Here is a 50937-nt window from a genome sequence, read left to right on the forward strand (position 1 = left end):
AAACCGTCCAATATTGTGTTTGATGAAGAACAAGGCCAAATCAGTCTGGTCGACTGGGGTTCGTCGGTGTTTGCCCAAACCGACGAAAACGGTCAGTACATCGGCAATAACGTGATGCAATTAATGTCGGCCGACTTACAAAGCTCCAACGCCCGGCTGGGTGATGTTTATTTTATTGGTGCTGAGCAGCGTCAAGGTGGCTTATCCAATCCAAGATTTGATGAACAGGGCGTTGCCGGCACCTTGTATGCGCTGGCGTCCGGGCAGTCCTGTCGTTTTGGCCGTAAAGCATTGCCTGCCCGCAGCCTTGGTTTACCTATGGAATTTGCCACTATGCTCGACAGCATGCTGGCAGATGATGTGTTGTTACGCGCCGATGCAGGAGATTATTTTCTTAAAGTTATGCCCCGCCTGACCCAACTGGTGTTGCCAGATTTGCATTTGTTCGACGATAACCCACTGTTGCCGGTCAGACTAAGTGCTGAATTTAAAGAACTGGATACAGTGGTCTATTCCTCGCGAAAGTCATTTTTACGCGAACATAGTGAAGAAGAAGGTATCCAGTATGTGGATGACGTGCAGTTGGAACGTTATTACAAAAATTATTTAGAAGGTATGGGTGAAACTGAAAAGGCCTTTGTTGCTGCGGTCAGCCGGTTGGCCCGTTATCCGGTGGTCGGCGGCCTGGCCATTCACTGGCAACAACAGGGAGTTTATATCGACTGTAATCTTCACCTGTATGATAAAACACTACAAAGTGCTTTTAGTCTGGCGCTGAATAACGTGGTTTATCTGGCGCAAGCTATCGCTAAAGTGGGTATTTTTAAAGCTTGTTTATTTAATGCCCGCCAGACCATCCATTTATCACGTGTAAACACCAACACGCCTTTTTCAGCAAACGCCGGGCTTATTATTCCTTATGAAGTTGCAACAGCTTTGAGTCTGGATGAAAGCAGCAAACAACATTCATATTTTGAAGATGGTAAAGACCCCGATGAACAGCTGGTGTTGCCCGATGCTATCATGGCGGATATCGCCAAACTGAATCTTATTCGCCACAGTGGCTGTATTATTTTTGAAGTCACAACTTTGTATATGAAAATTCACAGTTACTTTCATTTACTGGACCCAGCGAAAGAGGTCGAGTTTGCTGCATTATTGGCGAATATCCTGAAAAATGTCAGCCTGATCACCGGCGAAGGTGTGGGCGGCTTTATGAAATTACCCCACAAAGATACCCGTTATTTTCCACATCAGATGGTACAAAATGCCCGTTATTACCCGGCAAATCCAAAACAATACAATGCCTTATCATAGCAATATCAGATTTTCATAATATTTTCAGCCTAAAGGTTCTCCCTCTGCTACCTTTGATCTGAGGTATCACCTGCTTTCGCGGGCAACCATAACGGACTTTGGTTATCGCTATGAGTGACGAAGAAAAATGGTCGCAACAACAACTGCAGATTTTTAAAGCTATCGCGGATAACTCTGGCGCCATCATTGGGGCCAAGTCACTTGATGGTGAATATCTTTATGTTAATCAACAATATGGCCGTTTATTTCAACGCCCGGTCAGTGATTTTATTGGTCGTAAAGACAGTGAGTTGTTTCCCACAGACACTGCAGCCCAGTTCAGGCGGGCAGATTTACTGGCACAGCGCAGTACCAATCCTTTTAGTGTGGAAGAAGTGGTGCCTGTTGATGGTATAGACCGCGATTTTCTTTCAATTAAGTTTCCTATTTTTTCCACTGAAGGCACCTTGTTTGCAACTGGCCTTGTTGCTGCAGATATCAGCAAAATTAAAGATTTACAGCGCCAATTGCAGAATATGGCTGATCATGATGTGCTGACAGAATGCTACAACAGGCGGAAAATCATGGAAATTGCCGCACTTTACCTGAAAAAAGCCAAAAGATATCAGCAGGATATGGCGGTACTGGTGTTTGATCTGGACCATTTTAAACAGGTCAACGATACCTTTGGCCATGCGGTCGGCGACTGTATCCTGAGCGGTTTTGTCGACAGGGTAAACGCCGAACTACGCAAACCCGATGAACTGGGGCGGCTGGGCGGAGAAGAATTTATTGCGATATTGCCTGACACCAGTGCAGTGTCGGCCTTAGCACTGGCAGAACGTATCCGCGATAAAATTGCCAATTGGTATCCGGAGCAACTGGCGGGCCAACAACTGACCAGCAGTATTGGCATTGCCGGTTTTTCTTTGTCATTACAATCACTGGATGAGCTGGTTGCTGCTGCCGATCACGCCTTGTATCAGGCCAAGGCCAATGGCAGAAACTGTGTCAGATTGTATTAACAGTCTGCACAGCAGTTGTTGTCACAGGACTTTTCAATCTAAAACGTCAGGCCTATGATGGTCGCCTTTATTTGGGGAGGCCATGATGTCTACATTTTTTCGCTGTTGTGTTGCATTTGTTGTTTGTATCCTTGGCAGCAATCCGCTGTTCCATTTGCAGGCTGCTGTAAAAGACCAACATAGTTTTGCCAATCCGGAGCACATCAGCTCCACCCGGCTAAAGCTGGATGTCAGCGTCGATTTTGAAAAATCTGAACTGCGTGGTTTTGTTGAACACCAGTTTAAACGTCATCAGCCAAACGCCAACACTCTGGTGCTCGACAGCAGGGCTTTGGTGATAGAAAAAGTGCTGCAACAAAACGCAACAGGCCAATGGTCAGCAGCAACTTTTCAACTTGGCCAGCCAAGTGGCATCCTGGGGCAAAGTCTGAGTATCAAACTTGCACCTGACAGCGAAAAAGTGCGGGTTTATTATCACACCACAGCCGACAGCAGCGGTTTACAGTGGCTGAGTGCAGCCCAAACCAGTGAAAAAAAACAACCATTTTTGTTTAGCCAGTCACAAGCCATTCACGCCAGAAGCTGGATCCCACTGCAGGATACACCAGCGGTCAGAGTGAGTTACCAGGCGAGGGTGCGCACACCAAAACAGTTACTGGCTGTGATGAGTGCTGACAACAGTAAAAACACTGAGCGTGACGGCGATTATCTGTTTGAGATGCCTCAACCTATACCGGCTTATCTGATAGCTTTGGCGGTCGGAGATCTGCATTTTAAAGCCATGTCAGCACAAACCGGAGTTTATGCCGAAAAAACCTGGCTGGACAAAGCAAGCAATGAGTTTGCCGACACCCAGCATATGATGGACGTGGCATCGCGGCTCTATGGCCAATATCCGTGGGGCCGTTATGACTTGTTAATCCTGCCGGCAAGTTTCCCTTTTGGTGGTATGGAAAACCCGCGTCTTTCTTTTATTACCCCAACGGTGATCACAGGTGATAAAAGTCTGGTCAGCCTGATAGCCCATGAACTGGCGCATTCCTGGTCGGGTAATCTGATTACCAACAGCAATTGGGAAGACTTGTGGTTAAACGAAGGTTTTACCAACTTTTTTGAAAACAGATTAATGGCCGAAGTGTACGGCAAAGGCCGGGCCGATATGGAATACAGTCTGAGTGTGGCCGATTTGCAACGGGCCTTACCTGATTTATCTCAGGCTGATCAGGCGTTAAAACTGCAACTGGCAGGTCGCGACCCTGATGAAGCATTCAGCCCTGTTGCTTATGTCAAAGGTCAGTTGTTTTTAAGTTATCTGGAACAACAATTTGGTCGTCAGCGTTTTGACGAGTTTGTGTCTTTATACTTTAAAACTTTTGCTTTTCAGTCGATGGATACACAAAGGTTTTTGGCATTTTTACAAACAAACCTGTTAGAAAAATATCCTGGATTAGTTACTGCAGCCGATGTTCAACGCTGGGTGTTTCAGGGCGGCTTGCCAGACACTTATCCAAAACGTCCTTCTGATGCTTTTGTTCAGGTAGAACAGCAACTGGCGCTGTTTCTCAAAGGTTCGCCAAACTGGCAAACCAGTCAATGGACTGTGCATCAATGGTTACATCTGCTGGACAAGTTGCCGCAGCAGTTATCAGCGCAGCAACTGATCACACTGGATCAGCAATTTGCCTTCAGCCAAAGCAAAAATGCCGAAATTTTTGTCGCCTGGAACCGGCTGGCATTGCCACTGAATTACGAAGCGCTGCAACAACCTCTGCAACAGTTTTTATTGCATGTCGGACGTTCTAAGTTTGTGGTGCCGTTATACCGGGCTTTGGCAACAAATCCGCACTGGGCGGAATTTGGCAAAAATGTTTATCAGCAAGCCAGGGCGGGGTACCATCCGCTGACACAGGCGCAGGTGGATAAAATTTTTCAATAAAATGAACGCAATAAGCAACATCATTTAACAGTTTACCAGGCTTATTGTGATTAATATGCAAGCCGGCTACAGCGCTGGCTTATGTTTTAAGTCGGGGTTCAGCTGAAGTTGTCACAATGCCAGCACTTTAATTGCAATCAAAAAACTCGTTCGCCCTGATGGAGAAACACAATGAAACTAATATGGCCACTGATGTTAATAAGCACTGTGCTCAGCACCACAGTCAGCGCCGAAGAATCACTGGCACTTATTACAGTGCAGGGCTCAGGTATGGTTGCGGCGGCGCCGGATCAGGCCAGATTACAAATGACAGTGGGTAGCCGCCAAACATCTGTTAATAAAGCCAAAATCGAAGTAGACGGCAAAATGGCGCAGCTAACCTCCATGGTACAAAAACTGGGTATTGCCACAGCGGATATCAATAACGCACCTCTGCGGATTTACCCTGAATACCAGCAAGACCAAAAAGCAGTTGAGATGTACCGTGTCGAGCGCGAGCTGACTGTGCAGGTACGGGATTTGACCAAATATCCGGCTTTACTGGAACAAGCTGCCGCACTTGGCATTACCCAGCTGTCACCGGCCGAACTGTTAGTGTCTGAACCCGCCCCTTTATATCAGCAGGCATTAAGCCTTGCTTATGCTGACGCTGAACAAAAAGCACAACAACTGGCAAAACTCAGTGGCCGTAAAATTAAGCAGGTACATCAAATTCAGGAGCAGGGTGTATCACCATCTCCACGACATAAAATGGCGATGATGGCCTCAGAGGCTTTGCAGTTTGGCAGTAATCAGGTGCGTGCCGACCTGTCAATACAGTTTGAACTTGCCAAACCCTGATAAATGTTCCGCCCAAAGGTTTAAATTTATAGCTAAACCAAGTAAGGTAGGGACCTTTGTTGTAGCAAGATACTGAAGACCCATGTTTGCTGAAAAATTAGACTTTTACCGCACTTTAACTGCTCAGGCGCAAGCATTGATTGCAGATGAAACCGACCTTATTGCCAATATGGCCAACCTCAGTGCGCTGTTGTTTAATGAAATGCCTGATCTGAACTGGTCAGGCTTTTATATTTTAAGACAAGATGAACTGGTATTAGGCCCTTTCCAGGGCAAACCTGCTTGTGTACGTATTGCCGTAGGTAAAGGGGTTTGTGGCACTGCTGTTGCCAGTGGCGACATTCAGCTGGTGAAAGATGTGCACGAGTTTCCAGGGCATATTGCCTGTGATGCCGCCAGTAATTCAGAAATAGTGCTTCCGGTGCGGCTGCGCGGCGACATTATTGCCGTGCTTGATATTGATAGCCCGTCGCTTGCCCGTTTTGATGAAGCCGACAAACAGGGGCTGAGCGAGCTGGTGGCTATTTTTGAACGCCGGCTGGAACAAACTTTATGAAAGATCTGGTCTCGATTCACGACTACTTATTCAGCCTGACGGATGTCGGAGACTGGGAAGGTGATGAAGAGTTGGTTGCAGACCGCATCAATGCTATATACCATGCCGTGTGGCAACAAATCCCCGAAGACACTGAAGTTGCATTGATAGATAAACTGCTTCGTGATATCTGGGACCAGCTGCGTGGCAGCCTGGTATTAATTGAAGCCGACGAATACGAATTAATCGACTGGGCCCTGGCCCACACCAGAAAAGTTCTGGATAAAGCTGTCGATGATGAAGATGCTGACGATAACGACAGCGATACCGATGTAGATGACGAAGAAGATGAAGAGTACTGATGCATGACCAGCCAAGTCGAACCACAAGTTAAACCACACAACGTGAAAGAAATCGTAGCCTTATTAAGTGAACAGTTTCCACTGTGTTTCACGCTGACTGGTGAAGCTAAACCGCTGAAAGTCGGTATCTTCCAGGATTTGGTTGAACGTTTAAAAGATAATCCGCTGCTGAGCAAAACTCAGTTACGTCAGGCGCTGCGGGTCTATACCTCCAGCTGGCGTTATCTGGATGCAGTAAAAGAAGGTGTTGCCCGTATTGACCTCGACGGCACCGCAGGCGAGCTGATTGATCTTCAGCAGGCGGAACACGCTTTAAAAACTCTGACCGAAAGTAAAGCCAAAGCTGCTGAAATCCGTAAGGCAAAAATAGCCGAGCAAAAAGCGAAACAACAAACACAAAAACCAAAAACAGACGGCCGTCCAGCCAATGATCGCAAAGCTGACAAAACTGGTTACAAAAAACCAGCAACAAAGCCTGACGCTCAACCGGCAAAAAGCTCTACTCTGAAAGAACAACGGCCAAAAGTGCAGGTTGCCAAAGCAGCCGAAAAAGAATTGCAGGCCGTATCGACAGCCGAACTGGTCGTTGGTGCCAAAGTTTTAGTGAAGCTAGGGCAGAACCCAATGCCAGCCACAGTAGTCGAAGTGGTTAAACAGGATGTCGTGGTGCAATTAGCCTCTGGTATGGTGGTCAAAACGCATAGCGGCAGTTTGTATCAGGCTTAACAACGCAGAGTCTCAGATGAAAAAATTATCCGGTATAGCGGCAGCTTTGCTGCTGATCTCAGGCAGTACGGTACTGGCAGCAGTCAATTCAGATACTGTGGTGATGCCAAAGCTGGCACAGTTGGACCAGCACTTCACCGCGAGTAAAAGGGTCGCCGCCATTTTTACCCGTGGGCATTACCTGCAGGTACAAATAGATGATCAGTTGTCGGCCAAAGTGTTTGAACGCTATCTGGATAGTCTGGACTATTTCCACAATGTAATGCTCAAAAGCGACATTGATGGTTTTGCCCAATACAAATTTCAGTTTGATGATGCCATTCAAAAAGGCCAGTTTGATTTTGCTTATCAGATGTTTAATCTGAGTATGCAACGCCGCGCTGAACGTTTTGATTATGCAATCTCTCTGCTGGAACAGCCATTTGACTTCACAGTTGCTGATCAATACGAATATGAACGTGAAGGTGCCCCCTGGCCGACAGATTTGGCTCAGTTAAATGAACTCTGGCGTCAAAGGGTCAAGTTTGATGCATTAAATTTAAAACTTGCCGGTAAAAATAATACTGAAATCAAAGACATATTGTTAAAACGCTACAAAAGCGCGAAAAAACGTCTGGCACAAACCGAAAGTGAAGACGTATTTCAGCTGGTGTTAAATTCATATGCCCGCAGTATCGAAGCCCATACATCTTATTTATCTCCCCGTAATGCCGACCGTTTTCAACAGGAAATGAACCTGAGCCTTGAAGGCATTGGCGCAGTACTGCAGCTGGATGATGACTACACCACTATTGCCAGTCTGGTCCCGGGTGGTCCTGCGGATCTAACGAAAAAGCTCAAGCCTAAAGACCGTATTGTTGGCGTGGCCCAGGGCAACGAAGATTTTGTTGATGTGGTGGGTTGGCGTCTTGATGATGTGGTGGACCTGATTAAAGGCCCTAAAGGGTCAAAAGTCAGACTGCAGGTGATGGCAGCGAGTGATACCGCAGGCACAACACCCCAACAAATTGAAATTATCCGCGATAAAATCCGCTTGGAAGACAGAGCTGCAAAAGGCGAAGTCTTTAAGTCAATGCTGCATCAGAATGGTAAAAATATCGGTGTGATTAATATCCCGAGTTTTTATAACAACCTGACAGAAGACGTGCGAAAAGAACTGACAGCGTTAAAAGAACACAAAGTCGACGGCATTATTGTTGATTTACGTGGTAACGGCGGTGGTTCTTTACCGGAAGCCATCACCCTGACCGGTTTATTTATCGACAAAGGCCCAGTGGTGCAAATCCGCGAAGGTAATGGTCGTATTACCCAAAACGATGACACCGACGCCAGTGTATTTTACGAAGGCCCAATGACAGTGATGGTTGACCGTTACAGTGCCTCAGCATCTGAGATTTTTGCTGCTGCTTTGCAGGATTATGGTCGCGCTGTAATAGTAGGTGAACATACCTTCGGTAAAGGCACAGTACAACAGCACCGCGGCCTTGGCCGAATTTACGACACCTTTGACGGTGAACTGGGTAGTGTGCAGTACACCATTGCTAAGTTTTATCGCATTAATGGTGGCAGCACCCAACACAAAGGCGTTGTCCCTGATATTGCATTCCCATCACCAATAGATCCGGCGGAATGGGGTGAAAGCAAAGAGAAAAACGCTTTGCCATGGGATTCAATTCCACCAGCCAGTTACAGCAGTGCCACAGATATTAAAGTTACTTTACCGCTGTTAATGGAAAAACATCAGCAGCGTATCAAAAAAGAGCCAGAGTTTAATTTCCTGATGCAGGACATTGCTGAGTATCAAAAAGAAAAAGATGTCAAAACAGTGTCTCTGAATGAAAAAGAACGTCTGGCGAAAAAAGACGAATTGGCTGCACGCGAACTGGCCCGCACCAATGAACGTCTGGCACGGTTAAAATTGCCGGTAGTGAAAAAAGCTGATGACGCGCCTGAAGTGCTGGAAAAGCTCGATCCTTTCCTGGAAGAAGCAGCACTTATCACCTCTGATCTGATTATGAGCAGCAAGTTGGCGAAAAAATAGCTTCAGATCAACAGCATTATCCCCCGACAAAGGACTGGTTTCAGTCCTTTGTTTTTTAAGTGAACTTTAGTTTAGGTTTTTTGCATGTTACAGCGCCGTTCATCTGTTCATGGCCAATGGTCCAGTCGTTTTACTTTTATTATTGCCGCAACAGGCGCCGCTGTTGGCCTTGGTAATATCTGGAAATTTCCTTATATCATGGGGCAAAACGGCGGTGGTGCTTTTGTACTGGTCTATCTGCTGGCTATTTTGTTGATTGGTTTACCTGTGCTGATGGCCGAAGTGCTGATGGGCAAAAGAGGGCGGCAAAGCCCGGGCTTATCAGCACGAATGTTAGCGCTGGAAGCCAATGCACATCCTTATTGGCAGCTGACTGGTTGGATTGGTCTTGTTGCCGGTTTTTTAATTTTATCTTTTTATTCGGTGATCGCAGGTTGGGCTTTTGCTTATGTCGGCAAAGCGGCAACTGGTGAATTTTCCGGTAAGACTGCCGCTGAACTTGGCAGCATGTTTGGCCAATTCTCCAGCGACTTAACCAGTCTATTGCTCTGGACCACAGTGGTGATAGTGACCACTTGTGCTGTGGTGGCCCGTGGCTTAAAAAACGGTCTGGAACGCACAATCCGCTGGATGATGCCGGCACTTTATCTGTTGCTGATTGGCATGGCTATTTATGCCAGTTTCACCGGTGAATTTCTGCAAGCCGCCCGTTTTATGTTTTATCCGGATTTTTCCAAGCTGACGATGAATGGTGTGTTGATTGCGCTTGGTCATGCCTTTTTCAGCCTGAGCCTGGCATCAGGTGTCATGATGATTTATGGCGCTTATTTGCCAAATAATGTATCTATTGTGCGCACATCAATCTGGATCGCTCTGGCTGACACTTCAGTCGCGCTGATAGCGGCTATGGTCATTTATCCTATTGTCTTTAGTCAGGGACTGGATGCAGGACAAGGCCCCGGGCTGATTTTTGTCACCTTACCCGTTGCTTTTGCCACTATGCCGGGCGGAGATTTACTTGGCCCTCTGTTTTTTCTGATGTTGGTGTTTGCCGCTTTTACCTCCACCATTGCCATGATGGAGTCAGTTGTCGCCTGGTTAATTGAATCTAAAGGCTTTAACAGGGTTCCGGCTGCAGCCTTGGGTGGTGTGGTGCTATGGAGTTTAAGTCTTTTGACAGTGTTTTCCTTTAGTGGTGCAGCATGGTCAAAGTTTGAGTTTCACTTTATTGGCAAAGATGTACATAACTTCTTTGAATTTATTGACCACCTGACCTCTGACATCCTGTTGCCACTGGGTGGTTTGTCAGTGGCACTCTTCACCGGTTGGGTGATGAAACGTCAGGCCATTGAAGAAGAGTTGAATACCAAGCCAGTTGCTTATACTATCTGGCGTTTCTGTATCCGCTGGTTCACACCTGTTGCTATAGCTGCGGTGTTTCTGAATCTGGTTGGCGTACTCTGATTATTAAAAATAAAGCCCGGTTCAGGGCAACTGAGTAGCAAAGATGACAAATCAAATCAAAAGACCCAGTCTGCTGGACGCGTTAATTCCGCTGGTAGTGTTAATTATTCTGTTAAGCCTGTCGGTATACCTCTATGGCAGTGACTCTTCTTATGGTCCAAACCAGATAGCACTTTTTGTCGGCGCGGCCATTGCGGTCATTATCGGCTTAAAAAATGGTTATCGCTGGGCTGATATGGAAAAAGCCATGATCCATGGTATTTCTTTGTCTTTAGGTGCAGTGCTGATTCTGTTTGCGGTAGGGGCACTTATTGGCACCTGGTTGCTTGCAGGTACTGTACCGGCTCTTATTTATTATGGCCTGCAAGTGCTTGACCCAGCGTGGTTTTATGCCGCCAGCTGTATATTGTGTGCTATCGTCTCTTTAGCCATCGGCAGCTCATGGACCACTGCAGCCACTATAGGTGTGGCGCTGATTGGGGTATCCGTTGGTCTTGGGTTATCACCAGTGGTGACAGCGGGCGCCATTATCAGCGGCGCTTATTTTGGCGACAAGATTTCGCCTTTGTCAGATACCACCAATCTGGCACCAGCTGTTGCAGGCGCTGAACTCTTTGACCATATCCGTCATATGACCTGGACAACAATTCCAAGCCTTGTTATTGCCATTCTGATATTTTCAGTACTTGGTTTTAACAGTGGTGCTGTGGCAGATGCAGAAAAAATCGTCACTTTAAGTAATGACTTGCAAGCGCAATTTAATATTGGTTTATTAAATCTGGTACCTATGGTGGTATTGATGGTGATGGCCATTAAGAAAGTACCGGCTTTCCCGACTGTTTTTATCGGCGCTTTATTAGGCGGCGTCTGGGCTTTGTTATTTCAGCCCGAGCTGGTGCAAAAAATGGCGGATACCAGTTTGCCTGCTTTCCTTGGCACTTTAAAAGTGATCTGGACCACGCTGCACAGTGGTTTTGTTATTGAAAGTGGCAATGCTGAACTGGACAAATTATTATCCGGTGGTGGTATGGCTAAAATGATGAATACTGTCTGGTTAATTATGTCAGCTATGGTGTTTGGTTCAGTGCTGGAGCATACCGGCTTGTTGCGCCGTTTTGTGGAAGTGATACTTGCGAGAGCACACAGCACAGGCTCACTGATTACCAGCACTATTGCCACTTGTGTCGCCACCAATATTCTAACCGCAGACCAATATATGGCCATTGTGATGCCTGGCAGAATGTATAAAGATGAATATGCCAGAAGAGGGCTGGCGCCGGTGAATTTATCCAGAACACTGGAAGACGGCGGTACCATTACCAGTCCTTTAGTGCCATGGAACACTTGTGGTGCTTATATGCACGGTGTGTTAAATGTCAGTCCGCTTGAATATATCTTTTATGCGTTTTTTAACCTGATTAATCCGGTTCTGGCCATTATCTACGCTTATTGTGGGATTAAAATTCTGAAACTGACACCACCGGATTCGGTAATCAATCCTGTCGCCGTCAAAGGCTGACCATCCTGAAAAAACCTGAGCAAGCTCAGGTTTTTTTTTCATCGGATAAGAATGATGGCAAGTGGCAAATCGGTTTGCAGCCCATGCTGTTTTCAGTACACTTGCGGCCATCAGCACTACAGCAAGACAAAAGCAAAACGGAGTTATTATGAGTCAGTCACGTCAGGCAAAAAAATTAGCCGATTATCAGGCACCGGCATATGCCATTGATAACATTGATATCGAGTTTCAGCTTGACCCTCATCAGACTCTGGTGACCGCCATCAGTAATTGGCGTCGTCTCGGTTCCGAGACTGCACTTGTGCTTGACGGACAACATCTGCACCTCGAAGCAATATGGCTTAATGGTGTTGCGCTGAATAACTACCAGCCAGGCGAAGAACAACTGCTGTTAACGGATTTGCCGGATACGTTTGAACTGAAAATTGTGACCCGATTAAACCCGGCAGAAAATACTGCACTTGAAGGTCTTTATCTGTCGAACGGTGCTTATTGCACCCAGTGTGAAGCCGAAGGTTTTCGCCGTATCACTTATTACCCTGACAGACCCGATATGCTGACCGTGTTTACCACCCATATTATTGCCGATCCGGAAGCTTTTCCGTATTTGTTGTCCAATGGTAACCAGATTGCATCAACACAGCTGTCCAACGGCAAACGCCGTGTCAGCTGGTTCGACCCTTTCCCTAAACCCTGTTATTTATTTGCCTTGGTGGCTGGCGATTTTGATGTGCTGGAAGACAGTTATCAAACAAAAAGCGGACGTGAGGTAAAACTGGCGTTTTTTGTGGATAAAGGCAATAAAAACCGCGCTTTGTTTGCGATGGAGTCGTTAAAAAAGGCCATGCACTGGGATGAAACCACTTTTGGTCTGGAATACGATCTGGACATTTATATGGTGGTTGCCGTCGACTTTTTTAATATGGGCGCGATGGAAAACAAAGGCCTGAATATTTTTAACAGCAAATACGTGCTGGCTGACGCCCAATCGGCCACAGATACTGACTACTTCCATATCGAAAGCATTATTGGCCACGAGTATTTTCATAACTGGACCGGCAACAGGGTAACTTGCCGCGACTGGTTCCAGCTCAGCTTAAAAGAAGGCCTGACAGTGTTTCGTGATCAGCAATTCAGCGCTGATATGGGCTCACCAACCTTGTGCCGTATTGATGCCATTAAAACTATCCGTACCGCCCAGTTTGCTGAAGACGCAGGCCCTATGGCGCATCCGATCCGGCCTGAGCAAGTTCTGGAGATGAATAACTTTTATACCGTCACTGTATACGACAAAGGGGCCGAAGTGATTCGGATGCAACACACTTTGTTAGGTGAAGCAGGCTTTCGAAAGGGTATGGACTTGTATTTTGCCCGCCATGATGGTCAGGCGGTGACCTGTGATGATTTTGTGCAGGCCATGCAAGACGCCAACAATGTTGACCTCACACAGTTCCGTCGCTGGTACCAGCAAGCGGGCACTCCGGTCATTCAGGCAGACTACCGGTATGAAACCAACACTCAGAGTTTTGTATTAACCCTGACGCAGCACACAGCAGCAACAGCGGATGGCAGTGCCAAATTGCCTTTGGTGTTACCGGTACGTTTTGAACTGATTAGTGCCAGGTCAGATGCGCACCAAATTGAATTATTAATTCTGAACGAAGAACATCAGCAATGGCGCTTTTTAAATCAAGCTGCGGATGTTATTCCTGTACTGCTGGCTGACTTTTCTGCACCTGCCAAGCTGGTGGTCAATTACAGCACCAACGACTTGCTGCTGATTGCCGCAAAAGCCAAAGATGGCGTGGCCCGTTGGGATGCAATGCAACAATTGTGGTCTTTGTTAATCAAAAATGCAGTGGAACAAAGGGAAGTTCCAACTTTGCCAGAAGCCTTATTGCACAGCATGAGGCAGCTGCTACAACAACCACTGGCTGATTTGGCTTTTACGGCTGAGTTATTAACTTTGCCAGGTTACGACACTCTGGCCGAACAATATGACCAAATCCCTGTTGATATCATTCTGAGCACATTACGCCAGTTTAAACAACAAATTGCCGACACTCTGCAGCAGGAACTGCTGCATTGTTACCGGCAGCTGCCACGCGAAGTTTATGCCTATCAACCAGCGCAGACAGGCAGCCGTCAATTACAGGCGTTATGTATGTCGTATCTGGCTTTTGGCAAGCATGACAGTCTGTTGCTGAACCATTATCAGCAAGCTGACAATATGACAGACCGCTTAGCTGCTATTAAAGCGGCGGTTTTTGCCAGCTTGCCCGTGGCGGAACAGATGTTAAAAGACTTAGGTGAAGTATATGGCGCTGATCCACAGGTATTTGATAAATGGGCAAGTTTACAAGCGATAAGTCCGGCAGCTTCGGTGTTTGATAAGTTACAACAGCTCTCTGAATGTACGCAGTTCAGCTGGACCAATCCAAATAGGGTGAGGGCGGTTTATGGTGCTTTTGCCATGCAAAACCCGGAACAGTTCCACCGCACAGACGGCAAGGGTTATCAGGTTTTAACGGACATTATCCGCAAATTAGACCAAATCAACCCACAACTAACGGCTCGCCTTGTCACGCCATTATTGTCCTGGCAGCGTTTTGACCCAAAACGCCAGCAGTTGATGCAGACGCAGCTGAAATTGTTGCTGGCGCTGCCAGATATCAGCAATGATTTGTATGAAAAGGTCAGCCGTAGTTTGCGCTAATGAACAGAACCTATCAATTTTGGGTTGTACTGACTGCTGAACAGTGCCTTGCTTATTATCAGGGCGCTGTGACTCAGGTGCTGGTACGTGCCGATTCCGGCGAAAAAATACAGCTGCCAGTTCATCATTTCCGGCCTTATATCAGTCATTTTGGTTTAAATGGGTATTTTCAGCTGACGACTACGGCAACCGGCAAGTTTATAACGCTAAAAAAAATAAATTAGAGTATGTACTTTAAACGGTAGATTAAAACACAAGCTGGAAAAAATTACCTTTTGCTGTTTATTTTCATCAACTTAACCCCGTTTCGTACATTTTTTGTAAACCCAGTTAAACTGAGGGGGGCGTTATAGTGGCGTAACCGGGCACTTCACAGAAAAAACTAAAGACAAATCAACAGATTTACGACATCGCAAGCCTTGCGCCCTTTATAAAATGATGTAATTATTTTACCCAAGTGAGCAGAGATCAGAGCAGTTGAACTTGCTCATTACATTAAAAAAACAAAATAGACCTGCAGGGACAGGGGGGGAGATCACAAGATGAACAAAAGGCCATTTGCCTTTGCTAAAAATCCTTTAGCAATAGGTGTCGCGTCTGCGCTGTTAGCCTTGTCTGCAACATCCATTCAAGCCGCCAGTTATACATTAGGCGACGATGTTGAAGTTGTATTTGACTCAAGCTTTTCTTATGGCGCCAGTTGGCGCGCTGAAGACAGGAACTGGGACACTATCAGTAAAGCAAATAATCCTGCGCTGAACTGGACTGGTTATAATGCAGCAAGTAACACTATCTACACCTCTTCACAAGTTTGGCAACAAACAGGCGGTTATTCGTCTAATGGTGATGCTGGTAACCTGAATTACGACAAAGGCGACATGTTCTCCGAGTTGTTTAAAGGCACTCATGAACTGTCGGTGACCAAAGGTGATTTTGGTCTTTTTACCCGCTTTATGTATTTTTACGATGCAGCCTTGATGGACAACGATGGTGCTTACACCAACCCGGTGTCTGGTAACAGGGTTGATGCCTGTGCCGACGACGAAGGCCGTGATTTAGCTTGTCGTGATATCCGTCTGTTAGATGCTTATGTATTTGCTAACTTTGCTTTGAATGACGGTGCCAATCCTTTGTCAATCCGTGTTGGTAATCAGGTGTTGAGCTGGGGCGAAAGTACCTTAATTCAGCATGGTATTAACATTACACCTATCGATGTGGGTATTGCCCGTTTACCAGGCGCTGACTTAAAAGAAGCTTATATCCCTGTGGGTATGATTTCTGCCTCTTTAGGTTTAACAGAGCAGCTGTCTGCCGAAGTGTTTTACCAGTACGAGTGGCAAAACAGCTATCTGCCGGTACCAGGCACTTATTTTTCTACCAACGATTTTGCCGGTAAAGGTGGTTATAACCAAAACATTCAGTTAGGTTTTGCCGGTAACCCGGACCTTGATTTAAGCACGCTGCTGGCAGGCTTAAACAGCATTGGTACCAATATCAAATCAGCCAGTGCCATACTTGCCAATCCACAGGCAAGTGCAGCGCAAAAAGCACAGGCTCAGGCTGCTATCAGCGCCTTATCTGCATCTTACCTGGCTTACCCAACCAAAGTGACGTTGCGTCCATACGGTGATGCCGGCGAAATTGAGCCGGAAGACGGTGGCCAGTATGGTGCTAAATTAGAATATTTTTCACCAGAGCTGAACGACACTGAGTTCGCGCTCTATTACATGAATTACCACAGCCGTACGCCGGTGATTTCCGGTATTGCCTCTGACTTCAGGTTAGCGGCAGTTCAGTCAGATATTGGTTATCTGGTGGCGAACGCAGGTAATATGACCAAAGAGAACGTGTCGAATTTAAAAGGCATGTCAAAAGGTCTGATTGAATACCCTGAAGATATCAAACTGTACGGTTTTAGCTTTAATACCACATTGGAAGGCACTTCCATTGCCGGTGAACTGGCCTACCGTCAGGACGAACCACTGCAAATTGACGACGTAGAAATTCTGTACGCTGGTATGCCTGAACAGTTAGCCAATGGCGCTGCCACCAATCCAGCTTTAGTAAACTTCCTCGGTTTTGCCGGTATTTCACAAATTGGTCGTTATGACGGTAAGAAAATTCAACCAGGTGAGTTTGCTCAGGGTTATATTCTGGCCGATACCACCCAGGCTCAGGTCACAATCACCCATTTATTCGGGCCTGTGCTAAATACTGACAACTTCACCTTATTAGCTGAAATTGGCGGTATCAAAATTAAAGATATGCCAGATCAGGACGTTTTAAGGTTAAATGGCCCTAATACTGACCGTAGCGGTTACCCTTTGATGGGCACCAATGGGGTCGGTGGTCCACTTATCCCAAAAACCGGCTTACATACTGGTTTATCTAACGGCGCTGAAACCAACCCGTTCCCGACAGCTTCGGCCTGGGGTTACCGTGTGGTTGCCAAGGCTGACTACAACAACGTCATGGCTGGTGTAAACCTGTCACAACGTCTGACCTTTGCACATGATGTAAACGGTATTACTCCAGACCCGTTGTTTATGTTCTCGGAAGATAAAAAATCATTAAGCTACGCAGTCAGCTTTGATTATCTGAATCAATGGTCAGCAGAAGTGTCCTACAACGCGTTTTTCGACGGTGTAGGTACCACTAACAACACTGAAGACCGTGATTTTGTGTCTTTTAACATTAAATATTCATTATAAGGGACGAGACAGTCTTATGAAAAAACTCACCCTGCTATCGTCCGCGATTGCGCTGGTTTTAAGTTGTGGCGCAATGGCTAAAATCGCACCGGACCAGGTTGCACGTTTAGGTGCCGATTTAACTCCGCTTGGCGCGGAAAAAGCCGGCAATAAAGACGGCAGTATCCCAGCCTGGACTGGTGGTATTCAGTCTGCGCCAGCTGGTTTTAAACCAGGTGACCACCATCCGGACCCTTTTGCTGCTGATAAAGTGGTGTACACAGTAAACAAAGCCAATCTGGAACAATACAAAGCGTTATTGTCACCAGGTCAGCTGGCATTGTTTAACCTTTATCCGGAAACGTTCAAAATGAACGTTTACCCAACCCAACGTTCAGCTTCTTATCCGCAGTACGTTTATGACGCTACTAAAGAGATAGCCGGCAAAGCTGAGCTGGTGCAGGGCGGTAACGGTATTATCAATGCTGCTATTGGTATTCCGTTCCCGGTACCTGCCAATGGTTTGGAAGCTATCTGGAACCACATAGTGCGTTTTCGTGGTGTTGCAGCAACCCGTAATGGTGGTCAGGCTGCACCAACAGCAACTGGCGCTTATACGCTGATAGGTTTTGATGAACAAATTATGTTCAAATATTCTGATCAGAAAGCCAGTGCACAAGCGTTGCAAGCAGAAAACATTCTGTTCCGCTTTAAACAAAGTGTAACTACACCGGCTCGCCTGGCAGGGACTGCGCTGTTAGTGCACGAAACCATGGACCAGGTGAAAACACCACGTCAGGCATGGACTTACAACACAGGCCAACGTCGTGTCCGCCGTGCACCAAACGTGGCTTATGATGCACCAGGTACAGCATCTGACGGCTTGCGCACCACAGATGATTTTGACATGTTTAACGGCTCACCAGACCGTTATACCTGGGAGCTGAAAGGCAAACAGGAAATGTTAATTCCTTACAACAGCTACAAGCTGCACAGTAAAGAAACCAAATACGCCAGCCTGTTAACTGCGGGTCACTTAAACCCGGATTATGTGCGCTGGGAAAAACACCGTGTTTGGGTAGTTGAAGCCAAACTGAAAGACGGTATGCGCCATGTGTACGGTAAGCGTGTATTTTATATCGACGAAGATAGCTGGCAAATTCATGTAGCTGATTTATATGACGCTCGCGGCGAGTTGTACCGTGTCGCGACGGCGCATGGTCTGAACTATTATGAAGTGCCAACCCACTGGAGTACACTCGAGGTCTATCATGATCTGAACTCTCGCCGTTATATCGCGATTGGTTTGGACAACGAAGACAAGATGTATAATTTCTCAGTGAAATTATCAGACAACGACTTCACGCCGGCAGCGCTGCGTCGTGAGGGTACCCGTTGATCTGAAAGCCCGGCAAAAACGGTTGGCTTGTTGCCAACCGTTTTTGTTTCAGTTTAACCCTCGAGTATAAGCTCTAATGATATCGAAACTACTTTCTGGTCTGGGTGTATGTTGTGTGTTGACGTCTTCAATAGCAGCAGCACAGGTGCAGCCGCAGGCAGCCTACTTATTACCAAGGGCGGTCAATTCAATATTGACTGATATAGTGCCTGTTGCTGGCAAGTTTTATGTCAGTGCAGGTGAACGTGGCCATATTTTATTGAGCAACGATGGCGCCAGCTGGCAACAAATGCCGGTACCGCTGCAGTCGAACCTGAACTCGGTATATTTTCCCGATGAAAAACACGGTTGGGCAGTAGGGCACGATGCCAGCATTCTGCATTCATCTGATGGCGGTCAAAGTTGGGTTATCCAGCAGTTTTTACCTGATCTCGACAAACCTTTGTTTGATGTCTTTTTTAAAGACGCCACCCACGGTATTGCAGTAGGCGCCTATGGCATGTTTTATCGCAGTAGCGATGGTGGCAAAAGCTGGCAAAGTGAGTTTCACCCAGAGCTTGCAAGTGAAGACGATCAGGCATTATTGGCAGAACTGAAAGAATCAGATCCAGAGTCTTATGCCGCAGAAGCCGAATCTGTGTTACCGCATTTTAATCGTCTTTATGCCGATGGCAGCACCTTATATCTGGTTGGCGAAGCGGGTTTTTTTGCCAAAAGTCTCGATTTTGGCACTACATGGCAACGTCAGCCGGAATTTTATAATGGCTCGTTATTTGGTATTACCCGTACCCCGCAGTTGAGTTTGATCACTGTTGGCCTGCGTGGCCATGTGTTTCGCAGTACAGACCAAGGCCAGACTTGGCAACAAATTCAGGTCCCTTCACCGGCAACTTTAAACAGCGTACTGAGTACCAGTGACGGCAAAGTATATTTGCTCGGTAATGCCGGCACTTTATTGGTAAGCAGCGATGATGGTCAAAGTTTTACTGCGATGAACCAGGCCGATGGCAAAGCCATTATGAATGCCGTTAAGATTGGTGCTGATCTGGTTCTCGCAACTGAGGTTGGTATTAAAACAATTCACACTAAAGAAACTGAACAACCATGAGTGCAAACCGTTTTATCAATAAATGTGAATATGCGCTGTTCCGGCATCGCGGTCTGGTGATCCTGGCTTTTGTGCTGGCAACCTTGTTTTTATTATTTAAAGCCAGCCAAATTAAACTGGACGCTGCCTTTACCAAAAACATTCCGCTGAAGCATGAATACATGCAAACTTATCTGAAACATGCCAAAGACTTTGGTGGCGCCAATAATATTCTGATCTCTGTCTGCGATGCTTCAGGCAATATTTTTAATCCGGATTTTTTTGAGTCATTCCGCAAAATTCACGATCAGGTGTATTACATGCCGGGAGTGGATAGGGTTCTGGTAAAGTCACTGTTTAGTCCAAGTACCCGTTTTGTTGAAGTGGTGGAAGACGGTTTTGCCGGCGGCCCTGTGATCCCGGCTGATTTTGTGAACGATGCCAATGGTTTGGCTATTGTGAAACAAAACGTCGAAAAAGCCGGTATTGTTGGCCGTATGGTGGCCGATGATTACAGCTGCGCTATGGTCACAGCCCAGTTGCAGGAAATTAACCCGGATACCAACGAAAAGCTCGATACCATTGCGTTTGCAAATCAGCTGGAAACTGAGGTGCGTGGTCAGTTTGAAAACGACAAGGTGTCAGTGCACATTATTGGTTTTGCCAAAATGGTGGGTGACGTTGCCAATGGTGCCAAAGGGGTACTGGCATTTTTTGCTGTGGCTATTCTGATCACCGCCATCATGGTGTTTTTGTTCTCCAAATCAATCACGTTAACCATATTACCTATTGCCTGTTCCTTAATTGCCGTGATTTGGCAGATGGGTTTATTAACTGTGCTGGGTTTTGGTATCGACCCTATGTCCATTCTGGTGCCGTTTTTAGTCTTTGCCATTGGCGTCAGCCATGGTGTGCAGATGATCAACGCCACCGGCAAAAACGTCGCAGCCGGCCTTGATGCCAAAACTGCGGCCCAGGCCAGTTTCCGCAAGTTGTTGATCCCGGGTGGCGTGGCGCTTTTGTCCGATACTGTCGGTTTTATCACTTTATTAATTATTGAAATTGGCGTGATCAGGGAACTTGCAATCACCGCCAGCTTAGGTGTTGGCGTGATTATCCTGACCAACCTGATTTTATTGCCGGTGCTGATGTCTTATGTGCGCTTTAAAGCAAGTTATGTCAAAGCAGTGTCTGCACCAACACCCGTTGCCGATAAGTTCTGGTACAAACTTTCTGCTTGTGCTGAACCTAAAGTAGCCGCCGTTATTTTGCTGGTCACTACAGCCTTATTTGCTTTGGGTTATATCCAGAGCAAAGAGCTGAAAATTGGTGATTTGCAGCCAGGCGCGTCGTCTTTACATGAAGACTCCCGTTACAACCAGGATACTTTCCTGATCACTGACCGGTATGCCATTTCAGTTGACTACATCAACGTGATGGTGGAAACCGACGCCAATGGTTGTACTTTCCATCCTATTATGGAAAAAATTGACCAGTTCCAGTGGCAGATGGAAAACGTGCCTGGTGTGCAAAGTGCGGTGTCTTTGCCTTCAGTGTCAAAAACCATTAACGCAGCTTTTAACGAAGGCAACGTTAAATGGCGGATTCTGCCACGGACCACTGAGTCTTTGGTGCAGTCATCATCCCGTGTTGAAACCAGTACAGGTTTATTAAACCCGGATTGTTCCGTGATGCCGGTGATTTTATTCCTGAACGACCATAAAGCCGAAACCATTGAAAAAGTAGTGGCTGAAGCCAAACGTATTGGTGCTGAACTTGGCACTGACACTACTAAATTTATGCTGGCATCGGGCCCTGTTGGCGTGATGGCAGCAACTAATGAAGCTGTTGCTGCTGCTCAGGATCCAATGACCTGGTATGTCTATGGTGCTGTACTTCTGCTTTGTTTACTCAGCTTCCGCTCATTGCGGGCAACTTTGGCGGTTATTATTCCGCTTTATGTGGTGACGATGCTGGCAACGGCGCTAATGACAATACTGGAAATTGGTCTGACAGTTTCCACTTTGCCGGTGATTGCGTTAGGTGTGGGTATTGGTGTCGATTATGGCATTTATATTCTGACCAATATGACCCAGCCGCTGCGTCAGGGCGTGCCGCTACGTAAGGCTTACTTTGAGGCCTTAAAATCAACCGGCAGTGCAGTGCTCTTTACCGCAGTGACCTTAGCCATTGGTGTCAGTACCTGGGTGTTCTCAGCGCTGAAGTTCCAGGTTGATATGGGTATTTTGTTGACCTTTATGTTTATCGTAAACATGTTGGGTGCTGTTTTTGTATTACCTGCACTGGCCGCCTTTTTCTGGCCAAAAAACCGCGAATAAACGAAAGATTCGGACGGCTAAGCGTGTTGCCGTCCGAAATTAATCGCAGCATCTTTATGCATAAAATCTAATAAAAATGGCCTACGGGCCATTTTCTTATTTAATTAGGCTGAATATCTTGTCAAATCAGCTTTTCCGCTCTGGTACAACCAGTTTGAAAGCCGGAAATAAAGCTCGAAAAGCGCAGGAATAGGCAATAAACTTCGCACCTGACACGCTCTGTATGTAATGCACAATCCTGCTTCCCCTCTGCAGAGATTAAAACAAGGATACAAAAATGGCACTGATAGACGGTCAACCATCTGTACTTCTACAAAATGTAAGTAAACTCATCCGCCAAAAAGTTAAAGATCAGGTCGAACTGGTCGAGAAATTCGCCTTCACTCTCTATGGCAATGTTGCCAACGAAGATATGTTTGGTCGCAATGACAGCGACTTATATGGTGCGGCTTTAAGCCTGTGGCAAACCTTTAACACTCATACTGAAGATGCAGCCAGGATCCGGGTGTTTAACCCGGAAATTGCCCGTCACGGTTGGGAATCCAAACACACTATCGTTGAGATAGTGGTTAAAGATATGCCTTTTCTGGTTGATTCGGTGCGTATTGCACTGAACCGCCATACCATCACTGCGCATTTACTGCTGCATTACCCGCTGCAGACTTTCCGTGATGACAAAGGCAATATCACCGAATTTAACAAACTCGGCACCAAAGCCAATCCGTCCACCCAACAAACGGTGTTTCATATTGAAATTGACCGCATGACGGATAAAGTAGCAATGGACAATCTGGTCGCTGAGCTTGATTCAGTGATGCAGGATGTATCCCTTGCGGTCAGCGACTGGCAGCCAACCCGCGCCAAGCTTGAACAGGTTATTCAGGAGCTGCCGAAAAACTGTGGTAAAGCAAGTAAAGAACAACTTGGACAAACCACTGAGTTTTTAAATTGGCTGGCCAAAGATAACTTTACCTTGTTGGGTTATCGCCAGTACAGCATAGTGCCGGTGCAGGGGGATTACCGCATTGCCGGCCAGGCAGATACCGCTCTTGGTTTAATGCGTCGTTCTGTTTCACGCGATTTAATGTTGTCAGATTTGCCCGATGTGGCCCGTAAACAGGCATTGAGCACAGATCTGCTGATTCTGACCAAAACCAATAATAAATCGAGGGTTCATCGCCCGGCATATATTGATTACATTGGTATCAAACGTTTTGATGCCAACGGCAATGTGGTGGGTGAAGACAGGTTTATTGGTTTGTATTCGTCATCGCTGTATAACAACAGCGCCGGTGATATTCCACTGCTGAAAAACAAACTCGCCACTGTGATGGCGCGTTCTGGTTTTGCCGTAGGTACCCACGCTTATAAAGCTTTACTGAACATTCTGGAAACTTATCCACGGGACGAGCTGATTCAGGCAGACAGCGATGAATTGCTGGAAATCGCCACAGGTGTGCTGCAGATGCAGGAACGGGATATGACCCGGCTCTTTATGCGTAAAGATGCGTTTGGTCGTTTTGTTTCTGCCATGGTGTATGTGCCGCGTGAGCGCTACAACACTCAGCTGCGCAAAGAAACCCAACAAATTCTGCAACAGTTTTTAGGCAGTACCGAACCGGTGGAATTTACCACCTATTTCTCTGAATCCGTGCTGGCCCGGACCCATTATTTCATCCGGATCAACGACAGTAATATCGAGTTCAATGTGAAAGACATCGAAAAAAATCTGATAGAAGCGGCCCGTACCTGGGAAGACAAACTGGAAACAGCCCTGATTGGCCGTTTTGGTGAACTGAGTGGCCGTGAGCTCAGTCGTAAATACGTTAACGCTTTTCCGCGCGCTTATAAAGAAGAAATGTTACCTAGTGACGCGCTGGTCGACATCGCCAAACTGGAAGCATTAACCGAAGACAACACCCTGGAAATGTTGTTTTACCGGCCACAGGAAGAAAGTGCCGAATCTAAAGCGGTGCGATTAAATCTGTTCCATAAAGACCATCCAATTCATCTATCAGACGTGTTGCCAATGCTGGAAAACTTTGGCTTGCGGGTTATTGGTGAAACACCTTATGCAGTGCGTTGCCCTGAAGGTTCTGTCAGCTGGATCTTAAACTTCAGCATGGAATTAAACGGCAAAGTGCCACTGGATTTTGAAGTGGCACAGCAGTTGTTCCAGGAGTCTTTTGCTAAAGTCTGGAAAGGCGATTTGGAAGACGACGGTTTTAACCGTTTAATTCTGGGAGCGGGTTTAACAGGTCGTGAAGCTTCGTTATTACGTGCTTTTGCCAAGTACAAACGTCAGATTGGTGGTACTTTCAGTCAGGCGTATATTGAATCGACTTTTGGTCGTTATCCGCTGTTGGCCAATTTACTGGTACAACTCTTTAATGCAAAGTTTGCCCTGAATAACACAAGTGGCAGCAACGCTGAAAAACTGAATAACGAAATTCTGGCACAGCTGGAAAATGTGGCGAACCTGGATGACGACCGTATTATCCGTCGTTTCCTGGCTATTATTCAGGCTATTGTACGTACCAACTACTTCCAGCAAGCAGCAGACGGCACCGACAAACCTTATATTTCGTTTAAAGTGCGTCCGGCGATGATCCCGGATATTCCGTTACCACTGCCGTTTTTTGAAATTTTTGTGTATTCACCCAAGGTAGAAGGTGTGCACTTACGTTTTGGTAAAGTTGCGCGTGGTGGTTTACGTTGGTCTGACCGTCGTGAAGACTTCCGCACCGAAGTACTGGGCCTGGTAAAAGCACAACAAGTAAAAAACACTGTGATAGTACCAGTGGGCGCCAAAGGTGGTTTTGTTTGTAAAAAATTACCTGAAACCGGTGGCCGCGAAGCCTGGTTAAACGAAGGTAAAGCCTGTTACCGCACCTTTATCCGCGGTTTATTAGATATTACTGACAACATTCTGCAAGGCCAGATTGTGCCACCAAAACAAGTGGTACGTTTAGATGAAGATGACCCGTATCTGGTCGTTGCAGCCGATAAAGGCACTGCAACCTTCTCTGATATTGCCAACAGCATTTCACTGGAATATAACCACTGGTTAGGTGATGCTTTTGCCTCAGGTGGCTCGAATGGTTATGACCATAAAGGCATGGGTATTACGGCCCGTGGCGGTTGGGAATCAGTGAAACGCCACTTCCGCGAAGTGGGTATTGACTGCCAGACCACTGATTTTACCTGTGTGGGTATCGGTGACATGGCCGGCGACGTCTTTGGTAACGGCATGCTGTTATCTGAGCATATCCGCCTGCAGGTTGCCTTTAACCATATGCACATTTTTGTGGACCCAAACCCTGTGGCGGCAAGCTCTTTTGCTGAACGTCAGCGTCTGTTTAATCTGCCAACTTCAACCTGGGATGATTACAACAAAGAGCTGATTTCTGAAGGTGGTGGTATTTTCCTGCGTAGTGCCAAGGCCATTAAACTGAGCCCACAAATGCAGGCGATGCTCGGCACTGACAAAACCTCATTAACGCCAAACGAGCTTATCCGTGCTTCATTAATGATGGAAGTGGACCTGATTTGGAACGGTGGTATCGGTACTTACGTCAAAGCATCGGATGAAACTCATGCTGAAGTAGGCGACCGCGCTTCTGAACCACTGCGTGTCAACGGTAAAGAAGTGAAAGCCAAAATCATCGGTGAGGGCGGTAACTTAGGTACTACCCAACGTGGCCGTATTGAATACGCTGCCAATGGTGGCCGTATTAACACCGACTTTATCGACAACGTCGGTGGTGTGGACTGTTCGGACAACGAAGTCAACATCAAAATCCTGCTGAACGCCATGGTTGCCAGCGGTGATATGACGTTAAAACAGCGTAACGAACTGCTGTACAGCATGACCGATGATGTAGCAGATATCGTCATCAATGACTGTTACCGTCAGACCCAGAGTATTTCAGTGTCATCTTTGCTGGGCGCAGAGCAGCTGAAAGAATACACCCGTTTTATCCACGCTTTGGAAAAAGACGGCAAGTTAAACCGCGAGCTCGAGTTCCTGCCATCTGACGATATGCTGGCTGAACGTATGGTCAAAGGTGCCGGTTTAACCCGTCCTGAGTTGGCTATTTTGACCGCTTACGGCAAGATGGTGTTAAAAGAGCAATTGGTGCTGCCGGAAATCTTTGACAATGCTTATTTTAAGCAGGAATTGATCGGTGCTTTCCCGAAAGTGCTGCAAGAACGTTATGTCAAAGAGATGGAAACCCATCCATTAAAAGCTGAAATTATCGCCACTAAGCTTGCCAATATGCTGGTGAACGATATGGGCGCTAACTTTGCCCACCGCATGATGGAAGAAACGGGTTCAACAGTGGCCGAAGTGATTATTTCTTATGCCATCGCCCGCGAGCTTTTTGATGTTGAGAGCATCTGGCATCAGCTGGAAGACTTAGACAACGTCATTGCTGCCGATTTACAAACCCGTTTATTGTTCCAGTTGCGCCGCACCATGCGCCGTGTGACGCGTTGGTTCCTGCGTCACCGCAATAAGGCGATGGATATTGCACAAACAGTGGCGTTTTTCAAACCGGCTTTTGTGCAAATTTCTGAACAATTACCGCGTTTATTGGCTGCCGGTGAAGCAACGGCACTGCAAGCCCATCAGGATAACCTGGTTGCGCAGCAGGTGCCGGTGAATGTAGCCCGTTATCTGGCACAGTTAAGTACTGTGTTCTCGGTGATGGACATTGCCCAGGTGGCTGATGCTGAAAAAACCGACCTGTTATTGGCCGCCGAGATTTATTTTAAACTTGGTGACAAGCTGGATCTGCACTGGTTCCTGGAGCAAATCACCCAACAACCTGTGACCAACCATTGGCAGGCTTTGGCCCGCGCTTCATACCGCGAAGAGCTGGACTGGCAACAACGTGCCTTGTCACAAGTGGTGGTACGGACTTGCCATAATGCCTGTTCATCGGATGAAGTGATTCATAACTGGCTGAAATCTAATGAACTGGTGCTGTCGCGCTGGAGCATGATGCTGGCTGAGTTTAAGACTACCAAGAGCCATGAGTTCGCCAAGTTCTCTGTTGCTTTGCGTGAACTGATGTTATTGAGTCATCACTGTGACACTGTGAAATAACACTGTTGCTGTGAACTTTACAAAATAGCGCTAGAATGCCCCGTTCAACGGGGCATTTTTTTAAATGTGCTGCTGGTTTATCTTTTTAATAAAAACAAAGGCATGGTTATGTTTTACAAAATTGCTCGTGATCTGATGTTTTGTGCTGATGCAGAAAAGTCGCATCATTTTGCCCTCGACACTTTAAAGGCATTACAACATACACCGTTGTCGATGTTCTGGCGCCAGCAGATCCGGCAAAAACCTGTGACAGTGGCTGGTATCACTTTTGATAATCCCGTGGGGCTTGCCGCTGGTCTTGATAAAAACGCCGACTGTATCGACGCTTTTTCACAAATGGGATTTGGTTTTATCGAAGTTGGCACTGTCACGCCGAGACCTCAGGCTGGCAATGACAAACCACGTTTATTCCGTTTACCTAAGGCCAATGCCATTATTAACAGAATGGGATTTAACAACAAAGGTGTCGACTACCTGGTAGAAAATGTAAAAAAAGCACAATACAAAGGTGTGCTTGGTATCAATATCGGCAAAAACAAAGACACACCAAACGAGCAGGGCAAAGACGACTATGTGCATTGCATGCGCAAAGTGTATCCTTACGCCAGCTACATTACAGTAAACATCTCATCACCCAACACTCCAGGCCTGCGCGATTTGCAGTTTGGCGATGCATTGCTGGATTTATTAAACGCCGTGAAAAATGAACAACTGGATTTAGCAGCCAAATACGGTAAATATGTGCCCGTTTTTGTCAAAATTGCCCCCGATATGGACGAAGTTGCAGTGCAACAGGTGGCTGAGACTTTGCTGCAAAGCAAAATGGACGGTGCTATTGCTACCAATACCACACTAGAGCGCTCGGCAGTGGCTGGTATGAAACACGCTGATGAAATGGGTGGTTTAAGTGGGGCTCCGGTGCGGTTAAAAAGCACTGAAATTGTCCGGCAGCTTAGATCCGCAGTCGGCCCCGATATGCCTATTATTGGCGTCGGTGGTATCGACAGTGCAGAGTCGGCGCAGGAAAAGCTCAATGCCGGCGCACAGTTAGTTCAGGTATATACCGGCTTTATATATAAGGGGCCAGGCTTAGTGCGTTCGATCGTAGACAGCTTATAACGATCCGGTTGCGATCAAGGCAAGTTAGAGCAAAATAGTCTTTAACATGTTGATCTAACGGGTGTAAAACGGCTGCATCGGAGAATTTCATTCAGGTGCAGCATGTCCGCTTTTACCCCGTCAGCCTGTTGGCACTGGCAAGTTAATGCCGGCAAATTACAACTGCATACCAGTTCAGCAGTGCACAACACACCTTTTCTGCTGAATGATTTAAATGCCATGCCGGCACCTGAGTTTACGCTGGCTCAGGCCGAGTTATTCTGGCAGTTCAGGCACACACTCGAAGCACTGAACCTGCCAGAAGCTATTTGTTTTGCTGCAACAATAGATGCTATAGCAGCGCAGCTATTTTTACGTCAGACCGGCCATAAAAGCTGGTGGTTTACGCCTGTATCTCATCTTTATTTACCTCAAGCCACCGAATTGGTTTGGATTGGTGCTGCTGAACCTTTACTCGCCATTATCACAGCTCAGCATGGTAATTGTTGTCAGCTGTTGTTGTTACAACAGGGCCACACCCTTCAGGGCAAACAGCTTTATGCCGGGCAAGTGTTAGTACTGCTTAATGACAGAGTACAGGCTTTTGCTGCACCTTCACACCATCCACTGGCAAAATCAGCCTGATCACTGCTCTGCAACAAGCCACATCACAAAGTTTTTTTGTTGTTTTGCCACAATATGCTAGGCAGCCCGATCGGATTGGGTAAAATAGCGCTGATTCTATTTTCCAGGTAATACAGTGTGACCGATCCAATTGTTAACTTTGACGATATCCGCCCTTATCACGATGATGAAGTTGCAGCAGCTGTGCAGCGTATCATTGCGGATCCCGATTTTATCCGCGCTATTATCCGTCACCGCCTCGGCAGTTCATCGTCATGGCTTACGCATCTGGCTGCACCTTTTTTCAGCTGGTATTTGCGCCGGCACTGGTCTGGTTTTAAAACAGTGGAAGCAGTGCAAAGGTATGTCGCCGCTTATCTGGATAAAAGTCTGAAAAAAACCACTGCAGGTGTCAGCTGCAGTGGTCTGGAAAAACTAGACGCAACCAAGTCTTATTTATTTGTATCCAATCATCGTGATATTGCGATGGATCCGGCTTTGGTGAACTGGTGTTTGCACCAGCAAGGTTTTGACACAGCCCGCATTGCCATTGGCGACAATTTATTAAAAAAACCTTGTGCCACTGAGCTGATGAAACTGAATAAAAGTTTTATTGTACGCCGTTCGGCCAAAGGCCCACGTGAAATGCTCAAAGCGCTTGGACAACTGTCTGCTTATATTGGCCATTCAATTCAGACCGGCCACCATATCTGGATAGCGCAAAAAGAAGGGCGGGCTAAAGATGGCAATGACGCCACAGATCCAGCCATCCTGAAGATGTTTTATATCAACGGCAAACATCAACATGTTGATTTTGCGGACTATATGCGTTCTTTGCATATAGTGCCTGTGTGTTTGTCGTATGAGTTTGACCCTTGTGACAGTGCCAAAGCCAACGAGTTGTACCAGCTGGCAACACAAGGCAATTATCAGAAAACTGAATTTGAAGATATTGAAAGTATCATCACAGGTATTGTTGGTTTTAAAGGCCGTGTACATGTGCATTTTGGCGCTGTGCTGAACCAGGACCAAGACTTGCAAAACCCGGACACTTTGGCTGCGGCCATAGACAGGGAGATTTATCAGGGTTACAGGTTATATCCGGCCAATTATCAGGCGGCAGAGCAGCCAGGCACCGAAGATGATAACGGCGCCTTTTTAGCACGCTTAAACGCTTTACCACCGGCTGTACAACCATATCTGCGTCAGATGTATGCCAATCCACTCAAAAACGCTCAGGCGCATTTAAAGACGTCACAAACAGCGGCAACGCAGGAGAGTCATTGATGGCCAGAGCTATTACTTACAAATTTAAAGGCCAGCCGCGTAAAATTGCCTTTAGTTATGACAAATTTCACGATATTTACGAAGCAGTGGCAGCAGCAGAAGGCATAGATTTAACCGCCTTTTTAAAGATGGAACAACAAGTAGCCATGACGGCCAAACGTACAGCTGCCATTAAAGACTTCCGGCAAAAAGAATTTATCCGTTTTGGTTTTAGCGAGATTTATTTGCATAAAGACGATTCAGAGCTTTAAGAGCTTGCAAACAAAGGCTTGTTGTCAGCAACAAGCCTTTTCTGTTTGTGTGTTATGAGTTTTGCTTTGTTTTTTTAGATTGTTATTTGCGGTTCTTTTCACTCAAACATAAATCAGTCTCTGCCAGACTCTCGACAGAGTGCTCCGCCAGATTTTCTGCGAAGGGTTCGGCCGCACAATACACAACCGAATCACCGACCTGAACGCCTGATTTGCTAAACCAGCCCGGCGCCATTTCAAGCGCAGCGCGCACAACTTGCCCTGAAGGGTGCAAAGTTTCGGTATTGGCCTGCATCGATGTGATGGCCACAATTCGCCAATTTACATCAATAAAGGCCACATCCAGCGACTCTGGTGTGTTTTTCATCCAGAGTTGCATTTGTGCCGGTTGTTGCAACAATAACAACATGCCGTATTTTAACGGCGTTTGCCCCATTAAACCCTGACTACGTTTTGCCACAGTATCAGCCAGCTGCACCTGTACTTTATTGCCATTGATTTGCAGTTGTACCAGATTAAATTTCTCTGAAAAACTTGCTGCGTTACAGGCAGTTAAAGATAAAAAACAGCTCAGCAGTATAAAACGCAATAACATACAAAACTCTTTGTCGGAAAAGGGGCATGCAGATATTAGCCTGAGGCCTTTGTGAGCGACAAGGAAAATGGTACTGATTGATGTGGTGTTGTTTATCAGAGAACTGTTTATAAGAGAATTGTGTCCACTGATATTCAGCCATAAAAAAAGCCAGCATCAAGCTGGCTTTTTAAACTAAAACAAAAGTTTAGTTAGCATTTAACGCCTGACGCGGGTCAACATAAGCCAGTTTTAATGCGTCAGCAACATGCTGATTCACTACCTGACCGTTGATCACGTTCAGACCATTTAATAAATGTTGGTCTTCCAACAAAGCAGCCTTATAACCTTTGTTCGCCAGTTTAATGATAAATGGCAAAGTGGCGTTATTCAGCGCAAAAGTAGAAGTTAAAGGCACCGCGCCTGGCATGTTGGCCACACAATAATGCACAACATCATCAACGATAAAGGTTGGTTCAGCATGGGTGGTGGCATAAGAAGTTTCAACACAACCGCCCTGATCGATAGCAACGTCAACAATAGCTGAGCCTGCTTTCATTTTACGAACATGTTCACGGGTAACTAATTTAGGTGCAGCAGCACCTGGAATTAACACACCACCAATCACTAAATCTGCTTCCAGAATGTGTTTTTCCAGTGCGTCAGCAGTTGAATAAATGGCTTTTACAGCGCCGTTAAACTGGGCATTGATACGACGTAATACGTCAACACTGCGATCCAGCACCACAACATCAGCACCTAAACCAACTGCCATTTGGGCTGCGTTGGTACCAACCATACCACCACCAATGACCACAACTTTGGCAGGTTCAACACCAGGCACACCACCTAACAACATACCACGGCCGGCACAGGATTTTTCTAAGGCACGGGCACCAGCCTGAATTGACATACGACCAGCCACTTCTGACATAGGCGCCAGCAGCGGTAAACCACCACGGCTGTCGGTCACTGTTTCATAAGCAATACAGATTGCTTTTGATTTCATTAAGTCTTCAGTTTGTGGTAAATCCGGTGCTAAGTGCAGGTAAGTAAACAGAATTTGGCCTTCGCGCAGCATAGCGCGCTCAACAGCCTGTGGCTCTTTTACTTTGACAATCATGTCGCTTTTGGCAAAAACTTCAGCCGCTGTTGTCAGCACTTCTGCGCCGGCTGCTGCGTAATCAGCATCACCAAAACCGATACCGCTGCCGGCATTGTGTTCAACATATACTTTGTGACCGTGAGCAACCAGTTCGCGAACGCTGGCTGGAGTCATACCGACGCGGTATTCGTGGTTTTTAATTTCTTTTGGCACGCCAATAATCATGATTTTTTGCCTATGTAGGGTTGGTAAAAATATTTCGCTAGTATAATGCGATTTTTATGGAATGAATGGTTGTTTTTCATGGCGTTAATAGTGGAAAATGCTGAAATTAAAACTTAAATAGAATTTTTATCTGGTATGTTCCCTGAATATAAAGCAGCAAAAAAACTCGACCGAATTGACCGTAAAATATTGGTTGAACTGCAAAAAGACGGCCGCTTATCCAATGTGGAACTGGCCAAAAGGGTAGGGCTCAGCCCAACCCCTTGTCTGGAGCGGGTCAAGAGGTTAGAGGCCGACCAGTTTATTCTGGGTTATACAGCACAGGTTGACCCAAACAAAGTGGGCGCCGCGCTGTTGGTTTTTGTTGAAATTACCTTAAGTAAAACCTCGCCGGAAGATTTTGATGAATTCAGCAAAGCAGTGCAAAAGCTGGATGAAATTCTGGAATGTCATTTGGTGTCCGGCAGTTTTGATTTTTTATTAAAAACCCGGGTAGCCAATATGGCGGCTTATCGCGAACTGTTAGGTGAGACCTTATTGCGTTTACCCAGTGTGCGCGAAAGCCGCACCTATGTGGTGATGGAAGAAGTGAAGCAAACAACTTTTATTACTGTAGCTGGTTAAAGAACAAGCAGATAGCGTGATTTTGATGGGCTTTGACAGTTTGAAACTGGTGCACTAAAGGCTGGTCTCTGGTATCGTAACAGCGCATTTTTTTAGTTTTTTTATAGGGCAACAGGCTTGCAAGCGAAAACGGTATTTTCACTCAATGGTGTTCAGCGTCTGGTTGAAGTTGGACTGATCCTTTTTGCGGGCGCCGCCGCCTTTATGTTATTGGCGTTATTAAGTTTTGACCCGGCCGACCCTAGTTGGTCACAAACCGGTTATCAAACGGATATTCAGAACTTTGCCGGCCCTGTGGGCGCTGAAGTTGCCGATATTCTGTTTTGTGTATTTGGCTGGTTGTCATATTTGTTTCCGCCATTTTTTGCATTTTGTGGTTATATGTTATTTAAACGCTTTAAAGACCTGATTTCATTGGATTATTTGATTCTGGGCCTACGGCTTTTGGGTTTACTGCTCACCGTGATTTCCGCCTGCGCTATCAGCAGCATTAATTTTGATGATTTTTATATTTATTCATCCGGTGGTGTTGTGGGTGATGTCATTGCCAGTATGTTATTGCCGAATCTGAATTTTGTTGGCAGTAGTTTATTGTTGCTTTGCAGCTTTTGTATTGGCCTCACTTTATTAACCGGTATTTCATGGTTAACAGTAGCCGACGAGCTTGGTCGTTTTGTGGTGGAAAGCTGGTATTTTTGCAGTGCATTACCGGCAAAATTCCAGCAGTGGCGCCATCCACAACACAACGAAGCAGCCGAACATCATCATGCCAAAGCTGTGGCCCGTTCCAGTGTAAAAGTTGCGCCTTATGCCGGGCCTGAAGCTGAAACTGCAGCAGAAATACCAGTTGCTAACGGCACTGCTGATGATGAACATACAGCACAACAACCTTATACCGAAGTGATAGCGCCTGTTGCTGAGCGGCGGGAACCGGCATTTTCGCTTAACCGCGATGAAGCGGTCGAACCAGTGTTCAGCTTCGACACTTTACATCAGGAACCTGAGCAATTTTATGCAAACAGCATCGTCACGGCTGAAGTTGTCCCGGATATTGCAGCAATGGCTCCACCTATGCCAGCAAAGGCTGATCTTGCGGTTGAACCGCCGGCTGCAGTGATTAAGTTAGATCCACAGTTACAAAGCCGTGCTTTTTTCCCGGCACCTGATACGCAGGTTGAACCTTTACCTTTTGCACCTTTGGATATCAGTACCGATGCACGGGCTTTTGTCAGTGTCGACGAATTGTCTGATGACGATTTAACTTTCAGCGCTATCGATGACAGATACGCAGAAGCCGAATTACAACAAAGTTTTGTGCATACCCAAAGCGCTAATGCTACCTTGACCGACTATGTGCCTTATCAAAGCGCGCCGGTTCGCGGCGCTTCTGCAGCAGAGCAGCCGCCATTTGATGCAGAGGACGACGACGAAGGTAATGCAGCTTATCTCACAAGGCCTGTGCTGCCAAAATCAGCAGATGAGTTGCCTTCAATTCATTTACTCGACAGGCCAAACAAAACCACCAATCCAATTTCTGAAGAAGATTTGGAAAAAGTCTCCAGACTGGTTGAAGTCAAACTTTTGGACTTTAACGTTGATGCCAAAGTAGTGGGTGTTTATCCGGGTCCTGTAGTCACCCGTTTTGAACTTGATTTAGCCCCCGGGGTAAAAGTCAGTAAAATTACCGGTTTATCCAAAGACTTAGCCCGCTCTTTATCTGCCATCAGCGTGCGTGTGGTGGAAGTTATTCCGGGTAAATCTTATATAGGTCTGGAACTGCCAAACCAGCACCGCGAAATAGTGCGGTTGTCGGAAGTGATTGGTGATGAAATTTTTGAGCAGTCTAAATCGCCGCTTACTATGGTGCTTGGTAAAGATATTGCCGGTAAATCTGTAGTGGCCGACCTTGCCAAAATGCCACATTTGTTGGTGGCAGGTACCACAGGTTCTGGTAAGTCAGTTGGCGTTAATGTGATGATCTGTAGTCTGCTCTATAAATCTACACCGGACGACGTACGTTTCCTGATGATTGACCCAAAAATGCTGGAACTTTCTGTTTACGAAGGTATTCCGCATTTACTCACCGAAGTCGTCACCGACATGAAAGAGGCGGCCAATGGCCTGCGCTGGTGTGTGGGTGAAATGGAACGCCGTTATAAGCTGATGTCAGCGCTTGGTGTACGGAATTTAAAAGGTTACAACGTCAAAGTGGCAGACGCTATTGCCGAAGGTAAACCACTGCGTGATCCGCTGTGGCGCCCGTCGGACGATATGCGGGGTGAGCCGCCGTTGCTCGAAAAATTGCCGTCTATCGTGGTGGTTATCGACGAATTTGCCGACATGATGATGATAGTTGGTAAAAAAGTTGAAGAGCTGATTGCCCGTATCGCGCAAAAAGCCCGTGCTGCCGGTATTCATTTAATTTTGGCGACACAAAGGCCGTCGGTGGATGTAATCACAGGTTTGATTAAAGCCAATATCCCAACCCGTATTGCCTTCCAGGTGTCGTCAAAAATTGACTCGCGCACCATTCTGGACCAACAAGGCGCTGAGAGTTTATTAGGTCAGGGTGACATGTTGTATCTGCCACCAGGCTCTGGTGTGCCTAACCGGGTGCACGGTGCTTTTGTCGATGACCATGAAGTGCATGCCGTCGTGGCAGACTGGAAAACACGCGGCCGGCCAAATTATATTCCGGATATTCTCAGTGGTGAAACCAGTGAAGAAAATCTGCTGCCGGGTGAAACGCTGGACGATGAAGACGCTGAAGCAGATCCGCTGTTTGATCAGGCTGTGGCTTTTGTTACCGAAAGCCGTAAAGCGTCGGTATCGGGTGTACAACGTCGTTTCCGTATAGGTTATAACCGCGCCGCCCGTTTAGTAGAAACAATGGAACAAGTCGGTATCGTCAGTGGCCCTGGCCATAACGGTAACAGAGAAGTGTTGGCACCTCCGCCACCAAAAGGGTTTTAAATGAAGAAGTTATTATTAGTTCTGGCCGCTATGTTAATAAGCCAAAGCGCAGTTGCCGCCACTCAGGCCGATGAGCTGAAAAACAAACTGGCACGGCTTTATAGTTATCAGGCCAGTTTTCAGCAAACTGTGGTAGACGCAAAAAACCAACCGGTGCAAGAGCAAGGTGAAGGCGTATTAACCTTAAAACAACCTTCATTGTTTCGTTTTGAAACCTTAAGCCCTGAGCCAAATCTGTTTATTGGTGATGGTAAAACCTTATGGCATTACAACGAGTTGCTGGAGCAAGTCAGCCTGTACGACGCGAAAAAAGAAGTCAACCGCACACCATTTGTATTGTTAACTTCCAACGATGCCAGCCTTTGGGCGCAATATGACGTCAGTGGTGAAGGCCAGCAGTTTGTGATCACGCCTAAAGACAAAGATAATCCGGTGCGCCAGCTGGTGCTGACCTTTGCAGGTGTTGGCCTGTCGCATATGGCGGTGCTGGATAACAACGGCCAGAAAACCGATTTTGAATTTTTAGCCATTCAGAACAATATCAATATCGACAGCAGCCTGTTTAAGTTTGACGTGCCGGCTGGTGTTGAAGTGGACGACTTACGCAACAAGTGAGCAGCCTGAGTTTTGATTTTCAGCCTGATGTAAGGCCCTTAGCCGCCAGACTCAGACCTTTAAAACTGGCCGACTATGTCGGCCAGCAGCATTTGCTGGGCCCCGGTACGCCGCTACAACGTGCGATAGAAAGCGGCAAAGTCACGTCCTTGATTTTATGGGGGCCGCCAGGCACAGGCAAGACCACCCTGGCTGAACTGATTGCTGCCCATGCTGATGCTTATCTGGCAAAAATTTCTGCTGTGACTGCTGGTGTTAAAGAAATCCGCGAAGAAATAGCCGCTGCTAAATCGCGGCTTTTAAGCCATCAGCAAAGAACTTTGTTGTTTGTTGATGAAGTCCATCGGTTTAACAAAAGCCAACAAGACGCTTTTTTGCCGCATATTGAAGATGGCACCATTATTTTTATTGGTGCCACCACAGAAAACCCATCTTTTTCGCTGAATAACGCTTTGTTATCGCGCGCCCGGGTATGTATTTTAAAAAAAATTGAAGCAAGCGAGCTTAATAAAGTGCTGCAACGCGCTTTAACAGATAACGAGCTTGGTCTTGGCGCCTTAAAGCTGGCGCTTGATGAAGAAGCGGCGCAGTTTTTACTCATGCTGGCCGATGGTGATGCCCGCAAACTTCTGAATTTGTTAGAACTTGCCAGTGAAGCTGTGCAAAGTGAAGGTTCAAGCCATATCAGTGTTGCACTTCTGAAACAGCTGGTGCCCAGGCAGTTACCAGGTTTTGATAATCAGGGTGATATGTTTTATGACCTGATTTCAGCTTTTCATAAATCGGTGCGTGGCTCCAGTGCCGACGGAGCTTTGTATTGGTATTGCCGTATTCTGGAAGGCGGCGGCGACCCTTTGTATGTGGCACGGCGTTTGTTGGCCATTGCCTCTGAAGATATTGGCAATGCCGACCCAAGGGCGCTCACCATAGCGCTGGATGCCTGGGATACTTTCTCCCGGGTTGGTCCTGCCGAAGGCGAAAGAGCCATAGCACAAGCTGCTGTTTATTTAGCATTGGCACCTAAAAGTAATGCGGTGTATAACGCCTTTAATCAAATGCGCGCTCTGGTGCAACAACAACCTGCCTTTGAAGTGCCGCTGCATTTACGCAATGCCCCCACCAAATTACTGAAAGAAATGGGTCACGGCGACGGCTACCGTTATGCCCACAATGAAGCGGGCGCTTATGCCGCAGGTGAAAGATATTTACCGTTGGAGCTTGCCGGTAAGCAGTTTTATCAGCCATCCGATCGCGGTCTGGAAAAACAACTGCTGGAAAAACTGAAATATCTGCAAAACCTGGACGAACATGCCAAAGCACAGGGGAAAAGCCGTGACTAGTGCCTTATTTACCTATAGCGCCATTGCCATTGGCGGTGCTATAGGCGCCTGTTTAAGGTTTGCCTTAAGCGAATGGATGTTACATCTTTTTGGCAGAGCATTTCCTTTTGGCACTTTGCTGGTTAATATTCTCGGGTCTTTTGTCATTGGCTTGTTGTATGGCCTGTTGATCACCGAACAAATTGCCCCCAATCCATGGCGGATTTTTATTGGCATTGGGGTGCTGGGTGCTTTTACCACTTTTTCAACATTTTCGATGGACACTGTGTTGCTGTTACAGCAGGGCGACTGGCAAAAAGCCATCGCCAATGTGGTGCTGAACCTGGTGTTGTGTTTAACCCTCGCCTGGCTTGGATTGAAGCTGGGCTCGATGAAGTAAAAATTTATGTTAGATAGCAAATACTTACGCAGTGAATTAACACAAACCGCGCAGCGGCTGGCAACCCGTGGTTTTAAACTTGATGTGGCGCAAATCAGCGCTTTGGAAGAGCAGCGCCGCGAATTACAGGTAGCAACTCAGGAGCTGCAAAACCAGCGTAACAGCAAATCCAAAAACATCGGTCAGGCCAAAGCCCGGGGTGAAGATATTGCGCCTTTGCTTGCTGAAGTGGATGGTTTAGGCGCTGAATTAGACGCTGCCAAAATTAAACTGGACGCTGTACTTGCCGAGCTTGACCAGATTGCGTTGTCGTTACCCAACCTGCCGGACTTAGCAGTGCCTGTTGGTAAAGATGAAACTGATAATCTGGAAGTGCGCCGTTATGGTGACATTCCAACTTTCGATTTTGAAGCCAAAGATCATGTGGCTTTAGGTGAAGCGCTGGCCGGTGGTCTTGATTTTGAAAACGCGGTTAAAATTGCCGGTTCACGTTTTGTGGTGATGAAAGGCCAGATTGCTCGCCTGCACCGTGCTTTGTCGCAGTTTATGCTGGATTTACACACTGAGCAGCATGGTTACACTGAGCTTTATGTGCCTTATCTGGTGAACCGCGATTCGCTGTATGGCACAGGTCAGCTGCCAAAATTTGGTGCCGATTTATTCCACACCCAGCCTGCCACTGAAGAAGGTGTGGGCATGAGCCTTATTCCAACGGCTGAAGTGCCGGTGACTAATCTGGCGCGTGATCGCATTTTTGATTTAACTGAACTGCCACAAAAATACACGGCCCATACCCCATGTTTTCGCAGTGAAGCCGGCTCTTATGGTCGCGACACCCGTGGCCTTATTCGCCAGCACCAGTTTGACAAAGTAGAGCTGGTGCAGCTGGCGCATCCGGATCAGTCGATGGCAGCTTTAGAAGAGCTGACAGGCCATGCCGAAAAAGTATTGCAGTTATTGGGTTTACCTTACCGCGTGATGCTGCTGTGCACCGGCGATATGGGTTTTGGCTCTTGCAAAACGTACGATTTAGAAGTGTGGTTGCCGGCACAAAATACCTTCCGCGAAATTTCCTCTTGCTCCAATATGGGCGATTTCCAGGCACGTCGGATGCAAGCACGGTTCCGTCCGGAAGAAGGTAAAAAACCTGAATTGCTGCATACCTTAAACGGTTCAGGTCTGGCGGTAGGCCGTACTTTAGTGGCTATTTTAGAAAACTATCAACAAGCAGACGGTTCTATCCGTATTCCGGCGGTATTACAACCTTATATGGGTGGTAAAACCGAGATCCGCGCTTAAATAACCTTGTGGTGCCGGGCTTCATGTGGCACCACAACTTTTGTGTTTGATCTGCAACACAGCATAAAAAGCACTGTTGAAATAAGCGGTAACAGGGTAAAAAATGACAACAACCACCCAAAATGCAAGGTCACAGCCAGCAGTTAAAAAAACCAGCGTTAAAAGGCGTACCAGTGCACTTAAAGTAGCGCTGAGGGCAATTTATTGGATCATCGTTGTTGCGGTAATAGCCGTGGTTGGTTTTATTGCTTTTGAAGCTTTCTGGACTTATTACAGCAATAGCCGTTAAAACCACAGCTCAGGAATAACTTCAGTGAATTTCGCGTTTTACAGACCAACGGCAGCTTTATTCAGGCTGCCGTTTTTATTGGCGGTCTTATAAACAACGCGCCGGTTTAGGCAAACCGGCAATTCGGGTGGCTTGTTTGGCCGGCCCTTCAGGGAATAATAAAAACAAATATTTACTGTTGCCTTTGTCGGCCCCCAGTTTTTCTGCCATGGCTTTTACAAGCAAGCGGATAGCGGGTGATGTCTGATATTCCTGATAAAAATCCCGCACAAACCAAACCACTTCCCAGTGGGCCGGCGTTAACGTGATATTTTCCGCTTTGGCAAATTCAGCGGCCAAAGCTTCGCTCCAAAGCGACAAATCGGCCAGATAACCGTGTTTATCCAGGGGTACGGTTTTACCTTCAATCTGTAGCGTCAACACAAGATCACCTGATTGGCCGTTAAGGTCAATTCAACCCATTGTTGGTCGTTAATAAGCTGGAAACCCTGACTCAGTTGCAGGCCACGCGCCAGTAAATCCTGCTCCAGTACATAAAGCTTATTTGTCGGCCAGCTGCGTTGTTGCTTCAGCAGATAGACCGCGTCCTGGCGCAATAACACTGCATCTTGTGCACCAGCCAGACTCAAAATGACGTTGGGTTCAAGGGTGGTTATTTGATACAACAACATCTCAGCACCTCAGGACATGGTCTTGTTGCAACAGCAACGTATTAATTTCGGCTTTTGCCAATACAGCTGCTTCAATACGCAAATCATTTACAGCCAGCTGGTATAACAACATGGCATCTTCAGCGACCACAACTTGCTCAATATCATATAAAGCAAACAATTTCTGCGCAGTAGTGAAGTCTTTTACACCTAAGTTTTGTGCTGATGAGAGCGGCAATAATTGCGTGACGGCAGCGCCAAGATAAACCAGCGTAACCTGATGCTCAACAGCAGCAAGTGCCATAGCTAAATCCTGCGCTTCACGGCTGTTGCTAAACGAAAAAGCACTTTGGGTAAATACAATAGCGACTTTTTTCATCAGAACTGCACCACACGATCAACAGCATCCAGACGCATGGCAAATTCAGCCAGACCAGCGGCAATAAAACCAGCACGGGCAGGGCGGGTTTCTGTGGCAATACCCCGTTTTTCAGCAGCGGTGACACAATAAAGCAAAGGAATGTGTTGTTGCTGACAAAAATCGACAAGTTTTGCCACATTGTCGGGCTCGTCTGAGGGCAAATCGCTGTCGGCAGAAACCGCCAGCACAGCGTCCTGATAAAAGAAAATATGATCTATCTGATGTTGTAAATCAAAGGCAGCCCCGGCAAAACGCAGTAATGACGCCAGCGTCTGGCAGCCGTAAACCGGTGATTGCACATACAGTGCGAAAGTGGCCATCAGAAATCCCGCCATAAAAAATACCCCGACAAGCGGGGCATTTTAATGGAATTCAGTTACTGTGCAACCACAGTGGCCGAATTAGTCATCACTGTTTAAAAAACCAAGCAGCTGCAGCAGCGCGGTAAACAGATTAAACACGTTCAGATACAGGCTAACAGTGGCGCGGATATAGTTAGTTTCTCCACCTTGCACTATACGACTGGTATCAAACAGGATAAAGCCTGACATCAATAACACTACTACAGCACTGATAGACAGCTGCAGCGCCGGTATTTGGAAGAAGATGTTGGCAATAGCAGCCACCACCACCATGATCAAACCAACAAACAAAAAGTTACCCATAAAGGAGAAATCTTTTTTGCTGGTCAGGGTATAGGCTGACAAACTAAAGAAAATCAACGCAGTAGCAGCAAAAGCCTGCATAATAATTTCAGGTCCGTTTGGCATACCAGCGTAACGGTTCAGCATAGGACCAATAGAAGCGCCCATCACACCGGTAAAGGCAAAAACCCAGAATAAACCCGCAGCGCTGTCGGCAGTTTTTATCACCACAAACACCAACACCAAAGCCAGAATACTTAAACCTAAACCTAACATCGGGCCAAAGTCGAGTGCCATGGCGATACTGGCAGTCACAGCACTGAAGGTCAGTGTCATTGCCAGCAACATATAAGTGTTACGAAGTACTTTGTTGATACTGACGCTGTCTGCGCCTGTCATCACCTGATGGTTTTGATAAGACATAATCACTCCTGTGGTTGTAAATACTTTGCGACTATACAAGCTTCATTGGCGCAAGTCAGTAACTTTGACCCAAGGTGGCAGTTAAAATTCCCGTTATTGTTTATTTACCGCCCGACGATCGCACAGCTTTTATGCAAACAGATCTTTATAATGGAATTCAACGTGTTAAACGGTAAAAAAATACTTTCTTTTGTGCGCTGAAGTTATTAAGATACGCGCCATTGGAGAGATGGCAGAGTGGTTTAATGCACCGGTCTTGAAAACCGGCGAGGGTTAGTAGCCCTTCAAGAGTTCGAATCTCTTTCTCTCCGCCATATTTAACAAGTTAAAAAGCCCGCTTTAAGCGGGCTTTTTGCTTTTTGTCATCTGTGCTCGGCAAGTACCAAGCCCTGCTTGGTAATCCAGCTTTGTGCATCTGCCTGCAGTGCTTCTGTTTTTAATACGCCGATTTAGAAGGGGGCAAGGGCTCTTCTTTGGGTGTATTCTGCTTACAATGCTGCTGAGGTTTAGCTGCAAGCTATAAAAAAGGCCGGTGTTATACCGGCCTTTTTGCCAAAAGCATCATTCGCTGTGGTGCTAACTCAGAACTTCGCGGTAAGGCCCAGCGTAATGGCGCGTCCAGGTAATGGCGCATCAGCTTTTATAAAAGAACTGTGGACATAACCTAACTTGTTGCTCAGGTTAGTACCCTTTAAAAACGCTGTTACATCAACAGACTGCAAGTTGAAATAATAATTCAGGCTGGCATCAAAACTGGTGTAAGCCGCAGTTTCGCTTTCATAAACCGATATTTTATCCTGACGTGCATAATAAGTTGCGCCAACAACTGTGCTCCATTGTTGTGCCTGATACTGATACTCCACACCGGCTTTTATGGGCGGAATACGGGGCAAATCGCCGCCGGATCTCAGCCTGGCCCGCACCATATCGGCAAATACCGACAGTTGTTGTTCAGTATCTAGCTGATAACTCAGCGCAAACTCAGCACCATAAAGCCGGGCATCACGCTGCTGATACTGATACACATCAAATTCACTATGCTCTTCATGATCATCATGTATTGCTGCGTCATCATGATCGGCGTCTTCTGCATGCTCTGCTAAATCATCCATAGCCAAGCCTGTATTGGCAAGGTACAGATAATCGTCAATCTGGTTGTAGAAGAAGTTATAACTAAAGGTTAGATCACCTTCTGTTTTACGAAAACCAAGATCAAGGTTATTGGCGGTTTCACGTTGCATCTTGCCGTTATAAAATCCAATGTCACCATCCTCATCAAGCTGATAAGCAAGCCCAAGCTCATAACTGGAGGTGGCGATATGAGCACCGTTGGCGTAAATTTCGGCAGCACTTGGTGCACGTTCAGAGCGGCTGGCACTTAAAGCCCATTGATAACCTGGCTGAAAATTCCAAACCAGACCGGCCGACACACTAGCGGCATTAAAACGGGCATAACCGGCTTCATCGTCTACATCTCCGGCGTGCGCTTCATCATGCAGATGTGCGAGTTCAAGCGCCTCGGTATCGTGTTTAGTGCGCTCGAAGCGACCACCCAATTGTGCGGAAAATTCACCAAATCGACGTTCTTCCAGGATAAAAAGGGCATAACTACTGGTTTTGGCATCCGGGGTGAAAGCTTCTTCACCAAAAGCCCGATAATCGTTGTGTTGATAATGCAAGCCAACCAGACCATGCCAGCCCAGCAGGTCACTGTGCTCAACACTGAGGCGGTTTTCAAAAGACTTGTTTTTAAAGGTGGTACCGGCCACTCCAGCATCCATCTCAATATGCTGATAATCGGTGTAAGCGCCACTGAGGCTTAAGGTTTCAACACCCTGAACCGGACTATACAACTCGCCGGCATAACTCAGTCTGTCTTGATCTAAATCTGCATACACAGCCTCAGCCGCGTGGTCATCGTGTCCGGCATGCTCTTCTTCAGTTTCAGCCCCATGCGCCTGATGGCCAGGTATGCCGTATTGGCTATTGATACGGCCAACAGCAACACCAAACAAACCTCTGCTACCAACCCAGCTGCCGCCAATATTCAACGCCTGATTATCCAGTGCGCTATTTTTAAGCGTCTTTTGGCTTTCACCTTCATCATTGACAAACTCAGGCACTTTATAGTTGTTGCTGCTGCGGTCAAAACCGTCAAAATGCCAGGCAAACTGCTCCACAGCGCCGTCATGCGCCAGCGCGTAGCTTTGTTCATCAGCAACATTATTGCGACGGACATCTATAGTGGTTTGTGGACTTCTGAGCTGGCGAGGCACCCTGTTATCGACGATATTGACCACTCCGCCAATAGCACCACTGCCATATAACAGCGTGGCAGGGCCGCGCAATACTTCGATTTGTTCTGTGGTAATGGCGTCGGCACTAATAGCGTGATCAGGGCCAACGCGCGACACATCACCTGTATCCATGCCGTTACTCAGCAGCTTGACGCGGGGGCCGTCCAGACCACGGATCACCGGACTTGCAGCCACAGGACCATAATAATTGCTGTGGACACCAGGCAAAGTTTTTAACGTTTCCCCTATAGTGGCTTCGGTATGCCGGCTTAAGTCTTCGCCAGACATCACGGACACCGGATGAGCCATATCCAAATCATAATGGTGTAACCCTGACGCCGACACTGTCATACGCTCCAGACCACCACTGCTGAGTTTTACGGTAAGCGGCAGATCACTGGCTGCGACAAACTCGTCACCATAACCTTTAGCCGCAATATGCAGCTGCGCGTCGGCCGGGCTTTGAATACGAAATTCGCCTTTGTCATTGGTATACACATATTGTTGACGACCGTGCACATGGACTTTGGCATTGGCAACGGGTTGACCTTGCTGATTGACAACAACGCCGGTAAGAGGGGTTGTCTGCGCCTGAACCTGACAGGAAAGCGTGATACAAAGTGCCAGAGCGGCAGGCTTAAAATAAAAGCCCGCTGGAAAATGGTTCAAAACAGATCTCATTGGATTTTCCTGTATGTTTTGTGTGATGTTATAACATTTTACGGGGGAGGTTTGGCAAAAAACAAGCCTTTATCGTATTTCAGTCAGAAAGTCGCGACCAATGTGCTGTTTTTACCGATGACCTGTAGCTGGTAAAACAAAGGACTGTTGTTAGAGGTACTGACTGAATTAGAATAGTTTTTTTGTTTTTGTCCGCTGGGGTAGCGCTGTTATGTCGTTTTGGCCTGAATTTTTATTGGTGGCTTCGGTTCATTTTGTTGCAGTTGCAAGTCCGGGGCCTGATTTTGCCATAGTGCTTCGTTATGCGGTGCGATACGGTGTAAAAGTGGCATTGTCTGCCAGTATAGGTATAGGCCTTGGCATTTTATTGCATGTTGCCTATTCACTACTGGGTATAGGTTTATTGTTACAAACAACCCCCTGGTTATTTCAGTTGTTTTCTGTTTGTGCCGCCAGTTATCTTGCTTATATAGGTACTCAGGCGCTTCGCAGCGGCCCACAGCTGGGTCGGGAAACTGAACAGGACGATAAGCTACCTGCAATTGGTTTATGGCAATCTTTTCGCACTGGTTTGCTGACCAACGGTCTGAACCCCAAGGCCACGCTGTTTTTCCTGGCGTTATTTGCCGTCATTATTTCGCCACAAACACCACTGAGTTTCAAAATTATTTACGGTGTTTATATGGCGATTGCCACAGCCCTGTGGTTTTGTTTGCTATCTTTTGTATTAACCCGACAAAAAATAAGAAGTTTTTTATTGCATCAAGGCTATTGGTTTGACCGCTTGATGGGGGTTGTCCTGTTGGCATTGGCTATGCAGTTGCTGTATAGCGCTTTAAAGGCTTTTTAAACTTTATTGCGCCTTTTGCCGACAAAGCAGCAAAGGGGGGTGCTTATGCGGATGCAAAGCAAAGTGATAAGGCTGGATCTGAGTTACAACTCAGAGCAATCACATCAATATCTGAAAGAAACCTGTTATCTGGCACCATTTCAGGACGAAGATGCCAGTCATTTTGCCAAACGAATTCTCACTTACCTGAGTTTATATGAACTGCATCCAGTGCTGGCAAAACAACAACCGTCCGGTCGGCAACCCGATTTATATCTGCAGGACCAGCAACAACATTTTTTACTATGGTGCCAGGTCGATTTGCCGTCGGAAAAACAATTGCAGCGCGCCAGCCATCAGGCGGAGCAGGTGCTGTTGGTAACAGATTCTGCAGATCAGGCCAAAGCCAAAGCGCTGATACGCGGTTTGCCCAATGTGGTGTTATCCACTTTAGGCGCTGAGCAATTGGAAGAATTCTGTAAGATGTTGCGTGGACACATGCAGCTGTCTGTATGGCGGGAACAGGATTTACTCGTGATAACCGATGGTCAGCAACAGCTTGAAATGCAGGTGGCACCTATATCTTACCTGCAATTACATTAAACATTTCAGCCGGCACGTCACCAAACGCCCGCATTTCTGAACAACATAGTTTTAAGATCGCCAGACCTCCAAATGTCGTTCACTTACAGCTTCGATTTACCCTTGTTCATTGATGGCGTATAATGCGCGCCGGTTTTCTTGCGCCGGATTTGCGATCCGGACTTAGCAAAAAGGATAAAAGATGTACGTTGTAGCTGCTTTATATAAATTTGTGAACCTGCCTGATTATGTTGCGCTGCGCGATAAACTTTATCAGCATCTGGTACTGAATAAAGTCAAAGGCACCTTGTTGCTGGCCGAAGAAGGCATCAATGGCACTATTTGTGGTACCCGTGAAGGCATTGATGCTGTTTATCAATTTTTGCATGTCGATGGCCGTTTTGAAGGCATGTCGTACAAAGAATCTTTTGCTGATGAACCTGCCTTTTACCGCACCAAGGTGAAACTGAAAAAAGAAATTGTCACTATGGGGGTTGAGGGCATTAACCCTTCGCATATTGTCGGCACTTATGTCAAAGGGGAAGCCTGGAATCAGCTTATCAGCGACCCCGACACTATTGTGATTGATACCCGTAACGATTACGAAGTGGCTATTGGTACCTTTAAAAATGCCGTGAATCCAAACACCACCAGTTTCCGTGAATTCCCGCAATGGGCAGCTGACAATCTGGATAAGACCAAACATAAAAAAGTAGCCATGTTCTGCACCGGTGGGATCCGCTGCGAAAAATCAACCGCCTTTTTAAAAGAGCAGGGTTTTGACGAGGTGTATCACCTCGATGGCGGTATTCTGAAATATTTAGAAGAAGTACCAGAGCCGGAAAGTTTGTGGCAAGGCGAATGTTTTGTGTTCGACCAGCGGGTTGCGGTGAAACATGGCCTGGAGCAGGGCAGTTATGATCAGTGTTACGCCTGTCGTATGCCATTGTCTCAAAACGAAATGTTGTCTCCCCTTTATGTGAAAGGCTTAAGCTGCCCACACTGCCATGACAAAATCACCGACGAACAACGGGTTTCTTTTACCGAAAGGCAAAAGCAAATTGAACTTGCCAGACAACGTGGTGAACAACATATCCGTGACGGCAAGGTCGATTTTTAGTTCTACACTGACGTGACAATGCGGTGAGCACTTCTGACCGCAACATGGAGGTTGCAATGCCGGATAAAACAGTGTTGTTGGTGGATGACTCAGCTGCCTTGCGTCTCATTGCAGGGCAGCTGCTGACAGAAGCCGGTTATCAGGTGCTGGAAGCAGATGACGGAACTAAGGCATTGCAGCTGCTGGATGGGCGTAAAATAGATTTGATTATCACTGATGTGTACATGCCTGAACTCGATGGCCTTGCCTTGATCAAACAAGTGAAACAACTGAGTGCTTATCGTTTTACCCCCATTATGTTATTAACCCGCGAAGCGGCAGATGGCCCAAAATTACAGGCACAACTACTCGGTGCTAAAGCCTGGGTGGTCAAACCTTTTTCCGCACCTCAGCTGTTACAGGCGGTTGCTAAAATTGTCAGTTAAATGTCCGCTCTAAGACGTCAAATGTCAGCCTATAGCTGTATTTCAAATTTCATCAACCCGGGTTCACAGCCATGGCTGGGTGCCCCTGATGGCTAAACCCAAAATGCCGCCCGGCACTGTTGAAATTTTTCTGCAGCCAGGTGAAATGTATTTTGCCAAAGGCAGTGTGCGGATCAGCACCTTGCTGGGCTCCTGTGTTTCTGTCAGTTGCTGGCACCCTAAACATAAAGTAGGGGGCCTTAGTCATTTTTTATTACCAGACGCCGGTAATGGCCATGACGCCAGCCATAGCAGCCGTTACGCCAATAGCGGTTTTGAGCTGATGCTCAGAGAAATCCACAAACTGGGCCTGCCCAATAAAGAATTCGAATTTAAACTTTTTGGTGGTGGCAGCATGCCAAAACCTGCAGGTGCTGCACATCATCAGATCGGCAGCAAAAATGTAGTGGCAGCCAAACAATTATTAAATCAGCACCATCTGACTATTGCCGCTGAACATACAGGTGGTGTTGGTTATCGTAGATTGATGTTTGATGTCTGGAGCGGACAAGTCTGGCTCAAATATGTGGCGCTGGACTTGCCATAACAGCGGCTGTTGATATGACTGCAAATACCGTCTTTGTTACTCCGCTTCTCCTGCGGCTTTACAACCTTGAGTGACCCAAAAAATAAAATCACTGTCTGACATAGGTTTTGCCAGATAATAACCCTGAGCCATCATACAATTTGCCTGTTGCAGATAATCCCAGTCAGCGGCGCTTTCCACACCTTCAGCCACCAGATTAATACCCAGTTTGTCGCACATCAGCAGCGTGCTTTCAAATATCACCTGCAGGTGTGCTTTATTGTGAATGCCATCTATTAAACTGCGGTCAATTTTCAGTTCGGTAAAAGGGATCTGTGACAATTGTTTCACCGATGAATAGCCGGTGCCGTAGTCATCAATCGACAAACCAAATCCGGACAAACGTAGCCTTGTTAAAAACGCCAGCGCCTGGCCCATATTCCGGATCACCGCAGTTTCAGTAACTTCAAAAATCAGATTAGAGGGCGTGATACCTGAATGTGCCAGCAGTTGGGTAACCTGCTGTAAAAACTGTTTGTTATCAAAGGATGTAGCTGACAAGTTTACCGAAATTTTGCTGGCAAAGCCCTGATGTTGCCAAAGCTCCAGCTGCGCTATGGCCATCACCAACACTTCATAACTCAGGGCATCAATCAAATTGTAGCGCTCGCAACTTTGAATAAAATCGTTTGGGTACACCAAACCCCGCTCCGGATGACGCAGACGAACCAGAGCTTCGACACCAGCCAGCTCTTTACTGCGCATATTCAGTTTTGGCTGATAATGCAGTACAAATCTGTGCTCCTGCAATGCAAGCTGCAGTTCATGAAACTCCAGTGGTGCATGTTTATGGTGTGTCACTGCTTTTTTACAGGGTAAGACGGAGTGTTGTAACAGCTGTTGCAAACTGGCCAGCAACACGGGTTTGGCCAGACTGCCAATCACATTTAGACCGTCGGCTTTGGCCATCAACTCGACCGAAGCTATCAAATTTGGTTCACGGCTGCTGACAATCGCAATAGCAGAGTCCAGATCCATACTAGCCAGCTGATGCAACAACTCAATACCATCCATGTCCGGCATTTCCAGATCACAGATAATCAGATCAAATTGTTTATCCCGGCTTTGCAACATATCAAGCGCTATATGACCGTTGGCAGCTTCACAAATATCCAGCACTCCGGCAGCTGTGCACAACTGCCGCATATATTCACGTTGACTTGGACTGTCCTCGACCACAAGTACCGAAAATGTGTTCATCCTTTTCCTCAACTACTGACTGTATTTCATGATAATGGCAGGCACCTGCGCAAGCGATACAACATGATCAGCAGCCCCTCGTTTTATTGCTTCTTTGGGCATACCAAAAACCACACAACTGGCCTCGTCCTGCGCATAAGTGCGGGCTCCCGCTTGCTGCATCTCTAATAAACCTCTGGCGCCATCATCTCCCATACCGGTCATAATAATACCAATGGCATTGGCCCCAGCCACCTTGGCAACAGAACGAAACAAGACATCAACCGAAGGGCAATGCCGGTTGACAGCAGGCCCAGGTTTGACCACAGCCTGGTAATAAGCACCATTGCGGGTGATGGACAAATGTTGGCCGCCTGGTGCTATCAACGCCAGACCTGGCCGGATCCTATCGCCATGTTGCGCTTCTCTGACCTCAATGTCACAGATACTGTTTAATCTTTGCGCAAAAGCTGCGGTAAATTTTTCCGGCATATGCTGCACTATCACAATACCTTCAGAAACTTTGTTCAGTTGCGACAACACAAACTCCAGCGCCAGCGTGCCGCCGGTGGAAGTGCCGATGGCTATCACTCTTTCCGTTGTTTTTGCCATAGCGCCCAAAGGCACAGCTTCAACCGGCACTGTCATTTGCGCTTTTTGCAGCGGTAAGGCATGTAAGTTTTTCAGATTGGCTTTGGCAGCTTCGCGGATGGCATCAGCAAATTGTTGTTTACTGGCCTGCAAAAAATCTTTGACGCCAAGCTGGGGTTTGGTAAAAATCCCGGCGGCGCCGGCCTGTAACGCCTGCAAGGTTGTGGTGGCACCTTTTTCTGTCAAAGATGAACAAATCAGCACCGGGGTAGGCCTGGTACTCATAATTTGTTTTAAAAAGGTAATGCCGTCCATACGCGGCATTTCAACATCAAGTGTGATGACATCCGGCCATTCTTTATTCATTTTTGCCATGGCAAAAATCGGGTCCGGCGCTGCGGCTATCACCTCGATATCGGCAATACCGTCAAGCATCTGACCAAGCACCTGACGTACCAGCGCTGAGTCGTCGACAATCATCACTTTGATCCGGCGTTTACTCATACAACGCTGCTCTCATAACGGTCCGCCAGCAAATGAACCGGTTTATAACGGTAACAACTGGCCTGTAACTGCACCAGCCCCTCATCGTAACCATGGATACTTTCAGAATGGCCCACCAGCAACACACCCCCGGGTTTCAGTTGGCGCAGAATATTTTTTACAATAATTTTTTTATCTTCTAACTCGAAATAAATC

Annotated in this window: 44 protein-coding genes and 1 tRNA gene; 34 read left to right on the top strand and 11 right to left on the bottom strand. The window is 46.8% G+C overall.

Annotated features, from left to right (window positions below):
- The 21 genes from RCH83_RS09025 to RCH83_RS09125 all read left to right on the top strand — a co-directional run.
- Positions 1–1317, top strand: a 1317-nt coding sequence (locus RCH83_RS09025) for a serine/threonine protein kinase (RefSeq protein WP_306521178.1), incomplete at its 5' end; no start/stop codon positions are given.
- 110 nt (positions 1318–1427) lie between these two features.
- Positions 1428–2321 (top strand): GGDEF domain-containing protein, encoded by an 894-nt coding sequence (locus RCH83_RS09030; RefSeq protein ID WP_306521180.1) that lies wholly within the window; start codon positions 1428–1430, stop codon positions 2319–2321.
- An 85-nt stretch (positions 2322–2406) separates the two neighbouring features.
- The gene (locus tag RCH83_RS09035; RefSeq protein ID WP_306521182.1) at positions 2407–4257 is read left to right on the top strand and encodes a M1 family metallopeptidase; all 1851 of its coding nucleotides are present in this window, start codon (positions 2407–2409) and stop codon (positions 4255–4257) included.
- Between the two features lie 171 nt (positions 4258–4428).
- Positions 4429–5097 (top strand): SIMPL domain-containing protein, encoded by a 669-nt coding sequence (locus RCH83_RS09040; protein ID WP_306521184.1) that lies wholly within the window; start codon positions 4429–4431, stop codon positions 5095–5097.
- 82 nt (positions 5098–5179) lie between these two features.
- Entirely contained in the window at positions 5180–5653 is a 474-nt protein-coding gene (locus tag RCH83_RS09045; RefSeq protein ID WP_306521186.1) for a GAF domain-containing protein, read from the top strand.
- Positions 5650–5994 (top strand): hypothetical protein, encoded by a 345-nt coding sequence (locus RCH83_RS09050; RefSeq protein WP_306521188.1) that lies wholly within the window; start codon positions 5650–5652, stop codon positions 5992–5994. Before RCH83_RS09045 ends, RCH83_RS09050 begins: the two co-directional genes overlap by 4 nt.
- A 3-nt stretch (positions 5995–5997) precedes the next feature.
- Positions 5998–6720: an RNA chaperone ProQ gene (gene proQ / locus RCH83_RS09055; RefSeq protein WP_306521190.1), complete on the top strand. Its 723-nt coding sequence runs from the start codon at positions 5998–6000 to the stop codon at positions 6718–6720.
- Between the two features lie 16 nt (positions 6721–6736).
- Entirely contained in the window at positions 6737–8761 is a 2025-nt protein-coding gene (gene prc, locus RCH83_RS09060) for a carboxy terminal-processing peptidase (protein ID WP_306521192.1), read from the top strand.
- Positions 8762–8845: 84 nt separating this feature from the next.
- Positions 8846–10225, top strand: a complete 1380-nt coding sequence (locus tag RCH83_RS09065; protein WP_306521194.1) for a sodium-dependent transporter — start codon at positions 8846–8848, stop codon at positions 10223–10225.
- A gap of 43 nt (positions 10226–10268) precedes the next feature.
- Positions 10269–11744, top strand: a complete 1476-nt coding sequence (gene nhaC, locus RCH83_RS09070; RefSeq protein WP_306521196.1) for a Na+/H+ antiporter NhaC — start codon at positions 10269–10271, stop codon at positions 11742–11744.
- A gap of 148 nt (positions 11745–11892) precedes the next feature.
- Positions 11893–14460, top strand: coding sequence for an aminopeptidase N (gene pepN / locus RCH83_RS09075; protein ID WP_306521198.1), 2568 nt, complete (start codon positions 11893–11895; stop codon positions 14458–14460).
- Positions 14460–14684, top strand: a complete 225-nt coding sequence (locus tag RCH83_RS09080) for a DUF2835 family protein (RefSeq protein WP_306521200.1) — start codon at positions 14460–14462, stop codon at positions 14682–14684. The genes pepN and RCH83_RS09080 overlap by 1 nt, the downstream gene beginning before the upstream one ends.
- A 318-nt stretch (positions 14685–15002) precedes the next feature.
- The gene (locus tag RCH83_RS09085; RefSeq protein WP_306521202.1) at positions 15003–17171 is read left to right on the top strand and encodes a DUF1302 domain-containing protein; all 2169 of its coding nucleotides are present in this window, start codon (positions 15003–15005) and stop codon (positions 17169–17171) included.
- 73 nt (positions 17172–17244) lie between these two features.
- Entirely contained in the window at positions 17245–18549 is a 1305-nt protein-coding gene (locus RCH83_RS09090; RefSeq protein WP_306521204.1) for a DUF1329 domain-containing protein, read from the top strand.
- A gap of 145 nt (positions 18550–18694) precedes the next feature.
- Positions 18695–19657 (top strand): YCF48-related protein, encoded by a 963-nt coding sequence (locus RCH83_RS09095; protein ID WP_306521206.1) that lies wholly within the window; start codon positions 18695–18697, stop codon positions 19655–19657.
- Positions 19654–21975: an RND family transporter gene (locus RCH83_RS09100; RefSeq protein ID WP_306521208.1), complete on the top strand. Its 2322-nt coding sequence runs from the start codon at positions 19654–19656 to the stop codon at positions 21973–21975. The genes RCH83_RS09095 and RCH83_RS09100 overlap by 4 nt, the downstream gene beginning before the upstream one ends.
- A gap of 277 nt (positions 21976–22252) precedes the next feature.
- Entirely contained in the window at positions 22253–27088 is a 4836-nt protein-coding gene (locus RCH83_RS09105; RefSeq protein ID WP_306521210.1) for an NAD-glutamate dehydrogenase, read from the top strand.
- 108 nt (positions 27089–27196) lie between these two features.
- Complete coding sequence (pyrD, locus tag RCH83_RS09110) at positions 27197–28207, top strand: quinone-dependent dihydroorotate dehydrogenase (protein ID WP_306521212.1); 1011 nt, start codon at positions 27197–27199, stop codon at positions 28205–28207.
- A 102-nt stretch (positions 28208–28309) separates the two neighbouring features.
- Positions 28310–28831, top strand: a complete 522-nt coding sequence (locus RCH83_RS09115; RefSeq protein ID WP_306521214.1) for a cell division protein ZapC domain-containing protein — start codon at positions 28310–28312, stop codon at positions 28829–28831.
- Positions 28832–28948: 117 nt separating this feature from the next.
- Entirely contained in the window at positions 28949–30097 is a 1149-nt protein-coding gene (locus tag RCH83_RS09120) for a 1-acyl-sn-glycerol-3-phosphate acyltransferase (RefSeq protein ID WP_306521216.1), read from the top strand.
- Positions 30097–30348 (top strand): DUF2960 domain-containing protein, encoded by a 252-nt coding sequence (locus RCH83_RS09125; RefSeq protein ID WP_306521218.1) that lies wholly within the window; start codon positions 30097–30099, stop codon positions 30346–30348. The genes RCH83_RS09120 and RCH83_RS09125 overlap by 1 nt, the downstream gene beginning before the upstream one ends.
- A gap of 82 nt (positions 30349–30430) precedes the next feature.
- Here RCH83_RS09125 and RCH83_RS09130 read toward each other — a convergent pair whose 3' ends face one another.
- Positions 30431–30943: a DUF192 domain-containing protein gene (locus RCH83_RS09130; RefSeq protein ID WP_306521220.1), complete on the bottom strand. Its 513-nt coding sequence runs from the start codon at positions 30941–30943 to the stop codon at positions 30431–30433.
- Between the two features lie 187 nt (positions 30944–31130).
- Entirely contained in the window at positions 31131–32252 is a 1122-nt protein-coding gene (gene ald, locus RCH83_RS09135) for an alanine dehydrogenase (RefSeq protein ID WP_306521222.1), read from the bottom strand.
- Positions 32253–32387: 135 nt separating this feature from the next.
- Here ald and lrp point away from each other — a divergent pair, with 135 nt between their 5' ends.
- The 7 genes from lrp to RCH83_RS09170 all read left to right on the top strand — a co-directional run bounded on the left by lrp (position 32388) and on the right by RCH83_RS09170 (position 39771).
- Positions 32388–32876 carry a leucine-responsive transcriptional regulator Lrp gene (gene lrp / locus RCH83_RS09140; RefSeq protein ID WP_306521225.1) on the top strand — a complete coding sequence of 163 codons (489 nt, stop codon included), beginning with the start codon at positions 32388–32390 and terminating at the stop codon, positions 32874–32876.
- Between the two features lie 117 nt (positions 32877–32993).
- On the top strand, positions 32994–35849 hold the full coding sequence (locus tag RCH83_RS09145; RefSeq protein ID WP_306521227.1) for a DNA translocase FtsK: 2856 nt from the start codon (positions 32994–32996) through the stop codon (positions 35847–35849).
- Positions 35850–36464, top strand: coding sequence for an outer membrane lipoprotein chaperone LolA (gene lolA / locus RCH83_RS09150; RefSeq protein ID WP_306521229.1), 615 nt, complete (start codon positions 35850–35852; stop codon positions 36462–36464).
- Positions 36461–37804 (top strand): replication-associated recombination protein A, encoded by a 1344-nt coding sequence (locus RCH83_RS09155; RefSeq protein ID WP_306521231.1) that lies wholly within the window; start codon positions 36461–36463, stop codon positions 37802–37804. Before lolA ends, RCH83_RS09155 begins: the two co-directional genes overlap by 4 nt.
- Complete coding sequence (crcB, locus tag RCH83_RS09160; RefSeq protein WP_306521233.1) at positions 37797–38183, top strand: fluoride efflux transporter CrcB; 387 nt, start codon at positions 37797–37799, stop codon at positions 38181–38183. Before RCH83_RS09155 ends, crcB begins: the two co-directional genes overlap by 8 nt.
- Before the next feature lie 6 nt (positions 38184–38189).
- Positions 38190–39482, top strand: a complete 1293-nt coding sequence (gene serS / locus RCH83_RS09165; protein ID WP_306521235.1) for a serine--tRNA ligase — start codon at positions 38190–38192, stop codon at positions 39480–39482.
- Positions 39483–39585: 103 nt separating this feature from the next.
- Positions 39586–39771 carry a hypothetical protein gene (locus RCH83_RS09170; protein WP_306521236.1) on the top strand — a complete coding sequence of 62 codons (186 nt, stop codon included), beginning with the start codon at positions 39586–39588 and terminating at the stop codon, positions 39769–39771.
- 87 nt (positions 39772–39858) lie between these two features.
- Here the strand turns inward: RCH83_RS09170 and RCH83_RS09175 are convergent, their stop codons facing one another.
- The 5 genes from RCH83_RS09175 to RCH83_RS09195 all read right to left on the bottom strand — a co-directional run bounded on the left by RCH83_RS09175 (position 39859) and on the right by RCH83_RS09195 (position 41909).
- Positions 39859–40191, bottom strand: coding sequence for a TusE/DsrC/DsvC family sulfur relay protein (locus RCH83_RS09175; protein WP_306521265.1), 333 nt, complete (start codon positions 40189–40191; stop codon positions 39859–39861).
- Positions 40188–40442 carry a sulfurtransferase complex subunit TusB gene (gene tusB / locus RCH83_RS09180; RefSeq protein WP_306521238.1) on the bottom strand — a complete coding sequence of 85 codons (255 nt, stop codon included), beginning with the start codon at positions 40440–40442 and terminating at the stop codon, positions 40188–40190. Before tusB ends, RCH83_RS09175 begins: the two co-directional genes overlap by 4 nt.
- A gap of 1 nt (position 40443) precedes the next feature.
- Positions 40444–40800: a DsrE family protein gene (locus tag RCH83_RS09185; RefSeq protein WP_306521241.1), complete on the bottom strand. Its 357-nt coding sequence runs from the start codon at positions 40798–40800 to the stop codon at positions 40444–40446.
- Complete coding sequence (gene tusD, locus RCH83_RS09190; protein ID WP_306521244.1) at positions 40800–41162, bottom strand: sulfurtransferase complex subunit TusD; 363 nt, start codon at positions 41160–41162, stop codon at positions 40800–40802. Before tusD ends, RCH83_RS09185 begins: the two co-directional genes overlap by 1 nt.
- Before the next feature lie 81 nt (positions 41163–41243).
- Positions 41244–41909, bottom strand: coding sequence for a Bax inhibitor-1/YccA family protein (locus RCH83_RS09195; protein ID WP_306521245.1), 666 nt, complete (start codon positions 41907–41909; stop codon positions 41244–41246).
- A gap of 223 nt (positions 41910–42132) precedes the next feature.
- Between RCH83_RS09195 and RCH83_RS09200 the strand changes: the two genes are divergently transcribed.
- A tRNA-Ser gene (locus tag RCH83_RS09200) sits at positions 42133–42223 on the top strand.
- Positions 42224–42490: 267 nt separating this feature from the next.
- Here the strand turns inward: RCH83_RS09200 and RCH83_RS09205 are convergent.
- The gene (locus RCH83_RS09205; RefSeq protein ID WP_306521247.1) at positions 42491–44887 is read right to left on the bottom strand and encodes a TonB-dependent receptor; all 2397 of its coding nucleotides are present in this window, start codon (positions 44885–44887) and stop codon (positions 42491–42493) included.
- Positions 44888–45098: 211 nt separating this feature from the next.
- Here RCH83_RS09205 and RCH83_RS09210 point away from each other — a divergent pair, with 211 nt between their 5' ends.
- From RCH83_RS09210 to RCH83_RS09230, 5 genes are all read left to right on the top strand, one after another.
- Positions 45099–45737: a LysE family translocator gene (locus tag RCH83_RS09210; RefSeq protein WP_306521249.1), complete on the top strand. Its 639-nt coding sequence runs from the start codon at positions 45099–45101 to the stop codon at positions 45735–45737.
- A gap of 45 nt (positions 45738–45782) precedes the next feature.
- Positions 45783–46319, top strand: coding sequence for a YaeQ family protein (locus RCH83_RS09215; protein ID WP_306521251.1), 537 nt, complete (start codon positions 45783–45785; stop codon positions 46317–46319).
- A gap of 181 nt (positions 46320–46500) precedes the next feature.
- Positions 46501–47418, top strand: coding sequence for a rhodanese-related sulfurtransferase (locus RCH83_RS09220; protein ID WP_306521253.1), 918 nt, complete (start codon positions 46501–46503; stop codon positions 47416–47418).
- 56 nt (positions 47419–47474) lie between these two features.
- Positions 47475–47843 carry a response regulator gene (locus tag RCH83_RS09225; protein ID WP_306521255.1) on the top strand — a complete coding sequence of 123 codons (369 nt, stop codon included), beginning with the start codon at positions 47475–47477 and terminating at the stop codon, positions 47841–47843.
- Between the two features lie 88 nt (positions 47844–47931).
- Complete coding sequence (locus tag RCH83_RS09230; RefSeq protein WP_306521257.1) at positions 47932–48429, top strand: chemotaxis protein CheD; 498 nt, start codon at positions 47932–47934, stop codon at positions 48427–48429.
- 36 nt (positions 48430–48465) lie between these two features.
- Here the strand turns inward: RCH83_RS09230 and RCH83_RS09235 are convergent, their stop codons facing one another.
- The 3 genes from RCH83_RS09235 to RCH83_RS09245 all read right to left on the bottom strand — a co-directional run.
- Entirely contained in the window at positions 48466–49668 is a 1203-nt protein-coding gene (locus RCH83_RS09235; RefSeq protein WP_306521259.1) for an EAL domain-containing protein, read from the bottom strand.
- A gap of 12 nt (positions 49669–49680) precedes the next feature.
- On the bottom strand, positions 49681–50742 hold the full coding sequence (locus RCH83_RS09240) for a chemotaxis response regulator protein-glutamate methylesterase (RefSeq protein WP_306521261.1): 1062 nt from the start codon (positions 50740–50742) through the stop codon (positions 49681–49683).
- Positions 50739–50937, bottom strand: a 199-nt coding sequence (locus RCH83_RS09245) for a CheR family methyltransferase (protein WP_306521263.1), incomplete at its 5' end; no start/stop codon positions are given. The genes RCH83_RS09245 and RCH83_RS09240, both read right to left, overlap by 4 nt.

Source organism: Rheinheimera sp. (assembly GCF_030824435.1).
Classification (GTDB): Bacteria; Pseudomonadota; Gammaproteobacteria; order Enterobacterales; family Alteromonadaceae; genus Pararheinheimera.

Bases quoted from the DNA above. Each gene is read 5' to 3' on its own strand.
- RCH83_RS09170 (WP_306521236.1), top strand. From the start codon at position 39,586: ATGACAACAACCACCCAAAATGCAAGGTCACAGCCAGCAGTTAAAAAA.
- pepN (WP_306521198.1), top strand. From the start codon at position 11,893: ATGAGTCAGTCACGTCAGGCAAAAAAATTAGCCGATTATCAGGCACCG.
- RCH83_RS09030 (WP_306521180.1), top strand. From the start codon at position 1,428: ATGAGTGACGAAGAAAAATGGTCGCAACAACAACTGCAGATTTTTAAA.
- RCH83_RS09225 (WP_306521255.1), top strand. From the start codon at position 47,475: ATGCCGGATAAAACAGTGTTGTTGGTGGATGACTCAGCTGCCTTGCGT.
- RCH83_RS09240 (WP_306521261.1), bottom strand. From the start codon at position 50,742: ATGAGTAAACGCCGGATCAAAGTGATGATTGTCGACGACTCAGCGCTG.
- RCH83_RS09210 (WP_306521249.1), top strand. From the start codon at position 45,099: ATGTCGTTTTGGCCTGAATTTTTATTGGTGGCTTCGGTTCATTTTGTT.
- nhaC (WP_306521196.1), top strand. From the start codon at position 10,269: ATGACAAATCAAATCAAAAGACCCAGTCTGCTGGACGCGTTAATTCCG.
- prc (WP_306521192.1), top strand. From the start codon at position 6,737: ATGAAAAAATTATCCGGTATAGCGGCAGCTTTGCTGCTGATCTCAGGC.
- proQ (WP_306521190.1), top strand. From the start codon at position 5,998: ATGACCAGCCAAGTCGAACCACAAGTTAAACCACACAACGTGAAAGAA.
- RCH83_RS09040 (WP_306521184.1), top strand. From the start codon at position 4,429: ATGAAACTAATATGGCCACTGATGTTAATAAGCACTGTGCTCAGCACC.
- RCH83_RS09220 (WP_306521253.1), top strand. From the start codon at position 46,501: ATGTACGTTGTAGCTGCTTTATATAAATTTGTGAACCTGCCTGATTAT.
- RCH83_RS09235 (WP_306521259.1), bottom strand. From the start codon at position 49,668: ATGAACACATTTTCGGTACTTGTGGTCGAGGACAGTCCAAGTCAACGT.
- RCH83_RS09105 (WP_306521210.1), top strand. From the start codon at position 22,253: ATGGCACTGATAGACGGTCAACCATCTGTACTTCTACAAAATGTAAGT.
- RCH83_RS09035 (WP_306521182.1), top strand. From the start codon at position 2,407: ATGTCTACATTTTTTCGCTGTTGTGTTGCATTTGTTGTTTGTATCCTT.
- RCH83_RS09090 (WP_306521204.1), top strand. From the start codon at position 17,245: ATGGCTAAAATCGCACCGGACCAGGTTGCACGTTTAGGTGCCGATTTA.
- pyrD (WP_306521212.1), top strand. From the start codon at position 27,197: ATGTTTTACAAAATTGCTCGTGATCTGATGTTTTGTGCTGATGCAGAA.
- RCH83_RS09230 (WP_306521257.1), top strand. From the start codon at position 47,932: ATGGCTAAACCCAAAATGCCGCCCGGCACTGTTGAAATTTTTCTGCAG.
- RCH83_RS09215 (WP_306521251.1), top strand. From the start codon at position 45,783: ATGCGGATGCAAAGCAAAGTGATAAGGCTGGATCTGAGTTACAACTCA.
- RCH83_RS09115 (WP_306521214.1), top strand. From the start codon at position 28,310: ATGTCCGCTTTTACCCCGTCAGCCTGTTGGCACTGGCAAGTTAATGCC.
- tusD (WP_306521244.1), bottom strand. From the start codon at position 41,162: ATGGCCACTTTCGCACTGTATGTGCAATCACCGGTTTACGGCTGCCAG.
- RCH83_RS09085 (WP_306521202.1), top strand. From the start codon at position 15,003: ATGAACAAAAGGCCATTTGCCTTTGCTAAAAATCCTTTAGCAATAGGT.
- RCH83_RS09050 (WP_306521188.1), top strand. From the start codon at position 5,650: ATGAAAGATCTGGTCTCGATTCACGACTACTTATTCAGCCTGACGGAT.
- RCH83_RS09045 (WP_306521186.1), top strand. From the start codon at position 5,180: ATGTTTGCTGAAAAATTAGACTTTTACCGCACTTTAACTGCTCAGGCG.
- RCH83_RS09125 (WP_306521218.1), top strand. From the start codon at position 30,097: ATGGCCAGAGCTATTACTTACAAATTTAAAGGCCAGCCGCGTAAAATT.
- RCH83_RS09100 (WP_306521208.1), top strand. From the start codon at position 19,654: ATGAGTGCAAACCGTTTTATCAATAAATGTGAATATGCGCTGTTCCGG.
- RCH83_RS09065 (WP_306521194.1), top strand. From the start codon at position 8,846: ATGTTACAGCGCCGTTCATCTGTTCATGGCCAATGGTCCAGTCGTTTT.
- lolA (WP_306521229.1), top strand. From the start codon at position 35,850: ATGAAGAAGTTATTATTAGTTCTGGCCGCTATGTTAATAAGCCAAAGC.
- lrp (WP_306521225.1), top strand. From the start codon at position 32,388: ATGTTCCCTGAATATAAAGCAGCAAAAAAACTCGACCGAATTGACCGT.
- tusB (WP_306521238.1), bottom strand. From the start codon at position 40,442: ATGTTGTTGTATCAAATAACCACCCTTGAACCCAACGTCATTTTGAGT.
- serS (WP_306521235.1), top strand. From the start codon at position 38,190: ATGTTAGATAGCAAATACTTACGCAGTGAATTAACACAAACCGCGCAG.
- RCH83_RS09080 (WP_306521200.1), top strand. From the start codon at position 14,460: ATGAACAGAACCTATCAATTTTGGGTTGTACTGACTGCTGAACAGTGC.
- RCH83_RS09205 (WP_306521247.1), bottom strand. From the start codon at position 44,887: ATGAGATCTGTTTTGAACCATTTTCCAGCGGGCTTTTATTTTAAGCCT.
- RCH83_RS09195 (WP_306521245.1), bottom strand. From the start codon at position 41,909: ATGTCTTATCAAAACCATCAGGTGATGACAGGCGCAGACAGCGTCAGT.
- RCH83_RS09185 (WP_306521241.1), bottom strand. From the start codon at position 40,800: ATGAAAAAAGTCGCTATTGTATTTACCCAAAGTGCTTTTTCGTTTAGC.
- ald (WP_306521222.1), bottom strand. From the start codon at position 32,252: ATGATTATTGGCGTGCCAAAAGAAATTAAAAACCACGAATACCGCGTC.
- RCH83_RS09130 (WP_306521220.1), bottom strand. From the start codon at position 30,943: ATGTTATTGCGTTTTATACTGCTGAGCTGTTTTTTATCTTTAACTGCC.